This window comes from Pseudomonas jinjuensis (assembly GCF_900103845.1).
GTDB lineage: Bacteria > Pseudomonadota > Gammaproteobacteria > Pseudomonadales > Pseudomonadaceae > Pseudomonas > Pseudomonas jinjuensis.
This window is the reverse complement of record NZ_FNIJ01000009.1, coordinates 165,804-223,474: the sequence shown is the minus strand read 5'-3', so window position 1 is coordinate 223,474 and position 57,671 is coordinate 165,804. Positions and strand designations below refer to the sequence as shown.

Annotated in this window: 51 protein-coding genes and 3 tRNA genes (2 of these 54 cut by a window edge); 48 read left to right on the top strand and 6 right to left on the bottom strand. The window is 65.9% G+C overall.

Going from position 1 to position 57,671, the window contains the following annotated elements; all coding sequences use genetic code 11:
- Positions 1 to 254, bottom strand: partial view of an SDR family oxidoreductase gene (locus tag BLR75_RS14910; RefSeq protein WP_084311399.1) — the 5' end (the start) only. The gene continues 490 nt to the left of window position 1, outside the view; 254 of the gene's 744 nt are visible here — the first part of the coding sequence; it begins with the start codon at positions 252 to 254; its stop codon lies beyond the left edge, outside the window.
- A 147-nt stretch (positions 255 to 401) separates the two neighbouring features.
- Between BLR75_RS14910 and BLR75_RS14905 the strand changes: the two genes are divergently transcribed.
- A complete protein-coding gene (locus BLR75_RS14905; protein WP_084311398.1) occupies positions 402 to 848 on the top strand; it encodes an Hsp20 family protein in 447 nt (148 codons plus the stop codon).
- Positions 849 to 1,015: 167 nt separating this feature from the next.
- Here BLR75_RS14905 and BLR75_RS14900 read toward each other — a convergent pair whose 3' ends face one another.
- Positions 1,016 to 1,909: a LysR family transcriptional regulator gene (locus BLR75_RS14900; RefSeq protein ID WP_084311397.1), complete on the bottom strand. Its 894-nt coding sequence runs from the start codon at positions 1,907 to 1,909 to the stop codon at positions 1,016 to 1,018.
- Positions 1,910 to 2,097: 188 nt separating this feature from the next.
- Here BLR75_RS14900 and leuC point away from each other — a divergent pair, with 188 nt between their 5' ends.
- The 25 genes from leuC (at position 2,098) to BLR75_RS14775 (ending at position 29,133) form a co-directional block, all read left to right on the top strand.
- Positions 2,098 to 3,525, top strand: coding sequence for a 3-isopropylmalate dehydratase large subunit (gene leuC, locus BLR75_RS14895; RefSeq protein ID WP_084311396.1), 1,428 nt, complete (start codon positions 2,098 to 2,100; stop codon positions 3,523 to 3,525).
- Between the two features lie 11 nt (positions 3,526 to 3,536).
- A complete protein-coding gene (leuD, locus tag BLR75_RS14890; RefSeq protein ID WP_084311395.1) occupies positions 3,537 to 4,181 on the top strand; it encodes a 3-isopropylmalate dehydratase small subunit in 645 nt (214 codons plus the stop codon).
- 36 nt (positions 4,182 to 4,217) lie between these two features.
- Positions 4,218 to 4,982 (top strand): class I SAM-dependent methyltransferase, encoded by a 765-nt coding sequence (locus tag BLR75_RS14885; RefSeq protein ID WP_084311394.1) that lies wholly within the window; start codon positions 4,218 to 4,220, stop codon positions 4,980 to 4,982.
- A 72-nt stretch (positions 4,983 to 5,054) separates the two neighbouring features.
- Positions 5,055 to 6,137 (top strand): 3-isopropylmalate dehydrogenase, encoded by a 1,083-nt coding sequence (gene leuB, locus BLR75_RS14880; protein ID WP_084311393.1) that lies wholly within the window; start codon positions 5,055 to 5,057, stop codon positions 6,135 to 6,137.
- Between the two features lie 81 nt (positions 6,138 to 6,218).
- Positions 6,219 to 7,331 (top strand): aspartate-semialdehyde dehydrogenase, encoded by a 1,113-nt coding sequence (gene asd, locus BLR75_RS14875; RefSeq protein WP_084311392.1) that lies wholly within the window; start codon positions 6,219 to 6,221, stop codon positions 7,329 to 7,331.
- 141 nt (positions 7,332 to 7,472) lie between these two features.
- The gene (locus BLR75_RS14870; protein WP_084311391.1) at positions 7,473 to 8,477 is read left to right on the top strand and encodes an aspartate-semialdehyde dehydrogenase; all 1,005 of its coding nucleotides are present in this window, start codon (positions 7,473 to 7,475) and stop codon (positions 8,475 to 8,477) included.
- Between the two features lie 169 nt (positions 8,478 to 8,646).
- Entirely contained in the window at positions 8,647 to 11,463 is a 2,817-nt protein-coding gene (locus tag BLR75_RS14865) for a motility hub landmark protein FimV (protein ID WP_084311390.1), read from the top strand.
- Positions 11,464 to 11,482: 19 nt separating this feature from the next.
- A complete protein-coding gene (truA, locus tag BLR75_RS14860; RefSeq protein ID WP_084311389.1) occupies positions 11,483 to 12,346 on the top strand; it encodes a tRNA pseudouridine(38-40) synthase TruA in 864 nt (287 codons plus the stop codon).
- Positions 12,347 to 12,407: 61 nt separating this feature from the next.
- Entirely contained in the window at positions 12,408 to 13,031 is a 624-nt protein-coding gene (locus BLR75_RS14855) for a phosphoribosylanthranilate isomerase (RefSeq protein WP_084311388.1), read from the top strand.
- Positions 13,032 to 13,288: 257 nt separating this feature from the next.
- Positions 13,289 to 14,164, top strand: a complete 876-nt coding sequence (gene accD / locus BLR75_RS14850) for an acetyl-CoA carboxylase, carboxyltransferase subunit beta (protein WP_084311387.1) — start codon at positions 13,289 to 13,291, stop codon at positions 14,162 to 14,164.
- The gene (gene folC, locus BLR75_RS14845) at positions 14,161 to 15,441 is read left to right on the top strand and encodes a bifunctional tetrahydrofolate synthase/dihydrofolate synthase (RefSeq protein WP_084311386.1); all 1,281 of its coding nucleotides are present in this window, start codon (positions 14,161 to 14,163) and stop codon (positions 15,439 to 15,441) included. The genes accD and folC overlap by 4 nt, the downstream gene beginning before the upstream one ends.
- Before the next feature lie 24 nt (positions 15,442 to 15,465).
- Entirely contained in the window at positions 15,466 to 16,158 is a 693-nt protein-coding gene (locus tag BLR75_RS14840) for an SPOR domain-containing protein (RefSeq protein WP_084311385.1), read from the top strand.
- An 87-nt stretch (positions 16,159 to 16,245) separates the two neighbouring features.
- A complete protein-coding gene (locus tag BLR75_RS14835) occupies positions 16,246 to 16,788 on the top strand; it encodes a CvpA family protein (protein ID WP_090416084.1) in 543 nt (180 codons plus the stop codon).
- A gap of 101 nt (positions 16,789 to 16,889) precedes the next feature.
- Positions 16,890 to 18,395 carry an amidophosphoribosyltransferase gene (gene purF / locus BLR75_RS14830; protein WP_084311383.1) on the top strand — a complete coding sequence of 502 codons (1,506 nt, stop codon included), beginning with the start codon at positions 16,890 to 16,892 and terminating at the stop codon, positions 18,393 to 18,395.
- 15 nt (positions 18,396 to 18,410) lie between these two features.
- The gene (locus tag BLR75_RS14825) at positions 18,411 to 19,622 is read left to right on the top strand and encodes an O-succinylhomoserine sulfhydrylase (protein WP_084311382.1); all 1,212 of its coding nucleotides are present in this window, start codon (positions 18,411 to 18,413) and stop codon (positions 19,620 to 19,622) included.
- Positions 19,619 to 20,386, top strand: coding sequence for an SDR family oxidoreductase (locus BLR75_RS14820; RefSeq protein WP_084311381.1), 768 nt, complete (start codon positions 19,619 to 19,621; stop codon positions 20,384 to 20,386). The genes BLR75_RS14825 and BLR75_RS14820 overlap by 4 nt, the downstream gene beginning before the upstream one ends.
- A gap of 142 nt (positions 20,387 to 20,528) precedes the next feature.
- A tRNA-Val gene (locus BLR75_RS14815) sits at positions 20,529 to 20,604 on the top strand.
- 16 nt (positions 20,605 to 20,620) lie between these two features.
- Positions 20,621 to 20,697: transfer RNA gene (locus BLR75_RS14810), tRNA-Asp, on the top strand.
- A 108-nt stretch (positions 20,698 to 20,805) separates the two neighbouring features.
- Positions 20,806 to 20,882, top strand: a tRNA-Asp gene (locus tag BLR75_RS14805).
- A gap of 132 nt (positions 20,883 to 21,014) precedes the next feature.
- Positions 21,015 to 21,872: a LysR family transcriptional regulator gene (locus BLR75_RS14800; RefSeq protein ID WP_084311380.1), complete on the top strand. Its 858-nt coding sequence runs from the start codon at positions 21,015 to 21,017 to the stop codon at positions 21,870 to 21,872.
- Positions 21,873 to 22,056: 184 nt separating this feature from the next.
- Positions 22,057 to 23,112 (top strand): putative 2-aminoethylphosphonate ABC transporter ATP-binding protein, encoded by a 1,056-nt coding sequence (locus tag BLR75_RS14795; protein ID WP_084311379.1) that lies wholly within the window; start codon positions 22,057 to 22,059, stop codon positions 23,110 to 23,112.
- A 1-nt stretch (position 23,113) separates the two neighbouring features.
- On the top strand, positions 23,114 to 24,835 hold the full coding sequence (locus BLR75_RS14790) for a putative 2-aminoethylphosphonate ABC transporter permease subunit (protein ID WP_084311378.1): 1,722 nt from the start codon (positions 23,114 to 23,116) through the stop codon (positions 24,833 to 24,835).
- Positions 24,836 to 24,859: 24 nt separating this feature from the next.
- A complete protein-coding gene (locus BLR75_RS14785) occupies positions 24,860 to 25,882 on the top strand; it encodes a putative 2-aminoethylphosphonate ABC transporter substrate-binding protein (RefSeq protein WP_084311377.1) in 1,023 nt (340 codons plus the stop codon).
- Between the two features lie 509 nt (positions 25,883 to 26,391).
- A complete protein-coding gene (locus BLR75_RS14780; protein ID WP_174688565.1) occupies positions 26,392 to 27,630 on the top strand; it encodes a glutamine synthetase family protein in 1,239 nt (412 codons plus the stop codon).
- 195 nt (positions 27,631 to 27,825) lie between these two features.
- Positions 27,826 to 29,133, top strand: a complete 1,308-nt coding sequence (locus BLR75_RS14775; protein WP_084311375.1) for an MFS transporter — start codon at positions 27,826 to 27,828, stop codon at positions 29,131 to 29,133.
- Positions 29,134 to 29,282: 149 nt separating this feature from the next.
- On the opposite strand, the gene BLR75_RS14770 is transcribed toward BLR75_RS14775, so the two are convergent.
- The 4 genes from BLR75_RS14770 to flgA all read right to left on the bottom strand — a co-directional run bounded on the left by BLR75_RS14770 (position 29,283) and on the right by flgA (position 31,772).
- A complete protein-coding gene (locus BLR75_RS14770) occupies positions 29,283 to 30,032 on the bottom strand; it encodes a flagellar brake protein (protein ID WP_084311374.1) in 750 nt (249 codons plus the stop codon).
- 52 nt (positions 30,033 to 30,084) lie between these two features.
- Positions 30,085 to 30,549, bottom strand: coding sequence for a flagella synthesis protein FlgN (locus BLR75_RS14765; RefSeq protein ID WP_084311373.1), 465 nt, complete (start codon positions 30,547 to 30,549; stop codon positions 30,085 to 30,087).
- A gap of 28 nt (positions 30,550 to 30,577) precedes the next feature.
- Complete coding sequence (gene flgM, locus BLR75_RS14760; RefSeq protein ID WP_084311372.1) at positions 30,578 to 30,898, bottom strand: flagellar biosynthesis anti-sigma factor FlgM; 321 nt, start codon at positions 30,896 to 30,898, stop codon at positions 30,578 to 30,580.
- A gap of 115 nt (positions 30,899 to 31,013) precedes the next feature.
- Positions 31,014 to 31,772, bottom strand: coding sequence for a flagellar basal body P-ring formation chaperone FlgA (gene flgA / locus BLR75_RS14755; protein ID WP_084311371.1), 759 nt, complete (start codon positions 31,770 to 31,772; stop codon positions 31,014 to 31,016).
- 61 nt (positions 31,773 to 31,833) lie between these two features.
- Here flgA and BLR75_RS14750 point away from each other — a divergent pair, with 61 nt between their 5' ends.
- From BLR75_RS14750 to BLR75_RS14645, 22 genes are all read left to right on the top strand, one after another.
- Positions 31,834 to 32,766, top strand: coding sequence for a chemotaxis protein CheV (locus BLR75_RS14750; RefSeq protein ID WP_084311370.1), 933 nt, complete (start codon positions 31,834 to 31,836; stop codon positions 32,764 to 32,766).
- Positions 32,767 to 32,863: 97 nt separating this feature from the next.
- Positions 32,864 to 33,691: a CheR family methyltransferase gene (locus BLR75_RS14745; RefSeq protein WP_090416088.1), complete on the top strand. Its 828-nt coding sequence runs from the start codon at positions 32,864 to 32,866 to the stop codon at positions 33,689 to 33,691.
- 302 nt (positions 33,692 to 33,993) lie between these two features.
- A complete protein-coding gene (gene flgB / locus BLR75_RS14740) occupies positions 33,994 to 34,401 on the top strand; it encodes a flagellar basal body rod protein FlgB (protein WP_084311368.1) in 408 nt (135 codons plus the stop codon).
- 5 nt (positions 34,402 to 34,406) lie between these two features.
- Entirely contained in the window at positions 34,407 to 34,847 is a 441-nt protein-coding gene (gene flgC, locus BLR75_RS14735) for a flagellar basal body rod protein FlgC (protein WP_084311435.1), read from the top strand.
- 9 nt (positions 34,848 to 34,856) lie between these two features.
- Positions 34,857 to 35,543 (top strand): flagellar hook assembly protein FlgD, encoded by a 687-nt coding sequence (gene flgD / locus BLR75_RS14730; protein ID WP_084311367.1) that lies wholly within the window; start codon positions 34,857 to 34,859, stop codon positions 35,541 to 35,543.
- A gap of 20 nt (positions 35,544 to 35,563) precedes the next feature.
- A complete protein-coding gene (gene flgE / locus BLR75_RS14725; RefSeq protein ID WP_084311366.1) occupies positions 35,564 to 36,910 on the top strand; it encodes a flagellar hook protein FlgE in 1,347 nt (448 codons plus the stop codon).
- A gap of 310 nt (positions 36,911 to 37,220) precedes the next feature.
- On the top strand, positions 37,221 to 37,970 hold the full coding sequence (gene flgF, locus BLR75_RS14720; protein WP_084311365.1) for a flagellar basal-body rod protein FlgF: 750 nt from the start codon (positions 37,221 to 37,223) through the stop codon (positions 37,968 to 37,970).
- A 47-nt stretch (positions 37,971 to 38,017) separates the two neighbouring features.
- Positions 38,018 to 38,803, top strand: coding sequence for a flagellar basal-body rod protein FlgG (gene flgG, locus BLR75_RS14715; RefSeq protein WP_084311364.1), 786 nt, complete (start codon positions 38,018 to 38,020; stop codon positions 38,801 to 38,803).
- 40 nt (positions 38,804 to 38,843) lie between these two features.
- Positions 38,844 to 39,536, top strand: a complete 693-nt coding sequence (gene flgH, locus BLR75_RS14710) for a flagellar basal body L-ring protein FlgH (RefSeq protein ID WP_084311363.1) — start codon at positions 38,844 to 38,846, stop codon at positions 39,534 to 39,536.
- 77 nt (positions 39,537 to 39,613) lie between these two features.
- The gene (locus tag BLR75_RS14705) at positions 39,614 to 40,714 is read left to right on the top strand and encodes a flagellar basal body P-ring protein FlgI (protein WP_084311362.1); all 1,101 of its coding nucleotides are present in this window, start codon (positions 39,614 to 39,616) and stop codon (positions 40,712 to 40,714) included.
- Positions 40,715 to 40,721: 7 nt separating this feature from the next.
- Entirely contained in the window at positions 40,722 to 41,840 is a 1,119-nt protein-coding gene (flgJ, locus tag BLR75_RS14700) for a flagellar assembly peptidoglycan hydrolase FlgJ (RefSeq protein ID WP_084311361.1), read from the top strand.
- Positions 41,841 to 41,849: 9 nt separating this feature from the next.
- A complete protein-coding gene (gene flgK, locus BLR75_RS14695; RefSeq protein ID WP_084311360.1) occupies positions 41,850 to 43,865 on the top strand; it encodes a flagellar hook-associated protein FlgK in 2,016 nt (671 codons plus the stop codon).
- A gap of 10 nt (positions 43,866 to 43,875) precedes the next feature.
- A complete protein-coding gene (gene flgL, locus BLR75_RS14690; protein ID WP_084311359.1) occupies positions 43,876 to 45,147 on the top strand; it encodes a flagellar hook-associated protein FlgL in 1,272 nt (423 codons plus the stop codon).
- 571 nt (positions 45,148 to 45,718) lie between these two features.
- A complete protein-coding gene (locus BLR75_RS14685; RefSeq protein ID WP_084311358.1) occupies positions 45,719 to 47,668 on the top strand; it encodes a flagellin N-terminal helical domain-containing protein in 1,950 nt (649 codons plus the stop codon).
- A gap of 75 nt (positions 47,669 to 47,743) precedes the next feature.
- A complete protein-coding gene (locus tag BLR75_RS14680) occupies positions 47,744 to 48,079 on the top strand; it encodes a flagellar protein FlaG (RefSeq protein ID WP_084311357.1) in 336 nt (111 codons plus the stop codon).
- Positions 48,080 to 48,146: 67 nt separating this feature from the next.
- Positions 48,147 to 49,610, top strand: a complete 1,464-nt coding sequence (gene fliD / locus BLR75_RS14675; protein ID WP_084311356.1) for a flagellar filament capping protein FliD — start codon at positions 48,147 to 48,149, stop codon at positions 49,608 to 49,610.
- A 76-nt stretch (positions 49,611 to 49,686) separates the two neighbouring features.
- Complete coding sequence (fliS, locus tag BLR75_RS14670) at positions 49,687 to 50,073, top strand: flagellar export chaperone FliS (RefSeq protein ID WP_084311355.1); 387 nt, start codon at positions 49,687 to 49,689, stop codon at positions 50,071 to 50,073.
- Between the two features lie 14 nt (positions 50,074 to 50,087).
- Complete coding sequence (locus BLR75_RS14665; RefSeq protein WP_084311354.1) at positions 50,088 to 50,384, top strand: flagellar protein FliT; 297 nt, start codon at positions 50,088 to 50,090, stop codon at positions 50,382 to 50,384.
- A 220-nt stretch (positions 50,385 to 50,604) separates the two neighbouring features.
- A complete protein-coding gene (locus BLR75_RS14660) occupies positions 50,605 to 52,080 on the top strand; it encodes a sigma-54 dependent transcriptional regulator (RefSeq protein ID WP_084311353.1) in 1,476 nt (491 codons plus the stop codon).
- Between the two features lie 381 nt (positions 52,081 to 52,461).
- The gene (locus BLR75_RS14655) at positions 52,462 to 53,667 is read left to right on the top strand and encodes a sensor histidine kinase (RefSeq protein ID WP_084311434.1); all 1,206 of its coding nucleotides are present in this window, start codon (positions 52,462 to 52,464) and stop codon (positions 53,665 to 53,667) included.
- Between the two features lie 5 nt (positions 53,668 to 53,672).
- Positions 53,673 to 55,064, top strand: a complete 1,392-nt coding sequence (gene fleR, locus BLR75_RS14650; protein WP_084311352.1) for a sigma-54-dependent response regulator transcription factor FleR — start codon at positions 53,673 to 53,675, stop codon at positions 55,062 to 55,064.
- Between the two features lie 549 nt (positions 55,065 to 55,613).
- Positions 55,614 to 57,671, top strand: partial view of a multicopper oxidase domain-containing protein gene (locus tag BLR75_RS14645; protein WP_371858119.1) — the 5' portion only. The gene runs 738 nt beyond the window's last position; only the first 2,058 of its 2,796 coding nucleotides appear in the window; the start codon lies at positions 55,614 to 55,616; its stop codon lies beyond the right edge, outside the window.

The following is a 57,671-nucleotide window of genomic DNA, read 5'->3' as shown; positions in this document are numbered from 1 at the left end:
TTGACCAGCACGTCGAGCCGGCCGAGGGACTGGTCCAGTTCGCGGAACATGCGCAGCACATCTTCTTCGCTGGAAACGTCCGCGCCGATCGCCACGGCACGTCCGCCGGCGGCCTCGATCCGTTGCGCCAGGGCCTCGGCGGCTTCGCGCTGGCGGTGGTAGTTGATGCCCACCGCATAGCCGCGTTCGGCGGCGAGCAGCGCGGTGGCGGCACCGATGCCCCGGCTGGCGCCGGTGATCAGCATGACTTTCATGAAGGGATTCCTCCTCGACGAACGGCAGTCTTGAAAAGCGTTTCGTAGTCCTTATCTGTAAGTGCGTGGGAATGCCGAAGTCGGGTCCCACACCGGAGTCCTGCGCACAGGCTCCAGAAACCTTGCTGATTATTCAGGAGATTCGCCATGAGCAACGCTTTTTCTCTCGCCCCTCTGTTCCGTCAATCCGTTGGTTTCGACCGTTTCAACGATCTCTTCGAGTCTGCCCTGCGCAACGAGGCCGGCAGCTCCTATCCGCCCTACAACGTCGAGAAGCATGGTGACGATCACTATCGCATCGTCATCGCCGTCGCCGGCCTGCGGGAGGAGGATCTGGAACTGCAGGTCGAACGTGGCGTGCTGACCGTCAGTGGTGGTCGGCGCGAGAAGTCTTCCGACAACGTCACCTACCTGCACCAGGGCATCGCCCAGCGCGGCTTCAAGCTGTCGTTCCGCCTCGCCGACCATATCGAGGTCAGGGGCGCATCGCTGGACAGCGGCCTGCTGAACGTCGACCTGGAGCGTATCGTTCCGGAAGAAGCCAAGCCCAAGCGGATCGCCATCAACGGCCAGCGCCCGGCGCTGGAAGGCTGACAAGCCACTGCCAAGACAAGGGCGCCTGCGGGCGCCCTTGTCGTTTCCCTGCTCAGGAATTTCTTGTAGGAGCCAGCTTGCTGGCGATCCAGGATTTCAGCCGGCAATGAGGTGCCGGCTGACTCGAATGATCGCCAGCAAGCTGGCTCCTACAGGTTCGGCGTTGCTTAGTAGACCAGCGGTTCCATTCCCACCGCCTGCGCATCGAGCAGCGCCATGAAGGCCCGCGCGGCGTTCGACATGGTGCGCTCGGTATGCATGATGTAGCCGAGCTGGCGGCTGAGCTGGATGTCCTGCAGCGGCAGGCGCACCACCTGGTCGTCGAGCATGGTGCGCGGCAGCACGCTCCAGGCGAGACCGATGGAAACCATCATCTTGATGGTCTCCATGTAGTTGGTGCTCATGCCGATGTTCGGCGTCAGGCCCTCGGCCTCGAACATGCGGCGGACGATGTGGTGGGTGAAGGTGTTGCCGCCGGGGAAGACCGCCGGGTGCTTGGCCACGTCGGCAAGGAACACCGGTCCCTGGCGGGACAGCGGATGTTCCGGCGCGGCGACGAAGTCCAGCGTGTCGTCCCACACCGGCACCGCGCGCACCGGCTCGGCGGTTTCCGGAGCCAGGGTGATCACCGCCAGTTCGGCGCGGCCGTGCAGGATCTCTTCATAAGCCACTTCCGAGTCGAGGAACTGGATGTCCAGCGCCACCTGCGGATGCGCGCGGGTGAAGGCGCGCAGCAGCGGCGGCAGGCGATGCAGGCCGATGTGGTGGCTGGTGGCGAGCACCAGCCGGCCGCTGATCTCGCCACTGAGGTTGGCCAGGGCGCGGCGGGTGTCGTCCAGCACATTGAGGATCTGGTAGGCCCGTGGCAGCAGGGCGCGGCCGGCCTCGGTCAGGCTCACCTCGCGGCCGACCCGGTCGAACAGACGCACGCCCAGCTGGCTTTCCAGCGCCGCGATACGCTTGCTCACCGCCGGCTGGGTCAGGTGCAGGCGCTCTCCGGCTTCGGAAAAGCTGCCGGACTCGGCGATGGCGAGGAAGGTGTTGAGGCTGGTCAGATCCATGTCAGGGCTCCAGGCAGCGAACGTCGGTAAAAATGGAGGTTTCGCGGTGGCCCAAACTTATAACTCACTGCATTCCTCATGGGAATGCTTTGAATAAAAAATATGAATTTGAGTTATTCGGTGCGAGGCCATAGCATCATCCCCACAAGCCCTACGGGCATAGAAAGACGCTGATGAGGAATTCTCTGATGGCCGGCAAGACGCTGTACGACAAACTCTGGGAAATGCATGAGGTCAAGCGCCGTGACGATGGTTCGTCGCTGATCTACATCGACCGCCACATCCTCCACGAAGTGACCTCGCCGCAGGCCTTCGAAGGCCTGCGCCTGGCCGGGCGCAAGCCGTGGCGCATCGATGCCAACATCGCCACCCCGGACCACAACGTGCCGACCACCCAGGCCGAGCGCAAGGGTGGCTTGGAAGCCATCGCCGACGAAGTCTCGCGCATCCAGGTCAAGACCCTGGACGAGAACTGCGATGACTTCGGCATCCTCGAATTCAAGATGAACGACGTGCGCCAGGGCATCGTCCACGTGGTCGGCCCGGAGCAGGGCGCGACCCTGCCGGGCATGACCGTGGTCTGCGGCGACTCGCACACCTCCACCCACGGCGCCTTCGGCGCGCTGGCCCACGGCATCGGCACCTCCGAGGTCGAGCACGTGCTGGCGACCCAGTGCCTGGTGGCGAAGAAGATGAAGAACATGCAGGTCCGCGTGGAAGGCACCCTGCCGTTCGGCGTCACCGCCAAGGACATCGTCCTCGCCGTGATCGGCAAGATCGGCACCGCGGGCGGCAACGGCCACGCGCTGGAGTTCGCCGGCAGCGCCATCCGCGACCTGTCCATGGAAGGCCGCATGACCATCTGCAACATGTCCATCGAAGCCGGTGCCCGCGTCGGCATGGTGGCGTGCGACGAGAAGACCATCGCCTACGTCGAAGGCCGCCCGTTCGCGCCGAAGGGCGCCGACTGGGACAAGGCAGTGGCTGCCTGGAAAGACCTGGTTTCCGATGCCGATGCGCATTTCGACACCATCGTCGAGCTGCGTGCCGAAGACATCAAGCCGCAGGTCAGCTGGGGCACCTCGCCGGAAATGGTCCTGGCCGTCGACCAGAACGTGCCGGACCCGGCCGTCGAAGCCGACCCGGTCAAGCGCGACTCCATCGTCCGCGCCCTGAAGTACATGGGCCTGAAGGCCAACCAGGCGATCACCGATATCCAGCTGGATCGCGTGTTCATCGGCTCCTGCACCAACTCGCGCATCGAAGACCTGCGCGCCGCAGCCGCTGTGGCCAAGGGGCGCAAGGTCGCTTCCAGCGTGAAACAGGCGCTGGTCGTGCCGGGCTCGGGGCTGGTGAAGGCGCAGGCCGAGCAGGAAGGCCTGGACAAGATCTTCATCGAGGCCGGTTTCGAATGGCGTGAACCGGGCTGCTCCATGTGCCTGGCGATGAACCCGGACCGCCTGGAGAGCGGCGAGCATTGCGCGTCCACCTCCAACCGCAACTTCGAAGGCCGCCAGGGCGCCGGCGGGCGCACCCACCTGGTCAGCCCGGCGATGGCTGCCGCGGCCGCCGTTACCGGTCGATTCATCGACGTACGCGAATTGATGCAGGCCTGAGGAGACCGACCATGAAAGCCTTTACCCAACACACCGGTCTCGTCGCGCCGCTGGATCGTGCCAACGTCGATACCGACCAGATCATCCCCAAGCAATTCCTCAAGTCGATCAAGCGCACCGGCTTCGGCCCGAACCTGTTCGACGAGTGGCGCTATCTGGACGTCGGCCAGCCGAACCAGAACAACTCGAAGCGTCCGGTGAACCAGGACTTCGTCCTGAACTTCCCGCGTTACCAGGGCGCCAGCGTGCTGCTGGCCCGCGAGAACTTCGGCTGCGGTTCGTCCCGCGAGCACGCGCCGTGGGCGCTGGACGAGTACGGTTTCCGCACCGTGATCGCGCCGAGCTTCGCCGACATCTTCTTCAACAACAGCTTCAAGAACGGCCTGCTGCCGATCATCCTGAAGGACGATGAAGTCGACGAACTGTTCCAGCAGTGCGAAGCCACCGAGGGTTACCAACTGACCGTCGACCTCGCCGCGCAGACCGTGACCCGTCCGGACGGCAAGCAGTACAGCTTCGAAGTGGACGCGTTCCGCAAGCACTGCCTGCTCAATGGCCTGGACGACATCGGCCTGACCCTGCAGGACGCCGACGCCATCCGTGACTTCGAGGCCGGCTACAGGCAGCGCCAGCCCTGGCTGTTCCGCGACGCCTGATATTTCGGACCCCGTGCATTTCACAAGGAACTCACCATGACCGACGTTCGCCACGAGCAGGTAGTCCAGCGCCAGTTCGGCGCCCAGGCTGCCGCCTACCTGAGCAGTGCCGTGCACGCCCAGGGCGAGGAATTCGCCCAGCTGCGCGAGCGCCTGTCGGGCACGACCGCTGCGAAGGTGCTGGACCTGGGCTGTGGTGCCGGTCATGTGAGCTTCAATGTGGCGCCGCTGGCGGGAGAGGTGGTGGCCTACGACCTGTCCGCCGAAATGCTCGACGTGGTGGCTGCGGCCACCGCCGAGCGCGGTCTGGACAATATCCGCACCGAGCGTGGCGCCGCTGAGCAGCTTCCGTTCGCCGATGGCGAGTTCGATTTCGTCTTCAGTCGCTATTCCGCGCACCACTGGCGCGATGTCGGCCAGGCGCTGCGGGAAGTCCGCCGGGTGCTCAAGCCGGGCGGCGTGGCGGCGTTCATCGACGTGGCCGCGCCGGGTCTGCCGCTGCTGGATACCTATCTGCAGACGGTCGAGGTGCTGCGCGACACCAGCCATGTGCGCGATTATTCGCCCTCGGAGTGGACGCGCCTGCTCGGCGAGGCGGGGCTGGCGGTCACCGCCTGCCAGCGCCAGCGCCTGCGCCTGGAGTTCCAGTCCTGGGTCGAGCGCATGCGCACGCCGCAGGTGATGCGCGACGCCATTCGCGCCCTGCAGGTTTCCGTGGGCGAGGAAGTCCGCGAGTATTTCGAGATTGCCGACGACGGCTCCTTCAGCACCGATGTGCTGGTGATCTGGGCCACAAACTAGCGGCTGCAAGCGACAGGCTGCAGGCGACAAGCAAGAGCCGGCAGCCTTTAACCTTTTCCGAAGGAAAAATTGATGAGCAAACAGATTCTGGTTCTCCCCGGCGACGGTATCGGTCCGGAAATCATGGCCGAAGCGGTCAAGGTGCTGGAGCTGGCCAACGACAAGTTCGGCCTCGGCTTCGAGCTGACCCACGACGTGATCGGTGGCGCGGCCATCGACAAGCACGGCGTGCCGCTGGCCGACGAGACCTTGGAGCGTGCGCGCCAGGCCGACGCCGTGCTGCTCGGCGCCGTGGGCGGGCCGAAGTGGGACAAGCTGGAACGTGACATCCGTCCGGAGCGCGGCCTGCTGAAGATCCGTTCGCAGCTGGGCCTGTTCGGCAACCTGCGTCCGGCCATCCTCTACCCGCAACTGGCCGGCGCCTCCAGCCTGAAGCCGGAAATCGTCGCCGGCCTGGACATCCTCATCGTCCGCGAGCTGACCGGCGGCATCTACTTCGGCCAGCCCCGCGAGCAGCGCGTGCTGGAGAACGGCGAGCGCCAGGCTTACGACACCCTGCCGTACAGCGAGAGCGAAATCCGCCGCATCGTCCGCGTCGGCTTCGACATGGCCCGCGTGCGCGGCAAGAAGCTGTGCTCGGTGGACAAGGCCAACGTCCTCGCTTCCAGCCAGCTGTGGCGCGAAGTGGCCGAGGAAGTCGGCAAGGACTACCCGGACGTCGAGCTGAGCCACATGTACGTCGACAACGCCGCCATGCAACTGGTGCGTGCGCCCAAGCAGTTCGACGTGATGGTGACCGACAACATGTTCGGTGACATTCTGTCGGATGAGGCTTCCATGCTCACCGGTTCCATCGGCATGCTGCCTTCTGCATCCCTGGATTCGAACAACAAGGGCATGTACGAACCGTGCCATGGTTCGGCTCCGGACATCGCGGGCCAGGGCATCGCCAACCCGCTGGCGACCATCCTTTCCGTATCGATGATGCTGCGCTACAGCTTCAACCAGGGCGCCGCCGCCGATGCCATCGAGAAAGCGGTCAGCCAGGTGCTGGACCAGGGGCTGCGCACCGGAGACATCTGGTCGGAAGGCAGCAGGAAAGTCGGTACCCGCGAGATGGGCGATGCTGTAGTCGCCGCGCTGCGGAATCTGTAATCTCTCCGGTTCGCCCGCCCCTGGCATCCGAAAGAACGGGCAGGGGCGGCGGTCCACTACTTATTCGAAGGTGTAGTAGCGATGAAGCGTGTAGGTCTGATCGGTTGGCGTGGAATGGTGGGCTCCGTACTCATGCAGCGTATGCTGGAAGAGCGGGACTTCGACCTGATCGAGCCGGTGTTCTTCACCACTTCCAACGTCGGCGGCGAAGGCCCGGCGGTTGGCAAGGAAACGGCCCCGCTGAAAGACGCCTACAGCATCGACGAGCTGAAGACCCTGGACGTGATCCTGACCTGCCAGGGCGGCGACTACACCAACGAAGTCTTCCCCAGGCTGCGTGAAGCCGGCTGGCAGGGCTACTGGATCGACGCCGCTTCCAGCCTGCGCATGCAGGACGACGCGGTGATCGTCCTCGACCCGGTGAACCGCAAGGTCATCGACCAGTCGCTGGATGCCGGCGCGAAGAACTACATCGGCGGCAACTGCACCGTCAGCCTGATGCTGATGGCGCTGGGCGGCCTGTTCGAAGCCGGTCTGGTCGAGTGGATGAGCGCCATGACCTACCAGGCCGCTTCCGGCGCCGGCGCGCAGAACATGCGCGAGCTGATCAAGCAGATGGGTGCCATCAATGCCTCCGTGGCCGATGACCTGGCCAATCCGTCCAGTGCCATCCTCGACATCGACCGCAAGGTCGCCGAGGCCATCCGCAGCGAAGCCATGCCGTCCGAGCATTTCGGCGTGCCGCTGGCCGGCAGCCTGATCCCGTGGATCGACAAGGAACTGCCGAACGGCCAGAGCCGCGAAGAGTGGAAAGGCCAGGCGGAAACCAACAAGATCCTCGGCCGCTTCAAGAGCCCGATCCCGGTCGATGGAATCTGCGTGCGCATCGGCGCCATGCGCTGCCACAGCCAGGCGCTGACCATCAAGCTGAACAAGGACGTGCCGCTGACCGACATCGAAGGTCTGATCAGCCAGCACAACCCCTGGGTCAAGCTGATCCCGAACCAGCGCGACATCAGCATGCGCGAACTGACTCCGGCTGCCGTGACCGGCACCCTGAGTGTACCGGTCGGCCGTCTGCGCAAGCTGAACATGGGCTCGCAGTACCTCGGCGCCTTCACCGTCGGCGACCAGTTGCTGTGGGGCGCGGCGGAACCGCTGCGGCGCATGCTGCGCATCCTGCTGGAGCGCTGATCCGCTCTTCTCCAAGACGCCGGCCTTCGCGCCGGCGTCTTTGTTTCTGCTTCGCGGCGGTACATCGGCAGGGCGGTCAATTGCCTGCGGGAAGGGCGCGCAGTAAAGTGCCAAGTCGTTTTCCGATTACACGAGATCCGCATGTCTGAAGCTGTCGACATCGCCGTGGTGGGCGCCACCGGCATTCTTGGCGAAGCCCTGCTCGAACTGCTCGAAGAGCGCGAATTCCCCATCGCCGACCTCCATCTGCTGGGCAGCGGCGAATCCACCGGCAAGTCGTTGCCGTTTCGAGGACGCAGCCTGCGTGTCCGCGACCTCTCCGGGTTCGATTTTTCCAGCGTCAGGCTGGCCTTCTTCGCCACTGCCGAAAGCGTCGTCCGGGAACATGCCGTGCGCGCGCAGGCGGCGGGCTGCAGCGTCATCGACCTGAGCGGGGCATTCCCGGGCGATGAGGCGCGGCTGGTGCAGATGGCGGTCGATCCGGCCGTTGCGGATATCGACCAGCCCGCGATGTTCGCCATTCCTTGCGCCCCGGCCGCCGAAGTGGCCGAGGTGCTGGCTGCGCTGCGATCCCTGGTAGCGGTGGAGCGGATCACCGTCACCGCCTGCCTGTCGGCATCCGCACTCGGCCGCGAAGGTGTGCAGGAGCTTGCGCGGCAGACCGCCGAACTGCTCAATGCGCGCCCCGTCGAGCCGCGTCTGCTCGACCGGCAGTACGCCTTCAATGTGCTGGGGCAGGTGGGCGCGGTCGACGCGCAGGGGCATGCGCAGATCGAGCGGCGCCTGGTGCGCGAACTGGAACGCCTGCTGCCGGAGCTGCAGCAGCGGGTGAGCGCCAGTTGCGTGCTGGCGCCGGTATTCTTCGGCGATGCGCTGAGCCTCAACTTGCGCGCGTCCGCGCCGATATCCCTGGAAGCGGTGCGCGCCGCGCTGGAATCGGCGCCGGGCATAGAACTGCTGGAAGATGACTATCCCACCGTGGTCGGCGACGCGATCGGGCAGGATGTTCTCTATGTCGGCCGTGTTCGCCACGGGATCGACGATCCATGCGAACTCAATTTGTGGATTGCTTCTGATAACGTGCGAAAAGGTGTCGTGTCGAATGCCGTGGCCTTGGCCGAATCATTGATAAAACACTATTCGTAAAAGATACTTATCGACGATTTGGAGAAGCATTCTAGCTTGACGACGCTGGCTTGGCCGGGGGCTGAAAAGGGGAGGATATTTCCGCATGGGCGGCAGATATCGTGTGTTTCAGCTTTCCGAATCTCATCTCGCGAACCCAGAAAAAGCTATTAGAACTAGGGATTAAACTATGGTCCGGCTTCGTAAACTGGTGCAGGCGATCGCGGCTGCTTCGGCACTGACCACTGGCATGGCGCACGCGCTGGGGTTGGGAGACATCCACCTGAATTCGGCGCTCAACCAGCCGCTGGATGCCGAGATCGACCTGCTGGAAGTGCGCGACCTTTCTTCGGGCGAGGTGGTTTCCAAGCTCGCTTCTCCCGAGGAGTTCAACAGGGCTGGCGTCGACCGCCAGTACTTCCTGACCGGCCTGCGCTTCACGCCGGTGATCAAGCCGAATGGCCGCAGCGTCATTCGCGTCACCTCCGATCGGCCCGTGCAGGAACCCTACCTGAATTTCCTGGTGGAGGTGCTCTGGCCCAGCGGGCGCCTGCTCCGCGAATACACCGTGCTGCTCGACCCGCCGCTCTATTCCCCGCAGGTTGCCGCTGCGGTGCCGCGCGCTCCGGTCGCAATGCCTGCGCCAGCTCCGGCTCCGCGTCCGGCTGCGGTAGCGCCGCGCCCCGCGCCGCCTGTCCCGAGCAGTGCGCCCAGCCAGTCGCAACCAGCCCTGGCCGGCGGCCAGTACCGCGTGGGACCGCGCGACACGCTGTGGGAGATCGCTTCCCGCGCCCGTCCGGACGGCCGCGTGACCGTGCACCAGACCATGCTGGCCATCCAGGACCTCAATCCCGATGCCTTCCTCGGCGGCAACATCAACCGCCTGAAGAGCGGCCAGGTGCTGCGCCTGCCGGACGAGCAGCAGGTCAGGACCCGTTCGCAGAACCAGGCGCTGGCCCAGGTGGCGGAACAGAATGCCGCATGGCGCGAAGGCCGCAACCTGCCGGTTGGCGGTGCGCGCCAGCTCGATGCGACGCAGCGCGCCAGCGCTGGCGCGGCGCCGGCCGAGACTCAGGTTCAGGACAGCCTGCGCCTGGTTTCCGGCGAGCCCGGCAACGCCAAGCAGGGCGGCGCCGAAAAGGGCAGCCAGCGCGGCAAGGCGATAGCCGACGAACTGGCGATCACCCAGGAAAGCCTCGATACCACCCGTCGCGAGAATGACGAACTGCAGGACCGCATGAAGGACCTGCAGAGCCAGTTGGACAAATTGCAGAAGCTCATCCAACTGAAGGACGCCCAACTGGCGAAGCTCCAGGCGGACCTGGGCGAGGGCGGCCAGGCTCCGGCATCTTCCGCTGATGCGCCTGCGCAAGCGGAGCCGGCCCAGGCGGCAGCGCAAGCGCCCGCCGGAGAAGCATCCGTGCCGGGCGCGCCCGAGTCGGCAGCGGCTCCGGCTGCCGAGGCGCCCGCCGCGCAACCGGCTGCCGGCGCACAGGAACCGGCCAAGGCCCCGGCAGCCGAAACACCGGCTGCCAAACCCGCCCCGGCCGCAACCGAGCCGACGGAAAACGGTCTGCTGGACGAGATTCTCGCCAATCCGGTCTGGCTGGGCGCTATCGCCGGCAGCACCCTGCTGGTGCTGCTCGTCCTGCTGATGGTGCTGTCGCGGCGTAATGCGGCGAAACAGTCGGAGCAGGCGCAGGAACGCGCGGCGACGAGCGAGCCGGCGCAGGATGACGACCTCAACCTGGGCAACGGCAATCTGGAAGGCTGGGAGGTTTCCGCTGCCAGCGAGCAGCCGGCAGCCGCGCAGCCTGTAGCGGCGGAGCGCGCCAGCCAGACCACCGATGCCCTTGGCGAGGCAGACATCTACATCGCCTACGGCCGCTTCAACCAGGCTGCGGAACTATTGCAGGGAGCGATCTACGACGAACCGGAGCGTACCGACCTGCGCCTCAAGCTGATGGAGGTCTATGCCGAGATCGGCGACCGCGAAGGCTTTGCCCGGCAGGAAAACGACCTGCGCGAAATGGGCGGTGTCGATTCCGAGGTCGAGCAACTGAAGTCCCGCTATCCGGGCATGGCCACTCTGGCCGCCGTCGGTGGCGGCCTGGCCGCGGCTGCAGCCGTCGCGGCGAGCAGCGATGACCTGGACAGCTTCAGCCTGGATGATCTGCAACTGGACGAGGCCGAACTTGTCGAGCCTGTCATCCAGCCGCCGGCAGCCGATACCGGTCTGGACGATGCCTTCAATCTGGCGCTGGACGATCTGGAGTTCGACCAGCCGGAGTCGGACAAGCCGGTGGCTGCGGAAAGCGATAGCCTGGGTCTTGAAGAATTCGACCTGGGCGCCGACTTCGAGACCGAAAAGGAGCTGCCGAAGACCGACGAGGAGTTCTCCTTCGATCTGGAGCTGCCAGCCGATGTGTCCTCCAGGCCGGAGCCGCTGGTTGCCGGCGACGATCTGGACGAGTTCTCCCTGGACCTGGGCAGCGAAACCGCCAGCACCGATGCCGCTACCGCTGGCAGCGAAGATGACTTCCTCCTCGATCTGGGCGACGATGCGGCGACATTGCTGGCCTCCGACGAGGCGTTCGTCTTCGGTCCCGAGGCGGAGGCCGCCATCCCGTCGGCGGACGAACTGCCCGAGGACTTCGATCTTTCGCTGGCGGGCGACATCGAGCCGGCGGCGGAGCGCGACAGTTTCGCAGCGCAGCTGGATGAGCTGGGCGTGGACCTGAGTGAGCCGGCGGAAGGTCTCGATGCGCCGCAGGCTGAGTTCTCCGCAGGGGAGGGGGCGCAGGCGGAGTCGTCGCTGGAAGACGAAGACGATGATTTCGACTTCCTCTCCGGCGCCGATGAGGCGGCCACCAAGCTGGACCTGGCGCGTGCCTACATCGACATGGGCGATGCGGAAGGGGCGCGGGACATCCTCGACGAAGTCATCGCCGAAGGTAACGACGATCAGCAGCAGGAAGCTCGTGAACTGCTCGGGCGTATCGCCTGAGCCGGAAGGCTCCATATAGATGAATGAAACAGTAGTACCCGCAGCGGCAGCCAGTGAAATGGCTGCCGCTGGCGTTTCCAGGATTGCCCTGGGCATCGAATACAAGGGCGCGCGCTACCGCGGCTGGCAGCGCCAGGAAGCCGGCGTGCCTTCCGTGCAGGCGGCTCTGGAGCGTGCGCTGTCCAAAGTGGCGGCGGAGCCGGTGTCGGTGATCTGCGCCGGCCGGACCGACGCTGCCGTGCACGGCAGCGGGCAGGTGGTGCACTTCGATACCGCGGTCGAACGGCCGCTGAAGGCCTGGGTGATGGGCGGCAACGCCAACCTGCCGGCTGACATCAGCGTGACCTGGGCGAAAGTCATGCCGGCGCATTTTCACGCGCGCTTTTCCGCCGTGGCGCGGCGCTATCGCTATGTGATCTACAACGATCCGATCCGGCCTGCGCACATGGCCGAGGAAGTGACCTGGAACCACCGTCCCCTGGACGTCGAGCGCATGCGCGCGGCGGCCACGGCACTGGTGGGCACCCACGATTTCACCTCGTTCCGTGCAGTACAGTGCCAGGCCAAATCGCCGGTGAAGACGGTCCATCATCTGCAGGTGATCGAGCATGGCCGCTTCATCGTCCTGGATATCCGCGCCAATGCCTTCCTGCATCACATGGTGCGCAATTTCGCCGGCGTGCTGATGACCATCGGTGCGGGCGAAAGACCGGTGGATTGGGCGCGGGAAGTGCTGGAGGCGCGCGACCGGCGTTCCGGCGGGGTGACGGCGCATCCCTATGGCCTCTATCTGGTGCGGGTCGAGTATCCCGGGGAATTCGAACTGCCGGAGCGATATCTGGGGCCACATTTCCTGTCAAGTTTGCCGGATACCCTTGGCTGACGCTGCGCCGGTCATTTGCTACTATCGGCGGATTTCCTGATTCCTGAAAGGTCCCTGCATCTTGTCAGCTGTTCGCATCAAAATCTGCGGTATTACCCGTGTAGAGGATGCTCTGGCCGCGGCCGAGGCCGGTGCCGACGCCATCGGGCTGGTGTTCTATCCGAAGAGCCCGAGGGCGGTATCGCTGCACCAGGCGCGTGCCATCGTCGCCGCTCTGCCGCCTTTCGTCACCACGGTGGGGCTGTTCGTCAACGCCAGCCGTTGCGAGCTGAACGAAATCCTCGATGCGGTTCCGCTGGATGTCCTGCAGTTCCACGGCGACGAGTCGCCGGACGCCTGCTCCGGCTACCACCGGCCGTACCTGAAGGCGCTGCGGGTGAAGCCGGGCGACGATATCGCCGGGCGCATCGCGGAGTATCCCGCGGCGGCCGGAATCCTGCTGGATACCTATGTCGAGGGCGTGCCCGGTGGAACCGGTCAGGCCTTCGACTGGTCCCTGATTCCGGCGTCTCCATCGCGGCCGATCATTCTCGCCGGGGGGCTGGATGCCGGCAATGTGGCGGCGGCGATCGCCCAGGTGCATCCCTACGCGGTGGATGTCAGCGGTGGCGTCGAGGTGAGCAAGGGCATCAAGGACGCCGAGAAGATCCGCGCGTTCGTCCGCCAGTGCCGGTCCGTGGCATAGACAATGCACATGCATGTGACGGCGAACTGGCTGCCGCCGTCCACTAGCCAATCGCCGCTGGACGGCGTCGGCCCACGGCTCCCTTGCGTGACCAGGGCCGTTTTCAACGAAGTATCCGAGGCGACGCCCGTGGCGGCGCTTTTATTCAGAGGGTTTTGGCGAGATTGCCGGAACCGCGACGACGAATCTGCTCATGGACGTACGCCTGGGCCCCTGGTCCTTGAACGTGTCCTGCCCCTGTACTGGAGAACGAGAGCATGAGCAACTGGCTGGTAGACAAGCTGATCCCTTCCATCATGCGTTCCGAGGTGAAGAAAAGCTCGGTGCCGGAAGGCCTGTGGCACAAGTGCCCCGCCTGCGAAGCGGTCCTCTATCGTCCCGAACTGGAAAAGACCCTCGAGGTCTGCCCGAAGTGCGATCACCACATGCGCGTCGGCGCCCGTGCGCGCCTGGACATGTTCCTGGATGAAGAGGGCAGGGAAGAGATCGGCGCCGATCTGGAGCCGGTGGATCGCCTGAAGTTCCGCGACAGCAAGAAGTACAAGGACCGCCTGACCGCCGCGCAGAGGGATACCGGCGAGAAGGACGCGCTGATCGCCATGAGCGGCAAGCTGGAAGGCCTGCCGGTGGTGGCCTGCGTCTTCGAGTTCAACTTCATGGGCGGTTCCATGGGCGCCGTGGTCGGCGCGCGTTTCGTGCGTGCCGCCAACGTCGCGCTGGAAAAGCGCTGCCCGCTGGTCTGCTTCTCCGCTTCGGGCGGCGCGCGCATGCAGGAAGCGCTGATCTCCCTGATGCAGATGGCCAAGACTTCCGCCGCCCTGGCGCGCCTGCGCGAGGAAGGCATTCCGTTCATCTCCGTGCTCACCGATCCGGTCTACGGCGGCGTTTCCGCCAGCCTGGCGATGCTCGGCGACGTGATCGTCGGCGAACCGCGCTCCCTGGTCGGCTTCGCCGGTCCGCGCGTGATCGAGCAGACCGTTCGCGAGAAACTGCCGGAAGGCTTCCAGCGCAGCGAGTTCCTGCTCGAACATGGCGCCATCGACCTGATCATCCACCGTTCCGAAATGCGTCCGCGGCTGGCCAGGCTGCTGGCCAAATTCACCAACACCCCGAGCGCCGCACTAGCAGGATGAGCCAACGTACCCTTGCCGACTGGCTGAGCTATCTCGAACAACTCCATCCCACCGCGATCGACATGGGTCTGGACCGCTGCCGCGAGGTGGCTCTCCGGCTCGGTCTGGGGCGGCCTGCCCCGCGCGTGGTGACGGTCACCGGCACCAACGGCAAGGGCTCCACCTGCGCCCTGCTCGCCGAACTGCTCGGCGAGCAGGGGCTCAAGGTCGGCGTCTACAGCTCGCCGCACCTGCTGCGCTACAACGAGCGTGTGCTGATCGAGGGGCGTGAGGCTTCCGATCAGGCGCTCTGCGACGCCTTTGCCGCGGTCGAGGCGGCGCGCGGTGAAATCTCCCTGACCTATTTCGAAATGGGCACCCTCGCGGCTTTCTGGCTGTTCGAACGCGCCGGGCTCGATGCCGTCGTTCTCGAAGTCGGCCTGGGTGGCCGCCTGGATGCGGTCAACCTGATCGATGCGGATGTCGCGGTGGTGACCAGCATCGGCCTGGATCACGCCGATTGGCTGGGCGATACGCGGGAAAGCGTGGCCTTCGAGAAGGCCGGAATCTTCCGCAGCGGCAAGCCGGCCGTGTGTGGCGACCTCGATCCGCCACAGCCGTTGCTGGAGCAGGCGCGCGAGCTCGCTGCGCCCCTGCACCTGCGCGGCCGTGATTTCGACCTGGCGATCGGTGAAGAGGCCTGGTACTGGCATGGCCGTGGCGCCGATGGAGCGCCGCTGACCCTGCACGACCTGCCGCTGCTGGACCTGCCCATGGAGAACGCCGCCCTGGCGCTGCAGGCATATGCGTTGCTCGGCCTGCCCTGGGACGAGCGGCGGATGGCTGCGGCCCTGCAACGGGCGCGGGTGGCCGGGCGTCTCGACCGGCGCGTCGCGCTTCATCACGGACAGCCGCGCCACCTGCTGCTCGACGTCGGGCACAACCCGCACGCTGCCGAATACCTGGCCGGCCGCCTCGCGTCGCGGCCGCCCAAGGGACGGCGCCTGGCGGTTTTCGGCCTGCTGGCGGACAAGGATCTCGATGGCGTACTGGCACCATTGCTCGGCTTGGTGCAGGATTGGGCTGTCGCCCCGTTGCCGACGTCGCGTTCGCGGATGGCCGGGGAGTTGCAGGCGGCGCTGACGAACCACGGCGCGCCTGTCGCTGTCCATGCCGATATCGCCGCCGCGCTTGATGCGCAGTGCGAAAAGGCGACGGCGGACGACGAGATCCTGGTTTTCGGTTCGTTCTATTGCGTGGCGGATGCCCTGGACTGGCTCGACCGCGCAAGCCAATAAGCGGCTAGTCAAGGGGGGTAATCGATGGCCTTGTTCGACAAGGGGCTGAAGCAGCGCATCGTCGGCGCTCTGGTGCTGCTGGCGCTGGCGGTGATCTTCCTGCCGATGCTGTTCTCTCGCGAAGACGAAATTCGTCACGTGGTGGTGGAGGCTCCGGCCATGCCCAAGCCGCCGGCCATGCCGACGGTGGAAGTGCAGCCTACCGAGGTGCCCGAGCCGCAGGCCGACGATGTCGGAGAGCCCGTGGTGACGGCGGAAGGCGATGCGGCGCAGGCGGCGCCGTCCATGCCGATCACCAGTCTGCCAGCGGCTGCGCCGCAGGCGGGCCAGCCGACCACTCCGGTCCAGCAGGCCACGCCGACCCAGCCGGCCGTGGCCACTCCCAGTCCGGCCCCGGCGCAACAGCCAAAGGCGGCGACTCCGGCCCAGCCCAGCGCTGCGCCGAGCGCGCCGGCCCAGCGGCTGGATGCCAACAACCTGCCGGTCAGCTGGTCGGTGCAACTGGCCAGCCTGTCCAACCGGGCGCGTGCCGAGGAACTGCAGAAGTCGCTGCGCAGCAAGGGCTACAACGCCTACATCCGCACCTTCGACGGCATGAACCGGGTCTTCGTCGGGCCGGTCATCGAACGCGCGGAGGCGGATCGCCTGCGTGATCAGCTGGGCAAGCAGCAGAAGCTGAACGGCTTCGTGGTGCGCTTCCAGCCCGAGCGCGGCTGAATTCAATCGGCCCCATGGCGACAAGGGGCTCCGCTAATCCGAAGGCTCTGCTAAAATGCGGGGCCTTTTCCGCTTCTGGGCCGCAACGTGGCATTTACCTGGGTCGATTGGACGATGATCGGCATCATCGTCGTTTCCAGCCTGATCAGCTTGAGCCGCGGCTTCGTCAAGGAAGCCCTGTCGCTGGTCACCTGGATCGTGGCGGCCGGTATCGCCTGGATGTTCGGCGGTGCGCTGTCCCAGCATCTGGCGCCTTATATCCAGTTGCCGTCGGCGCGCGTCATCGCGGCCTGTGCGCTTCTCTTCGTCGCCACCCTGCTGGTGGGGGCGCTCGTCAATTTCCTGATCGGCGAACTGGTGCGGGTCACCGGGATGTCCGGCACCGACCGCGTTCTCGGCATGGTGTTCGGCGGCGCGCGTGGCGTGCTGCTGGTGGTACTGCTGGTCGGCCTGCTCAGCCTGGCGCCGGTGCAGCAGGACCCGTGGTGGCAGCAGTCGGTGCTGTTGCCGCATTTCCTGATGGTCGCCGACTGGTCGAAGAATTTCATCCTCGGCTTCGCCGGCCACTGGTTCTCCGGTGGCGGCCTGCTTCCGCCCGGCGGAACGGAAAATTTGTTGCCGGCCCAGTGAGGGGCAGGTGAGGGCGGCGGAGACTGCCCGACGTCATGCCTCTCGGGGCGTGGAATGAATCAGTAGTTGTTTAGCCTGAAACCAAACAGGGGTTGCGTCGCATGTGTGGCATCGTCGGTATCGTGGGCAAATCGAACGTCAACCAGGCGCTTTATGATGCGCTCACCGTTCTTCAGCATCGCGGCCAGGACGCTGCCGGCATCGTGACCTGCCAGGACGACAGGTTGTACCTGCGCAAGGACAACGGCCTGGTCCGTGACGTGTTCCAGCAGCGCCACATGCAGCGCCTGATCGGCAAGGTCGGCATCGGCCATGTGCGCTACCCGACCGCGGGCAGCTCCAGCTCCGCCGAGGCCCAGCCGTTCTACGTCAACTCGCCGTACGGCATCACCCTGGCGCACAACGGCAACCTGACCAACGTCGAGCAGTTGGCCAAGGAAATCTACGAATCCGACCTGCGCCACGTGAACACCAATTCCGACTCGGAAGTGCTGCTCAACGTCTTCGCCCATGAGCTGGCGGTGCGCAACAAGCTGCAGCCCACCGAGGAAGACGTCTTCGCCGCAGTCGCCGGCGTGCACGCGCGCTGCGTCGGCGGCTACGCGGTAGTAGCGATGATCACCGGCTACGGCATCGTCGGCTTCCGCGATCCCAACGCGATCCGCCCGATCGTCTTCGGCCAGCGCCACACCGAAAATGGCGTCGAGTACATGATCGCCTCGGAAAGCGTGGCCTTGGACGTCCTCGGCTTCACCCTGATCCGCGACCTGGCGCCGGGCGAAGCGGTGTACATCACCGAGGAAGGCAAGCTCTACACCCGCCAGTGCGCGGGCAATCCGAAGTATTCCCCGTGCATCTTCGAACACGTCTACCTGGCGCGTCCGGACTCCATCATCGACGGCATCTCGGTGTACAAGGCGCGCCTGCGCATGGGCGAGAAGCTGGCCGACAAGATCCTCCGCGAACGCCCGGATCACGACATCGACGTGGTCATCCCGATCCCGGACACCAGCCGCACCTCCGCGCTGGAACTGGCCAACCGCCTGGGCGTGAAGTTCCGCGAAGGCTTCGTCAAGAACCGCTACATCGGCCGCACCTTCATCATGCCGGGCCAGGCCGCGCGGAAGAAGTCCGTGCGCCAGAAGCTCAACGCCATCGAGCTGGAATTCCGCGGCAAGAACGTGATGCTGGTGGACGACTCCATCGTCCGCGGCACCACCTGCAAGCAGATCATCCAGATGGCCCGCGAGGCCGGTGCGAAGAAGGTCTACTTCTGCTCCGCGGCCCCGGCGGTGCGCTATCCGAACGTCTACGGCATCGACATGCCGAGCGTCCACGAACTGATCGCCCACGACCGCAGCACCGAGCAGGTCTGCGAGCTGATCGGCGCCGACTGGCTGGTCTACCAGGACCTGCCGGACCTGATCGACGCGGTCGGCGGCGGCAAGATCAAGATCGAGCACTTCGACTGCGCGGTGTTCGACGGCCAGTACGTCACCGGCGACGTGGATGCGGCCTACCTGAACAGGATCGAGCAGGCGCGCAACGACTTGGCCAAGGCCAAGTCCCAGGCGGTCAGCGCCATCATCGATCTCTATAACGACTAAAAAGGAGAGCAGGGCATGGCACAGGATTGGGATGCCGGTCGCCTCGACGGCGACCTCGAAGGCGCGGCTTTCGATACCCTGGCGGTGCGCGCCGGGCAACGGCGCACGCCGGAGGCCGAGCACAGCGAGGCGCTGTTCCCCACTTCCAGCTACGTGTTCCGCAGCGCCGCCGACGCCGCCGCGCGTTTCGCCGGCGAAGTGCCGGGCAACGTCTATTCGCGCTACACCAACCCGACCGTGCGCACCTTCGAGGAGCGCATGGCCGCGCTGGAAGGCGCCGAACAGGCAGTGGCGACTTCCACCGGCATGTCGGCGATCCTTTCGCTGGTGATGAGCCTGTGCAGCGCCGGCGACCACGTGCTGGTGTCGCGCAGCGTGTTCGGCTCGACCATCAGCCTGTTCGAGAAGTACTTCAAGCGTTTCGGCATCGAGGTGGACTACCCGGCGCTCAGCGACCTGAAGGGCTGGGAAGCGGCCTGCAAGCCGAACACCAAACTGCTGTTCGTCGAGTCGCCGTCCAATCCGCTGGCCGAGCTGGTCGACATCGCCGCACTGGCCGAGATCGCCCACGCCCGTGGCGCGCTGCTGGCGGTGGACAACTGCTTCTGCACCCCGGTGCTGCAGCAGCCGCTGAAGCTCGGTGCCGACGTGGTGATCCACTCCGCCACCAAGTACATCGACGGCCAGGGCCGCAGCATGGGCGGCGTGGTCGTCGGACGGCGCGCGCAGATGGAAGCGGTGGTCGGCTTCCTGCGTACCGCCGGTCCGACCCTGGCGCCGTTCAACGCCTGGATCTTCCTCAAGGGCCTGGAAACCCTGCGCGTGCGCATGCAGGCGCATTGCGCCGGCGCACAGGCCATCGCCGAGTGGCTGGAGCAGCAGCCGGGCATCGAGCGCGTTTACTACGCAGGCCTGCCGAGCCATCCGCAGCACGAGCTGGCCAAGCGTCAGCAGAAGGGCTTCGGCGCGGTGGTCAGCTTCGAGGTGAAGGGCGACAAGGCGGCTGCCTGGCGCTTCATCGACGCCACCCGGATGATCTCCATCACCACCAACCTGGGTGACACCAAGACCACCATCGCCCATCCGGCGACCACCTCCCACGGCCGCCTGACGCCGCAGGAACGGAAGAGCGCCGGCATCCGCGACAACCTGATCCGCGTCGCGGTGGGCCTGGAAGACCTCGAGGACCTGAAGAAGGACCTGGCACGAGGCCTGGCGGCGCTGTGAACGGCCTGGGCATCGTCGGCAACGGCAAGGTCGCGCTGGTCACCGGCGCGGCCCGTGGCATCGGCCTGGGCATCAGCGCCTGGCTGATCGCCGAGGGCTGGCAGGTGGTGCTGGTCGACAACGACCGCGAGCGCGGCAACAAGGTCGCCCAGGCGCTCGGCGAGCGGGCCTGGTTCATCAGCATGGACGTCGCCTACGAGAACCAGGTGGCCGTGGCGGTCGCCGAGGTGCTCGGGCATTTCGGCCGGCTCGACGCCGTGGTGTGCAACGCGGCCATCGCCAACCCGCACAGCAAGCCGCTGGAAAGCCTGCCGCTGAACGAGTGGAACCGCGTGCTCGGGGTCAACCTGACCGGGCCGATGCTGCTGGCCAAGCACTGCGCGCCGTACCTGCGCGCGCACAACGGCAGCATCGTCAACATCGCTTCCACCCGCGCGCACCAGTCCGAGGCCGATAGCGAAGCCTATGCGGCGAGCAAGGGCGGGCTGGTGGCGCTGACCCACGCGCTGGCGGTCAGCCTCGGTCCGGATATCCGGGTGAACGTGGTGTCGCCGGGCTGGATCGATGCGCGCGACCTACACGAGCGCGAGGCGGACCCGCTGGGCGAGGCCGATCACTACCAGCATCCGGCCGGCCGCGTCGGCACGGTGGAGGATGTCGCTTCCGCGGTGTCCTGGCTGATCGGCGACAACTCCGGGTTCGTCACCGGCCAGGAGTTCATCATCGACGGCGGAATGACGCGGAAGATGGTCTATCTGGATTGATGCAGGAAAGGCAGCCGAGGCTGCCTTTTTCTTTGCCCGCACCGGCCGAATGCTCGTACCACATTGAAAATTCAAAAAAATTTCAATGCAGGCATTGACTTGCAATCTGCCGTCGGTAGAATGCGCCCCACTTCGAGACGAAGGGTGATTAGCTCAGCTGGGAGAGCATCTGCCTTACAAGCAGAGGGTCGGCGGTTCGATCCCGTCATCACCCACCACTCTCGCAAGTTACGCGCAGCGGTAGTTCAGTCGGTTAGAATACCGGCCTGTCACGCCGGGGGTCGCGGGTTCGAGTCCCGTCCGCTGCGCCATTTATTCCCCCTCCATCGGTTCTGCCCCGAACCGGTTCGTAGAGCGGATAGCGCTCCGAACGCGATGGATGGAAAAGAGTTGTACCGGACGCAAGTCCAAACCGACGCGCAGCGGTAGTTCAGTCGGTTAGAATACCGGCCTGTCACGCCGGGGGTCGCGGGTTCGAGTCCCGTCCGCTGCGCCATATACGAAGCCCTCAGGCAGAAATGCCTGGGGGCTTTTTCATTTCTCCCCTGTTCGTGCCGGCGGATTATCCTGCGAGGTGCCATGAAGGCGAGGGGAGGGCAACGATGAATCTCGACGACGGAATCCGCGCATGCTGAGTGCCGAGCTGAAGGCCTTCTACATGGTCGCCAAGCTGGGCAGCATCACCCAGGCGGCGAAGAAGCTGGGGCTCAGCCAGCCGACCGTGACCACGCAGATTCGCAACCTGGAAAGCCAGTACGCGGTGGAGCTGTTCTATCGCGGCGGCCGCCGCCTGACCCTGAGCGACGAGGGCGCGCGCCTGCTGCCGATGGCCCAGGCGCTGCTGCAGCAGGAAGCGGACATCGAGTTCTTCCTGCGCAACTGCGGGCAGATGCAGGGCTCCCTGCGCATCGGCGCCACCTCGCCGTACTACGTGCTGGGACTGATCAAGCAGTTCCGCGAATGCCATCCGCAGATCGAGGTGTCGGTGGAGATCGGCAACTCGCAGCAGGTACTGGATGCGCTCTACGAATGCCGGGTCGATCTCGCCGCCTCCTCGCAGCAGGAGGACGACAACCGCCTGACGCGCATGGTGCTGGGCAGCGATCCGCTGGTGCTGGCGGTGCACCGCAGCCATCCCCTTGCCGCCCGCCAGCGGGTGACGCTGGACGACCTGCGCCAGCATTGCCTGCTGATGCGCGAGGCCGGTTCCACCACCCGCCAGCTCACCGAAGCGATGCTGCACGAGAACGGCGTGGCGCCGGCGTCGATGCTGGAGATCGGCAGCCGCGAATCGATCCGCGAGGCGGTAATCCGTAACCTCGGCGTCAGCATCATTTCCCGCCAGGAAGTGCCGGACAACCCCGAGCTGCGCGTGCTGGAAATACAGGATGCGCCGCTGATGGACGAGTACCTGTACTGCCTGAAGGACCGCCGCCAGGCGCGATTGCCCAGTGCGTTCATGGCGCTGGCGCGGAGCGGTGCGTAAGGGCATCCCGTAGGGCATAACGCGCCAGCGTTATCCGCCACCATTCCCCTACGCAAATCTGCCAATACATCTATCGGCACAATTTCCCCCACCGCAACATAGCCTTCGCATTCCCTCCCTAGCATGAACCCCGTCGAGTCATGCCGCCCCGCGCGGCGTGCGTCCCCGCTCACGAGGTTCCGCCATGAATCGCTCCGTTTCCGCCGCGCCGCTGCAGGTGCGGGATATCCGCAAGGGCTTCGGCCACTTCACCGCCCTCGACGGCGTTTCCCTGGATGTGCAGGGCGGCGAGCTGGTCTGCCTGCTCGGCCCGTCCGGCTGCGGCAAGACCACGCTGCTGCGCTGCATCGCCGGGCTGGAGAAGCAGGATGCGGGGAGCATCTACATCGGCGGCCGCGACGTCTCCGGCCTGCCGCCCCAGGCCCGCGACTACGGCATCCTGTTCCAGTCCTACGCGTTGTTCCCCAACCTCAGCGTCGAGCAGAACATCGCCTACGGTCTGGCCGGCGCGAGCCGTGAGGAAAGCCGCCGCCGGGTAGCGGAAATGCTTGAGCTGGTCGGCCTGTCCGGCAGCGAGAAGAAATACCCCGGCCAGCTTTCCGGCGGCCAGCAGCAGCGCGTCGCCATGGCCCGCGCGCTGGCGCCGTCGCCGTCGCTGCTGCTGCTCGACGAGCCGATGTCGGCCCTGGATGCGCGGGTGCGCGAGCACCTTTGCGGCGAGCTGCGCCAGCTGCAGAAGAGCCTCGGCATCACCACCGTGATGGTCACCCACAACCAGGACGAGGCCATGCTGATGGCCGACCGCATCGCGGTGATGAACCACGGTTGCGTCGAGCAGTACGGCACCGCCGAGGAAATCTACGGCTGCCCGGCCACGCCCTTCGTCGCCGAGTTCGTCGGCCAGGGCAACTGGCTGCCGTTCGAGCGCGGCAACGATGGCCATGTCCGCGTCGGCGGGCTGGAGGTGCGCCTGTCGAGCGCCGCCGCGCAGCAGTCCGGCCGGCTGTTCTGCCGTCCCGAGGCGATCGGCGTGAACCCGGCGGTGCACCAGGACAACCTGTTCCGCGCCCAGGTCCGCGAGATCACCTGCCTCGGCAACCGTTGCCGGATGAGTTTCGAGCTGGCCGAACTGCCGGGCCATGCGCTGCTCGCCGAACTGGCGCCGGAAGACATGCCGCAACTGGGCAGCCCGGAAATCTGGGTGGCCCTGCCGCCGCGCAGCCTGCAGGTGTTTGCCTGAGATGGAACGTGTAATCAGGATGGACCGCGCCCTGGCGCCAGGAAAACCGCAAGGCTCGCTGGGTGACCGGCTGTTCGTGAGCGGCGGCAAATGGCTGCTGCTGCTCTTCCTCTGCGGCGCCGTGCTGCTGCCGTTGCTGGCGATCTTCTGGCGCGGCTTCAGCGGCGAGGCGGGGCAGGGCGGTGGCCTGGTCGCGGCCGGTGAGTTGCTCGCCAGCGCCAACTTCCATTGGCTGCTGGGCAACAGCCTGAAGGTTTCCTTCAGCGTCGCCGCCATCGTCGTGCCGCTGGCCTACCTGTTCGCCTATGCGCTGCAGCGCACGCTGATACCGGCCAAGGGGCTGTGGCGCGGCATATCCCTGCTGCCGCTGCTGGCGCCGTCGATGCTCCCGGGCATCGCGCTGATCTACCTGTTCGGCAACCAGGGCCTGCTGCGCGAGCTGATTCCGGACAACATCTACGGCTTCTGGGGCATCGTCCTCGGCGAGGCCATCTACACCTTCCCGCATGCGCTGATGATCCTGCTGTCGGCGTTGTCGCTGGCCGATGCGCGCCTGTTCGACGCCGCTTCCAGCATGGGCGCCAGCCCCTGGAAGGCGTTCCGCAGCATCACCTGGCCGTCGTCGCGGCACGGCGTGTTCGCCGCCTTCTGCCTGGTGTTCACCCTGGTCATCACCGATTTCGGCGTGCCCGTGGTGGTCGGTGGCGACTACCAGGTGCTGGCGCTGGAGGCCTACAAGGCGGTGGTCGGCCAGCAGCAGTTCGGCCGTGGCGCGCAGATCGGCATGATCCTGCTGCTGCCGGCGCTGCTGAGCTTCGCCGTGGACGCCTGGCTGCGCCGCCGCCAGCGCGATGCCATGAGCGGCCGTGCGCAGGTCTACCATCCGAAACCCTGCCCGCGCCGCGATGCCATCTTCCTCGCCGTGGTGATCGCCATCAGCGCCGTGCTCCTGCTGGTGCTGGGCATGGCGGTGTATTCCTCGCTGGTGACCTTCTGGCCGTACAACATGTCGCTGTCGCTGCGCCACTACGCCTTCGAGGACACCGCCGGCGGCGGCTGGCTGGCCTATCGCAACAGCCTGACCCTGGCGACCTGCACCGCGCTGTTCGGCAGCCTGCTGATCTTCACCGGCGCCTACCTGATCGAGAAGACCCGCGAGCAGGTCTGGCTGAACCAGCTGCTGCGCATGCTCAGCTTCGTGCCGATGGCGGTGCCCGGCCTGGTTCTCGGCCTTGGCTACGTATTCTTCTTCAACCTGCCGGACAACCCGCTGCACATGCTCTACGGCAGCATGGCCCTGCTGGTGGTGTGCAGCATCGCGCACTTCCTCACTACCGCGCAGATGACCGCCACCGCCGCGCTGCGCCAGCTCGACGGCGAGTTCGAGGCCGCCGCGCTGTCGCTGAAGATGCCGCTGTGGCGCCACTACCTGCGGGTGACCGTACCGATCTGCCTGCCGGCGCTGCTGGACATCGTCCGCTACCTGTTCGTCTCGGCGATGACCACGGTATCCGCGGCGATCTTCCTCTACAGCCCGGACAGCATCCTCGCCGCCGTCGCCGTGCTGAACATGGACGACGCCGGCAACGTCGGCGGCGCCGCCGCCATGTCGACGCTGATCCTGCTCACTTCCGCCGCCGTATCCCTGGCGCTTGCCGGCGCCTCGCGGGGCCTGCTGCGCCGTTCCCAAGCCTGGCGCCGGGCCGACCCGGCGCGCGCCTGAATCTACCGACCTGGAGTCAACAGCATGTTCAAACGCCTTGCCCTCGCCACTGCCGTGCTCGCCGGTTTCAGCCTGCACGCCAGCGCCGCCACCGAACTGACCGTCTACACCGCCCTCGAGGCCGAGCAGCTCACCACCTACAAGAAGGCTTTCGAGGCCGAGAACCCGGACATCAGGATCAAGTGGGTGCGCGACTCCACCGGCATCGTCACCGCCAAGCTGCTGGCCGAGAAGGATCGTCCGCAGGCCGACGTGGTCTGGGGCCTGGCCGCTTCCAGCCTGGCGATCCTCGACCAGCAGGGCATGCTGGAGACATACGCGCCGAAGCACCTGGACGCCATCGGCAAGAACTACCGCGACCAGGCCAATCCGCCGGCCTGGGTCGGCATGGACGTGTGGGCTGCGACCATCTGCTTCAACAGCATCGAGGCCGAGAGGCAGGGGCTGGAGAAACCGATCAGTTGGCAGGACCTGACCAGGCCGGAATACAAGGGCAAGATCGTCATGCCCAACCCGGCATCGTCCGGCACCGGCTTCCTCGACGTCAGCGCCTGGCTGCAGACCTTCGGCGAGAAGCAGGGCTGGGCCTACATGGACGCGCTGCACGAGAACATCGGCCAGTACGTCCACTCCGGTTCCAAGCCGTGCAAGCTGGCCGCCGCCGGCGAGTTCCCGATCGGCATCTCCTTCGAATACCCGGCCGTGCAGCTGAAGCGCCAGGGCGCGCCGCTGGACATCGTCCTGCCGAAGGAAGGCCTGGGCTGGGAAATCGAGGCCACCGGCATCATCAAGGGCACGCCGAACATGGACGCGGCGAAGAAGCTCGCCGACTTCTCCGCCAGCCCGGCGGCCATGGAGTTGTACAAGGAAAACTTCGCCGTGCTGGCCCAGCCGGGCATCGCCAAGCCGCAGACCGAGCTGCCGGCGGACTACGAACAGCGCCTGATCAAGAACGACTTCGCCTGGGCCTCGCAGAACCGCGACAGCATCCTGGCCGAGTGGCGCAAGCGTTATGACGGCAAGTCGGAGGCGGTGGCGAAGCAGTGAGGTCTTCGGTGTCGTGGCCATCCCAGTGGCACGGCCTCTCCCTGTAGGAGCGCACCTGGGCGCGACCGGTCGCGGGCATGGCCCGCTCCTACAGGTACGTTCCCGCTCTTCGTAGGACCGAGGGGGACGCCCAGTCCTTGCTCGCGAACAAAATACGCGGAGATACCAAGACAGTTGCTCCTACAACCATGGCAGCCGGGACGACGTAGGGTGGATGAGGCTTTTTTCATCCACCATTGCGGGGCTGGACGGTGGATCGATGGAGCCGATCCACCCTACGGCACGCACAACCGCTCGGTCCCTCCGCACTCCCTTGGCGCATCCCGTGCTTGAAATACTGAACACATGATGCGTATTTTGTACGCGCCGCCACCGTGCGCGGCGCCGTACCTACAAGGATAAGAGTCATGACTACCGATGGGCGCAGCCAGATCGCCGAACGGCTGGCTGGAGTCGAAGAGATCGAATGCGTCACTCCCGACCTCAACGGAGTGCCGCGAGGCAAAGTGATGACCGGCGAGGGCTTCCTCTCCGGGCGCCGCCTGCAGCTGGCGCGCGGCGTGCTGTTGCAGTGCATCATGGGCGGCTACCCGCCCTCGCGCTTCTACGGAGCCGACGACGGTGACCTGGCCCTGGTCGCCGATCCCACCCAGATTCACCGCCTGCCCTGGAGCGACACCCCGCGCGCCCTGGCCATCTGCGACGCGCAGGAGCTGGACGGCTCGCCATCCGGGCTGTCCACCCGCGGCCTGCTCAGGCAGGTGGTCGCGAAATACGCCGCCCACGGCTGGACGCCGGTGGTCGCCACCGAGCTGGAATTCTTCGTGTTCGCCCCGAACGGCGACCCGACCCGGGACTTCGAGGCCCCCGTCGGCCTGGATGGCCGTCGCGAACTGGGCCATTCGGCCTTCAGCGTGTCGTCGAACAACGGCCTGCGCCCGTTCTGGGCAGACGTCTACCGTTGCATGGATGCCGTCGGCCTGGAGCGCGACACCTTCATGCACGAGATGGGCACCAGCCAGTTCGAGATCAACTTCCTGCACGGCGACCCGGTGCTGCTGGCCGACCAGACCTTCCTCTTCAAGCACCTGCTCAAGGAAGTCGCGCTCAAGCATGGCCTGGTAGTGGTGTGCATGGCCAAGCCGCTGGCGAAGACTCCGGGCAACTCGATGCACATCCACCAGAGCATCGTCGACGCCGCCGGCAACAACATCTTCAGTGACGCCAATGGCGAGGCTACACCGGCCTTCCGCCACTTCATCGGCGGCCTGCAGGCCTGCCTGGCGGATTTCACCCTGCTGTTCGCGCCGCACGTGAACTCCTTCCTGCGCCTGTGCAATCCCTACGCCTCGCCGAACAATGCCTGCTGGTCGCACGACAACCGTGCCGCCGGCCTGCGCATCCCGGCCAGCGGCCCGTCCGCGCGGCGCGTGGAGAACCGCCTGCCGGGCGCCGACGCCAACCCCTACCTGTCCATCGCCGCCAGCCTGGCGGCCGGCCTGCACGGCATCGAGAACGAACTGGAGCCGAGCGAGGCGATCCAGGGCGAGATCGAGGTGCCGGACGCGCTGACGCTGCCCTGCACCATGTACGACGCCCTGCAGCGCCTGAAGCGCAGCAAGCTGGCGCGGGAGATCTTCGGCGTCGAGTTCGTCGAGGGCTACGCGGCGACCAAGTCCATGGAGCTGGCGAGCTTCTACGACGAGATCACCCCGTGGGAGCGTCGCGTGCTCGCCGCCCAGGCCTGATCGCCACGCAGCGTCGCCGTGCCGCAGGGCGCGGCGACGCTTTTCCGACATCGTTCTTTCCTCCGCGCGACCCGCTCTGCTTCTGCCCCGGCATGGCACTCGACGCGCGACCCGCTTGCCTCTAAGGTGAAACCACAGGTGCCGTGGTTGCGGCCGCCGTTTCGCCGTTCCACCCGTCTGGACCAAGGAGGTCCGATGAGCCGGATATTCACCTCCTTCCGTGCGCTGTACTTCGCCACCCTGATGATGCTGACCGGTTCCGGTCTGCTGAGTACCTACCTGGCATTGCTCCTGGCGGAGCAGAAGGTCGACGGCCTCTGGGTCGGCGGGCTGATGGCCGCCTACTACCTCGGCCTGGTGCTGGGCGGCAAGATCGGCCACCGGCTGATCGCCCGGGTCGGCCACATCCGCGCCTACGTCGCCTGCGCCGGCATGGTCACCGCCGCGGTGCTGGGCATCGGCCTCATATCCTGGCTGCCGGTGTGGCTGGTGCTGCGCATGCTGATCGGCCTCGGCATGATGTGCCAGTACATGGTCATCGAGAGCTGGCTCAACGAGCAGGCCGACGCCAGCCGCCGCGGCACGGTGTTCGCCGGCTACATGGTGGCGTCCTACCTCGGCCTGGTGCTCGGCCAACTGGTGCTGGTGGTGCATCCGGGGCTGGGGCCGGAGCTGGCGATGCTGATCGCCATGTGCTTCTCGCTGTGCCTGGTGCCGGTGGCGATCACCCACAAGGTCCACCCGGCGCCGTTGCACCCGGCGCCGCTGGAACCGCGCTTCTTCCTCGAACGGGTGCCGCAGTCGCTGACCACGGTGCTGGTCTCCGGCCTGGTGATCGGCTCGTTCTACGGCCTGGCGCCGCTGTATGCGGCGGCCCAGGGGCTGAGCACCAAGGAAGTGGGGATCTTCATGGGCAGCTGCATCTTCGCCGGCCTGCTGGTGCAGTGGCCGCTGGGCTGGCTGTCGGACCGCCACGACCGCGCCGTGCTGATCCGCAGCGCCGGCATCCTGCTGCTGCTCGCCAGCCTGCCGCTGGCGGTGCTGCCGTCGCTGCCGATGGAGGCCATGCTGCCGCTGGGCTTCGCCGTGTGCCTGGTGCAGTTCAGCCTGTATCCGCTGGCGGTGGCCTTCTCCAATGACCATATCGAGGCGGACCGGCGCGTCTCGCTGACCGCCATGCTGCTGGTCACCTTCGGCGTCGGCGCCTGCATCGGGCCGCTGGCGGCGAGCGCGCTGATGAAGGCGTTCGGGCCGAACATGCTCTACGCCTTCGCCGGTGCCTGCGCGCTGCTGGTGATCTGGCGCGTGCGGCCGGAGAAGGTCACCGGCCTGCACCGGGTCGACGAGGCGCCGCTGCACCACGTGCCGACGCCGGACAGCATGGCCAGCTCACCGTTCGTGGCAGCGCTCGATCCGCGGGTCGGCAACCAGGCGGTGGCGGAGCAGATGAAGGGCAGCGAGGCGCCGGTGCCGGAGGCGGAAGAGGAGAGCAGGCCGGCGTGAGTCCGGGGGAACCATGGTGGAAGCGGTTTTTTGTGTAGGAGCGGGCCATGCCCGCGAAACGCCGGCGCTGCCGATGTCGCGCGCATGGCGCGCTCCTACAGGTCCGGGTAGGGCAATGAAATGGACTCCTCCCTCCTACGGCGCAGCGCCTAGAACAGCTCTTCCTTCTCGAACCGCCGCGCCTCGCGCTGCAGCTGGTAGACGAAGCGTTCCACCTGGCGCTGTTCCAGCCCGGCGATGCGGTGGAAGCGCAGGCCGGCGAAGCTGGCGTCTAGTTTCTCGTCGTACTTCACGTAGCGCACCTCGACGCCCACGGTGATCGTCCCGAAGGGCAGGCGCAGGGTGCAGCGCTCGTAGACCTCGCCTGGCTGCAGGCGGTTGCCGATGTCGCGTTCGAAGCGCAGCTTGCAGCCGGTGGCGGAGATGTCCAGCAGCTTGCCTTGCAGTCCCGCCTTGAGCTTTTCCCCGCCGAGTTCGACGCTGACCGGCTCGCTCTGCTTCAGCTTCGCCCGGTAGGCGTTGCGGCGCTGGTGGTAGAGCATTTCCTCCGGCAGCGGCAGCCAGTAGCAGCGGTGCTTGTCCAGCTCATCGAAGGTCACCGCCTGGCGGCATTCCCAGGCGATGCGGATGCCTTCGTGGGATGCCTCGATGCGGAAGGGTTCGGCATTCTGCAGGTAGCGTTCGCCGTCGTTGGGCATCAGTTCGTCGAGGGCGATGCGGTTCGCCGCGCGGTCCACTTCGACGACATAGCTCTGGAAACGCTGCTGGCGATCGGCGAAGGCGATCACCAGGGGATCGTGGCTATCCATCAGCATCTGCAGGCAGGCGTGGATTTCCACGGGGGCCGTCAGGGTCCTGGGCGGCTGCGGGCCGTTTTCCCGGGCGAAGGGACTGGACACGATCGAAAACTCTCCATCCTTAGTGCTTTTGTTCGTGGACCGGATCGGTATTTCAGGCCTGGCTGAGCGGGCGCTGGCGGGTTCCGCTGGTGGCGCCGCCGTGACGGTCGTAGAGACTCGGGGTGTCCTGGCCGCGGAGGATGTCCAGCAGGCGTCCGGTGGATACCTGTCCGGCGCGGATCACCCGGCCGTTGCGCAGGTTGGCCTGCTGGCACTGTTCGAGCCGCGCGGCCAGTTCGTCGCTGCGCTCCAGCAGCTCGCTGGCGGCACCCTGTGCGACCAGTCGGGCGAGGCCGGCGCGATCCAGGCTCAGGCCGCCCTGCTGGAGGATGTCTCCACGCAGACGGGCGTTGCGCTCCAGCTGCTGCACCAGTGGCAGCTTGCCGTCCAGCAGTTGCTGCAGACGGGGCAGGTCGCGCTGTTCCAGCGCCTGGAATTCCTCATCGAGCGACTGCAGCAGCCGGTTGGCGGCGTCGATATCGTCGATGAACAGCTGGAGCAGGATCGAGTCGGACATCGCGGGCTCGGCTCAGGCGACCTGAAGGTCAGCGCTTGGATTCGAAATCGAGCAGCTTGCTGGCGACGCGCTCGGCGTCGACCTGGTAGCTGCCGTCGGCGATGGCCTGCTTGATGCGCTCGACCTTTTCCTTGTCGACCACCGGCAGCTCCTTCAGCTGTTCGCTGGCTTTCTGCAGCTGCTGCGCGGTATCGCTGAGCTGCACGGATTCGCCGCTCTTGCCGCTGGCGGCAGTGGCGCCGGTCGCCTCGGGGGCGGCGGCTTCGTTGCGATCATTCTGCACGCTGCCGCTGCGCCCGGTGCTGACTGGTGTGCCGGCGGGATTCAGCCGGTTGAAGTCGATGACCATGGTATGAACCTCTGGGGTTTTGCACGCTTGACCCGGTTGTCGGCCGGAAAGGGAAAACCTTTAACTCAAAATCTTGCGCATTCGCGCACAGTTTAGGGAGCCTTGCGACAAATCGCTACAAGCCGACTTCCACGGTTCCCGGTTCCACCACCCGCGCCTTCACCACCCGCTGCGACTGCAGGTTGCGCACGCGGATCTGCTGGCCGGGCACGCCGTCGGCCAGCGCCTCGCCGGGCATCACCACGTTCACCCTGCTGCTGCGGGCGCGGATCATCACCGCGTCGCCCCTGCGCACCGCCTCGGCCTGTTCGAGGAATACCGGGGCGAGGACCTGCTCGCCCGGCGTGGCGCGGCGGAGTTTCTGCCCGAGCGCCTGTTCGGGGTCGGTGAGATAGCCCTGGGTGAGCAGGCCGGTGTCGCGCTCCACCTGGGCGATGTCGCCGGCTTCCACCACCCGGCCGCGCTTCAGTGGGCGGGTGGTCACCAGCACCTCGCGGAACAGCCGCACCTGCGCCGGGACGAACACCGTCCACGGCGAACTGCCGTCGCAGCGCACCCGCAGCGTGACCCGGCCGACCGGTTGCGCCGGGCTTTCCAGCGCCTGGTTCAGCGGCTGGTCGCACTCGGCGAGGCGCAGGCGCGGGTCGATGCGGCCGATCTCGATCTCGTAGCGGGCGTCGATGCCGCTGGCGCGCAAGTGTTCTTCCACCTTGAACTCAAGAAATCCCTGGGCGGAGCCGATAAGTACCTCGGGCGCGGTAAAGCCCCTGGCCTGGCTGTCGCCAAGCAGGAGGGCGGCCGCGATGCCGAGTGCTCCGGCGAGCGTCCGGCGCGTTTCGCGTCGGCGTCGGAAAAATGTCGTTGCCTGTCTCATGCAACGGTTCAAGCAATGGTCGTGCCGCCCGGCAGTCGAGGCGGCACTGCGGGGAGGTGCAATGGCCGGAGTCATGGATTCGGTCGACCGGCGAACCCAGCTGGTCGGGCAGAATCGCCTCGAATTGCTGCTGTTCCGTCTGGATGGCAGCCAGCTTTACGGGATCAACGTGTTCAAGGTGCGCGAGGTGCTGCAGTGCCCGCGGCTGACGGTGATGCCAAAGTCCAACCAGGTGGTGCGCGGGGTGGCGAACATCCGCGGCGGCACCATCCCGATCCTCGACCTGTCGATGGCGACCGGGCGCCCGGGGCTGCGCGATCTCGCCAACAGCTTCGTGATCATCACCGAGTACAACACCAAGGTGCAGGGCTTCCTGGTGCAGTCGGTGGAGCGCATCGTCAACCTGAACTGGGAGGAAGTCCTGCCGCCGCCCAGCGGTACCGGCCGCGACCACTACCTGACGGCGGTGACGCGGGTGGACGGGCGGATGGTGGAAATCATCGACGTGGAGAAGGTCCTCGCCGAAGTGGCGCCGACTTCCGAGAAGATTTCCGACGGCGTGCTCGACCCCGAGGTGCAGAGCCGCGCGCCGGGCAAGCGCGTGCTGGTGGTGGACGACTCCTCGGTGGCGCGCAAGCAGCTGCTGCGCTGCCTGGACACCGTGGGCGTGGAAGCCTTCGCCCTCGGCGACGGCCGCCAGGCGCTGGACTACCTGCGGCAGATGGTGGATGCCGGCGGGCGGCCGGGGCAGGAACTGCTGATGGTGATCTCGGACATCGAGATGCCGGAGATGGACGGCTACACCCTCACGGCGGAAATCCGTCACGACACGCGGCTGCAGGACCTGCACATTCTCCTGCATACTTCGCTGTCCGGCGTGTTCAACCAGGCCATGGTGAAGAAGGTCGGCGCCAACGACTTCCTCGCCAAGTTCAATCCGGACGACCTGGCGGCACGGGTGAGCGAGCGCATCAGGGCCGTGGATGGACATTGAACCGATCGCCGGCGTCACGCGCGCCGTCAGGCCCCTGCCGGGCCTGACCGGCGGCGCGCCCTGCACGCCATTCCCCCAGCGCAAAGAGGCGATTTCCTTGACCGCGACCCCCTCCGAATACGAGCTGTTCCGGGCCTTCCTGGAGAAGACCTGCGGGATCGTGCTGGGCGCCAACAAGCAGTACCTGGTGTCCAGCCGGCTCAACCGGCTGATGGAGCAGGTCGGCATCCGTTCGCTCGGCGAACTGCTGCAGAAGGTCCAGGCGCCGGGCGGCGCCGCGCTGCGCGAGCAGGTGGTGGACGCCATGACCACCAACGAGACCCTGTGGTTTCGCGACACCTATCCGTTCGAGGTGCTGAAGAGCCGCATCCTGCCCGAGCTGATCAAGGCCAACCCCGGCCAGCGCCTGCGCATCTGGTCGGCGGCCTGTTCGTCCGGCCAGGAGCCCTATTCGCTGTCGATGGCGATCGACGAATTCGAGCGCAGCAATCTCGGCCAGCTGCGCGGCGGGGCGCAGATCGTCGCCACCGACCTGTCCGGCTCGATGCTGGTGGCATGCAAGTCCGGCGAGTACGACAACCTGGCGATGGGCCGAGGCCTGGCGCCGGAACGCCAGCAGCGCTACTTCGAGGAGCGCTCGCCGGGACGCTGGACGGTGAAGCCGGCAATCCGCAGCCGCGTCGAATTCCGCGCGCTGAACCTGCTGGACAGCTACGCGCTGCTGGGCAAGTTCGACCTGATCTTCTGCCGCAACGTGCTGATCTACTTCTCGGTGGAAGCCAAGCGCGACATCCTGCTGCGCATGCACGCGGCGCTGAAGCCGGGCGGCTACCTGTTCCTCGGCGCCTCCGAGGCGCTGAACGGATTGCCGGAGCATTACCAGATGGTGCAGTGCAATCCGGGGATCGTTTACCGGGCGAAGTGACGGCGGCGGCGGGGCCGGTCGCGGGCATGGCCCGCTCCTACAGGCACGTTCCCGCTCTTCGCAGGACCGAGGGGGACGCCCAGTCCTTGCTCGCGAACAAAATGCGCCGAGATGCCAAGACAGAAACGTAGGGTGGAGCGTGATCCACCCTACGCTTGCCGCTTCGCTTTGCCGCCAGGCGGAAAACCCTTGCCGCCTGCCGCCGGCAGAATCGCCCAACTCCCTGATTCATAAAGGCTGAATGATCTGGCACGCACCTTGCTGAAGTGATGGCAGGCCCATACCGGCAAAGGTTCGTGACCATGAGCATCAGCTTCGACAAAGCCCTCGGCATCCACCAGCAGGCCCTCGCGTTCCGTTCGCAGCGGGCCGAGGTGCTGGCCAACAACCTGGCCAACGCCGACACCCCGAACTACAAGGCGCGCGACCTGGACTTCGCCAGCGTGCTCGCCGCCCAGGCCGAGAAGACGCAGCACGGCGCCTTCGCCGCCACCCGCACCAGCGCCCGGCACATCGCCGCGGAAGGTTTCGGCGCGGGCGACGACGTCCTGCAGTACCGCATCCCGATGCAGGCGTCGCTGGACCAGAACAGCGTCGATGCCCAGGTCGAGCAGGCCAAGTACGCCGAGAACTCGGTGCACTTCCAGGCTTCCTTCACCTTCCTCAACAACAAGTTCAAGGGCCTGATGAGCGCCCTGCGCGGGGAGTGATCGCCATGTCGCTAGCCAATGTCTTCAACATCGCCGGCACCGGCATGAGCGCCCAGACCACCCGGCTGAACACCACCGCCAGCAACATCGCCAACGCCGAGACGGTTTCCTCCAGCGTCGACCAGACCTACCGCTCCCGCCATCCGGTGTTCGCCACCATGTTCCAGCAGGCGCAGGGCGGGCAGGGCTCGCTGTTCGCCGAGGGCGACCAGGCCGGCAGCGGCGTGCAGGTGCTCGGCGTGGTCGAGGACCAGAGCCCGCTGGTGCCGCGCTACGAGCCGAACCATCCGGCGGCCAATGCCGAGGGCTACGTGTACTACCCGAACGTCAACGTGGTGGAGGAAATGACCGACATGATCTCCGCCAGCCGCGCCTTCCAGACCAACGCGGAAATGATGAACACCGCCAAGCAGATGATGCAGAAGGTCCTGACCCTGGGTCAGTAAGGAACCTCGATGAACGTAGATAGCAGCACGTCCAGTGCGATCCTGGCGAACCTGAACGGCACCTCGCGCGGCGCCGATGCGAGCGCCGGCAGCAACAACCTCGGCAAGGACTCCTTCCTGCAGTTGCTGGTCACCCAGATGAACAACCAGAACCCGCTGGAGCCGCAGGACAACACCGCCTTCGTCTCGCAGCTGGCGCAGTTCAGCAGCCTGGAAAGCATGCAGAACCTCGACGGCACCCTCGGCTCCTTCTACTCCGCGTTCCAGTCGTCCCAGGCGCTGCAGGCCTCGTCGCTGGTCGGCCGCTCGGTGATAGTCGCGTCCGACAAGGCGCAGCTGGAGTCCGGCGAGTCGCTCGACGGCAGCTTCGCCATGCCGGCCTCCGGCGATGGCGTGACGGTGAAGATCTACGACGAATCCGGCGAACTGGTGCGCACCCTCGACCTCGGCACGCAGAAGGCCGGCAGCGCCGACTTCAGCTGGGACGGCAAGGACGAGGACGGCAACTTCGTTTCCGGCGGCATCTACAAGTTCAAGGCTTCGGCCAGCTTCGACGGCACCTCCGTCGATCTCGCCACCTACCTGCCGGCCACGGTCAACAGCGTGACCCTCGGGCAGAGCGGCGAAGGCATGATCCTCAACCTCGCCGGCATCGGCGGGGTGCGGGCCTCCAGCGTCCAGACCATCGGCAAGTGAATCCATAAAGGAGCAGATCCATGTCCTTCAATACCGCCCTGAGTGGTCTGAACGCCGCCAGCACCGACCTCAACGTCACCGGCAACAACATCGCCAACGTCGGCACCACCGGCTTCAAGTCGTCGCGCACCGAGTTCGGCGACCTCTACGCCATTTCCATGTTCGGCAACGGCCGCAACTCGGTGGGCAGCGGCGTGGTCACGCAGAACATCGCCCAGCAGTTCACCCAGGGCAACATCAGCAGCACCGGCAACAGCCTGGACCTGGCGATCAACGGCAACGGCTTCTTCATGGTCAGCGACAACGGCGCGCGCATGTACACCCGCGCCGGCGTGTTCCGCACCGACGCCTCCGGCTTCATCGTCGACAACTCCGGCAACCGCCTGCAGGGCTACGGCGTGAATGGCAGCGGCACCATCGTCAACGGGGTGATCGGCGACCTGCGCGTCGACACCACCAACCAGCTGCCCAACCCGACCTCGGCGATCACCTCGACCCTGAGCCTGAACTCCACCGCCAAGCCGCCGAGCATCGTCCCGTTCGACGCCACCGACGCCGGCAGCTACAACTGGTCGACCTCGGTGGACATCTACGACTCCCAGGGCAACTCGCACACCATGACGAACTACTTCGTCAAGGACGAGAGCAACGGCTGGAGCATGTACACGCTGGTCGACGGCCGCGCACCGACCGATCCGGCCAGCACCTCGCCGCTGCGTACCTCGCTGCAGTTCAATGGCGCCGGGCAGCTGACTTCCATCGCGCCGGTCAACCTGGCCGATCCCGCCGACCCCACCAGCACCATCCCGGCCTTCGGCCTGGACGCCAACGGCGCGCTGACCCTCGGCAACTGGGTGCCGGCGACCATCACCGACCCCGACAGCAACCCGGTGACCTGGGGCTCGAACGGCGCCGTTCCGTCCGCCGACGGCATCCGCTTCGACATGAGCAAGACCAGCCAGACCAACACCGCCTTCGCCGTCACCGCGGTGACCCAGGACGGCTACGGCACCGGCCAGATGTCCGGCCTGTCCATCGCCCAGGACGGGCAGATCTACGCCACCTACACCAACGGCGAATCCAAGCCCATCGGCCAGGTGATCCTCGCCAGCTTCGCCAATTCCCAGGGCCTGACCCCGGTCGGCAACACCGGCTGGAAGCAGACTTTGGCTTCCGGCGAGGCGGTGATCGGCACGCCGACCTCCGGCACCCTCGGCTCGGTCAGCTCCGGCGCGCTGGAGGAATCCAACGTCGACCTGACCGCGCAACTGGTCAACCTGATCGTCGCCCAGCGCAACTACCAGGCGAACGCCAAGACCATCCAGACCGAGAGCACCATCTCCGACACCATCATCAATCTGCGGTGATGAGGCGTAGGTTTTCTATTGGATTCCCGCGTTCGCGGGAAAGACGGAGAGGGATGAAGCCTCACCTCACACCCGTCATCCTCGCGAACGCGGGGATCCAATAAACCGTGTAGGAGCGGGCCATGCCCGCGATAGAAAACAGGCGGCAACCCCCTTGCCGCCAGCGGCAGCATTTCGCCGCCGGCACTTCACAAGGCTCCCTCGGGAGCCTTTTTATTTGAACGAAAACAAATAGATACGCCGCCTCCCGGTTTCTGGCACAGCCCTTGCTGAAGCCCCTTCGGAATTTGAAAAACGCCGGAGGATTGCCGTGGACAAGATGCTGTACGTGTCGATGAGTGGAGCGAGCCAGAACACCCTGGCCATGCGCGCTCACGCCAACAACCTGGCGAACATCTCCACCAGCGGATTCCGCCGGGATTTTGAACAGGCGCGTTCGATGCAGGTGTTCGGCGACGGCTTCCCGGCGCGGGCCTATGCGATGAGCGAGCGGCCCGGCACCGACTTCTCCGCCGGCAGCCTGCAGCAGACCGGCCGCGACCTCGACGTCGCCGCCAAGGGCGACGCCTGGATCGCCGTGCAGGCGCCGGACGGCGGTGAAGCCTACGTGCGCACCGGCAGCCTGGAAATCGACGCCCTCGGCCAGCTGCGCACCGGCGACGGTTTGCCGGTGCTCGGCAATGGCGGGCCGATCGCCGTGCCGCCGCAGCAGAAGGTCGAGATCGGCGAGGACGGCACCCTGAGCATCCGCGGCCTCGGCGACAACCCCAGCGTCATGGCCGAGGTCGACCGCATCAAGCTGGTCACCCTGAATCCGAAGCAGCTGGAGAAGGGCGCCGACGGCCTGGTCCGCACGAAAGTCGAGCCCGGCCAGCTGCCGCCACAGGCCGACGCCAACGCGCGGCTGCAGTCCGGCTTCCTCGAATCGAGCAACGTCAACGCGGTGGAAGAGATGACCGCGATCCTCGCCCTGTCCCGCCAGTTCGAGCTGCACGTGAAGATGATGCGCACCGCCGAGGACGACGCGGCGGCTGCGGCCCGGGTCTTGCAATTCAGCTAATCAACCAGTTCGCGGCGCCGGAATGACGGCGCCGCCAGGAGAACGACATGCTTCCGGCACTGTGGGTCAGCAAGACGGGTCTAGCGGCCCAGGACATGAACCTGACCACCATTTCCAACAACCTGGCCAACGTGTCCACCACCGGGTTCAAGCGCGACCGCGCCGAATTCCAGGACCTGCTGTACCAGATCAACCGCCAGCCCGGCGCCCAGTCCAGCCAGGACAGCCAGCTGCCCTCCGGCCTGCAGCTCGGCACCGGTGTGCGCGTGGTCGGCACGCAGAAGAACTTCACCGCCGGCAGCCTGCAGACCACCGACAACCCGCTGGACCTGGCGGTGAACGGCCGCGGCTTCTTCCAGGTGCTGATGCCGGACGGCACAGTCGCCTACAGCCGCGACGGCAGCTTCCACCTGAACTCCGACGGGCAGATCGTCACCTCCAACGGCTACGCGCTGGAGCCGGCCGTGGTGGTGCCGGCGGAAACCCAGACCTTCACCGTTGGCCAGGACGGCACCGTCTCCGTGACCACCGCCGGCAACCCGCAGCCGCAGATCATCGGCAACCTGCAGACCGCCGACTTCATCAACCCGGCCGGCCTGCAGGCGATGGGCAACAACCTGTTCCTCGAAACCGCCTCCAGCGGCGCGCCGCAGGTCGGCACCCCGGGTCTGAACGGCCTCGGCACCGTGCAGCAGAACACCCTGGAGAACTCCAACGTCAGCGTGGTGGAGGAGATGGTGAACATGATCACCACCCAGCGCGCCTACGAGATGAACTCCAAGGTCATTTCGACGGCGGACCAGATGTTGTCGTTCGTGACTCAAAATCTTTGATGCGTGACGGAGCCCCAGCGGCTCCCTGAGAGGTAGTTGTATGCGCCGTTTCCTGATCCTTCCGCTGCTGGCCGTGGCCGCCCTGGCCGGGTGCGTCAGTCCGCCGCCGAAAGCGGACGACCCGTACTACGCCCCGGTGCTGCCGCGCACGCCGTTGCCGGCGGCGCAGAACAACGGCGCGATCTACCAGGCCGGCTTTGACAACAACTACTTCAGCGACCGCAAGGCCTTCCGCGTGGGCGACATCATCACCATCACGCTCAACGAGAAGACCCAGGCCAGCAAGAAGGCCAACTCCGACATCCAGAAGGACAGCAAGACCAACATGAGCCTGACCTCGCTGTTCGGCGGCGGGGTGTCGACCAAGAATCCGGTCACCGGCGGCAACCTGACGCTGGATGCCCAGTACGCCGGCTCGCGCGACGCCAAGGGCGACAGCCAGGCGGCGCAGAGCAACAGCCTGACCGGCTCGATCACCGTCACCGTGGCCGAGGTCATGCCCAACGGCATCCTCGCCGTGCGCGGCGAGAAGTGGATGACCCTGAACACCGGCAACGAGCTGGTGCGCATCGCCGGCCTGGTCCGCGCCGACGACATCGCCACCGACAACACCGTGCCCTCGAACCGCGTGGCCGACGCGCGCATCACCTATTCCGGCACCGGCGCCTTCGCCGACGCGAGCCAGCCGGGCTGGCTCGACCGGTTCTTCCTGAGCCCGATGTGGCCGTTCTGAGCAGGGTGGTGCGGACGATGATCACTGTAGGAGCGGGCCATGCCCGCGAAATTTTCCGTGTTGGCAGGGTCGCGGGCATGGCCCGCTCCTACATGATTCTGCTCTGTGCATTGCTGTGCCTGCCCGCCCAGGCCGAACGCCTCAAGGACATCGCCACCATCCAGGGCGTGCGCAACAACCAGCTGATCGGCTACGGCCTGGTGGTCGGCCTCAACGGCACCGGCGACCAGACCACGCAGACGCCGTTCACCCTGCAGACCTTCAACAACATGCTGGCGCAGTTCGGCATCAAGGTGCCGGCGAACGTCGGCAACGTGCAGCTGAAGAACGTCGCCGCGGTCTCCGTGCACGCCGACCTGCCGCCGTTCGCCAAGCCCGGCCAGGCCATCGACATCACCGTTTCCTCCATCGGCAACGCCAAGAGCCTGCGCGGCGGCAGCCTGCTGATGACCCAGCTGAAGGGTATCGACGGCCAGACCTACGCCATCGCCCAGGGCAACCTCGTCGTCGGCGGCTTCGATGCCGAGGGCCGCGACGGTTCGAAAATCACCGTCAACGTGCCGTCCGCCGGCCGCGTGCCGTCCGGCGCCACGGTGGAGCGCGCGGTGCCGAGCGGCTTCGACCAGGGCAACAGCCTGACCCTCAACCTCAACCGTCCGGATTTCACCACCGCCAAGCACATCGTCGACCGCATCAACGACCTGCTCGGCCCGGGTGTGGCCCAGGCCATCGACGGCGGCTCGGTGCGGGTCAGCGCGCCGCTCGATCCGGGCCAGCGGGTCGACTACATGTCGGTGCTGGAAAACCTCGAGGTGCAGTCCGGCGAGGCGGTGGCCAGGGTCATCATCAACTCGCGCACCGGCACCATCGTCATCGGCCAGAACGTGCGCGTGTCGCCGGCCGCCGTGACCCACGGCAGCCTCACCGTGACCATCACCGAAGACCCCATCGTCAGCCAGCCCGGCCCGTTCTCCAACGGCCAGACCGCCGTGGTCCCGCGTTCGCGGGTGAATGCCGAGCAGGAAGCCAAGCCGATGTTCAAGTTCGGCCCGGGGACCACGCTGGACGAGATCGTCCGCGCGGTGAACCAGGTCGGCGCGGCGCCCGGCGACCTGATGGCGATCCTCGAAGCCCTGAAACAGGCCGGCGCGCTGCAGGCCGAGCTGATCGTGATCTGAGGTCGCCATGGACGCACGCCTGTTCAACGCCCGCCTTTCCGCCGACAGCGGCGCCTACACCGATCTCAACCGGCTGAACCAGTTGAAGACCGGCGACCGCAACAGCGAGGGCAACATCCGCAAGGTCGCCCAGGAATTCGAAGCGCTGTTCATGAACGAAATGATGAAGTCGATGCGCTCGGCCAACGAGGTGTTCGCCAAGGACAACTACCTCAACAGCGAGACCAGCAAGCAGTACCAGGACATGCACGACCAGCAGCTGTCGCTGTCGCTGTCCCGCGACGGCCACGGCATCGGCATGGCCGACGTGCTGGTGCGGCAGATGCAGCAGATGAGCGGGGTGAAGTCCAACGGCGGCAATCCGTTCGCCCAGATCGGCGACAGGCCGCTGGCGAAGGCCGAATCGCCGCAGCCGCTGCGCGACGACCGCCAGGCGCTGAACGCCCGCCGCCTGGCGCTGCCCGGCAAGCTCAAGGACCGCCAGGTCGCCGGCATCGCTCCGGGTGTCGCCGGCGCAGGGGAGGGCAAGCCGCTGGCGCGGGACGACTGGCGCGCTTCCGGCAAGTACGACCGGGTCGCCGCGGCAGTCGAGGGGAAGAAGAACCTGAAGCCGGGCCAGCGCCTGTTCGCCTCCCGCGACGAATTCATCGCCACCATGCTGCCGATGGCCGAACGCGCCGCCAAGCGCATCGGCGTCGACCCGCGCTACCTGGTCGCCCAGGCCGCGCTGGAAACCGGCTGGGGCAAGTCGCTGATCGTCCGCCGCGACGGCAGCAGCGGCCACAACCTGTTCGGCATCAAGGCCGGCGGCAGCTGGCAGGGCGACTCCGCCAAGGCGCTGACCAGCGAATACGAGAACGGCCGCAAGGTCCGCGAGGTCGCCGCGTTCCGCGCCTACGACTCGTTCGAGCAGAGCTTCCACGACTACGTCAGCTTCCTGCAGAACAACGACCGCTACCAGGACGCCCTCGACTCCGCCACCCGGCCCGAGCAGTTCATGAAGGAACTGCAGCAGGCCGGCTACGCCACCGATCCGCAGTACGCGCGCAAGGTCAACCAGATCGCCCGGCAGATGCGGGTGTACGAGACCGTCGCCATGGCCGATGGGCCGACCCGGAAAATCTAAGGAAAGACCATGAGCTTGTTGTCCATCGCCCTGTCGGGTCTGCGTTCGACCCAGACATCCCTGACCAGCACCGGGCACAACATCGCCAACGTCAACACGCCCGGCTATTCGCGCCAGCAGGCGGTGCAGGAAACCAGCATTCCGCAGTTCGCCGGCTTCGGCTACGTCGGCACCGGCAGCCAGGTGGCCGACGTGCGCCGGCTGGCCAGCGACTTCCTCACCGGCCAGGTGCGCACGGCCACCAGCCAGAGCAACGAGCTGGATGCCTTCAAGGGGCAGATCGAACAGCTCGACGCGCTGCTCTCCGACACCACCACCGGCATCAGCCCGGCGCTGCAGAAATTCTTCGCCGCGCTGCAGACCGCCGCTTCCAATCCGTCCGCCAGCGAGGGCCGCGAGGGGCTGCTGGCCGAGGCGCAGGGGCTGTCGAAATCCTTCAACACGCTGTACGACCAGCTCGACAAGCAGAACGGCCTGATCAACCAGCAGCTCGGCTCGCTGGCCAGCCAGGTCAACGCGCTGGCTTCGACTGTGGCCGGCTACAACGAGGCGATCCTCAAGACGGTGGCTACCGGCGTGGCGCCGAACGACCTGCTGGACGCCCGCGAAGAGGCGGTGCGCCAGCTCTCCGAACTGGTCGGCGTGCAGGTGGTGCAGCAGGACGACAACTCCCTCAGCCTGTTCATCGGCACCGGCCAGCCGCTGGTGGTGGGCAACAAGGTCTCGACCCTGCAGGTGGTGCCGGGCACGGACGACCCCGGCCGCCATCAGGTGCAACTGGTCAGCGGCAGCGTCACCCAGACCATCACCCCGCAGATTTCCGGCGGCCAGATGGGCGGCCTGCTGGCCTACCGCGACACCGCGCTGGACAACGCCTACAACAAGCTCGGGCAGATCGCCCTGACCTTCACCGATGCGATCAACCGCCAGCTGGGGCAGGGGCTGGACCTGGCCGGCCAGGCGGGCGGCAAGCTGTTCGTCGATATCAACGATCCGGACCTGACCGCGCTGCGGGTGCTGGAGCGGAGCGGCAATACGGGCGTGGTGAAGGCCGGCCTGTCGATCACCGACACCGGCAAGCTGAATCCCAGCGACTATCGGCTGGATTACGACGGCACCGGCTTCACCGCGCGACGCATGAGCGATGGCGAGAAGATCGATGTGACGGTGTCGGGAACCGGCCCGTACACCTTGAGCTTCGCCGACTCGAAGGGCGAGGGGCAGGGCTTCGAAGTGACCCTGGATGCGCTGCCCGCGGCGGGCGACCGCTTCACCCTGCAACCGACCCGCAACGGCGCCGGCGATATCCGCAACACCCAGCTCAAGGCCGAGCAACTGGCGTTCGCCGGTACCGCGCGCGGCGAGACCGCCACCAACAACCGCGGCAACGGCAGCATCGGGCAGCCGCAGCTGATCGGCGGGCCGTCGCCAGTGGTGGTCGGCGACTTGCAGAACCTGTTCGGCAGCGGTCTCTCGCTGAGTTTCGACGCCGCCGGCAATACGTTCACCGGCAGCCTGCCGGCGGGCGCGTCGCTCAGTTACGTCTCGCCGACTCCAGGCATTCTGGTGCCGGACCAGACCAACACCCTGCGCCTGGACTACACCGACCCGGGGACCGGCAACAGCTACAGCTACGAATTCACCCTCAGCGGCGTGCCGCAGACCGGCGACAGCTTCAGCCTGGCGTTCAACAGCAAGGGCGTCTCCGACAACAGCAACGCCCTGGCGCTCTCCGCCCTGCAGAGCAAGGCCACGGTGGGCGGCAGCAACGGCAGCAACTTCAACTCTGCATATGGCGGGCTGGTGGAGCGCATCGGCACCCTGACCGCACAGGTGCGCAACAACTCCGACGCCAGCGCCACGGTGCTCAAGCAGGCCCAGGACAGCCGCGACTCGCTGTCCGGCGTGAGCCTCGACGAAGAGGCGGCCAACCTGATCCAGTTCCAGCAGTACTACAACGCATCGGCGCAGGTGATCCAGATCGCCCGCTCGCTGTTCGACACCCTGCTGGGCAGCTTCCGCTAAGGACTGAGACATGCGTATCTCGACCATCCAGGCCTACAACAACTCGGTCGCCGGCCTGCAGCGCAACTACTCCAGCGTCACCCGCACCCAGGAGCAGATCAGCACCGGCAAGCGCATCCTCACCCCGGCCGACGACCCGGTGGCCTCGGTGCGCCTGCTGCAGCTCAGCCAGGAGCAGGCGCTCAACGGCCAGTACAAGACCAACCTCACCGCGGCGAAGAACAGCCTGAACAGCGAGGAGGCCATCCTCACCTCGGTGGGCAACGTGCTGCAGCGCATCCGCGAGATCGCCGTGCAGGCCGGCAACGGCGCCCAGGACTCCACCGACAAGCAGGCGCTGGCCAGCGAACTGTCGCAGCGCGAAGACGAACTGCTGAACCTGCTGAACAGCCGGGACGCCAACGGCAAGTACCTGTTCTCCGGCTCCCAGGGCGACACCCAGCCCTTCATCCGCAACGCCGACGGTACCTACAGCTACCAGGGCGACGACAGCCAGCGCCAGGTGCAGATCGCCAGCAGCACCCTGCTGCCGATCAGCGACAGCGGCAAGAAACTGTTCGAGAACGTGTTCAACGCCAACCGGGTGACCACCGGGGCGGCGGCAGGCAATAGCGGCACGGGGCGGATTTCGCTGGGGCTGGTGGAGGACAAGCTGGCCTACGACGGCGAGTTCCCGTCGAGCAACCCGCCGGCGGCGGGCGATGGCATCGGCATCCGTTTTCTCGATGACCGGAACTACGAGGTTTACGACCTCAACGATCCGGGGTTGCCGGCGAGCTATGCGGCGTTGGGCAGTGGTTCCATCGACGACAACAGCCAGACCAGCGACTTCATCCGCTATGGCGGGGTGAAGGTGCAGATCGATGGCGAGGTGAAGGCGGGCGACGACTTCAGCATCCGACGCGACCCGGCCAACGAAAAGCGCGGCCTGCTGGACAGCGTGGCCGACCTGCGCAAGGCGCTGAGCGCCATTCCCAATGACCAGAGTGGCAACTACACGGTGCGCGATGCCACCGCCATCGCCCTGTCCAACCTCGACGCGGCGAACAACCAGGTGCTCAAGGTGCGCGGGCAGATCGGTGCGCGGCTGAACACCATCGAGTCGACGGAAACCTTCATCGACGACGTGACCCTGGTGAACACCGGCGTGATTTCCGACCTGCAGGACCTGGACTACGCCGAAGCGCTGTCGCGCCTGTCGCTGCAGTCGACCGTGCTGCAGGCGGCGCAGCAGAGCTACGTGAAGGTGCGGGGGCTGAGCCTGTTCAACTATCTCGGTTGAGGGGAGCCATCCCGGAATGTGACGACCCTATCGACGCGGGAGCGTCGGGGGCTGCATACCCACGCAGGAGCATGGGAACGATAAGGGTGGGTGACGTTGTAGGAGCGGGCCATGCCCGCGACCTGCGACGGTGTCGCGCGCATGGCGCGCTACAGGTACGGGAAAGATCGGTATCGGCCGGGTAGGGTGCATGCGGCACGGCCTTGTAGGAGCCAGCTTGCTGGCGATCCCGGAGGTTACCGCCAACACCTGAGCGGCCGGCGGACACGGATGATCGCCAGCAAGCTGGCTCCTACAGGTTCGGTTTCCAGGATTTGCAACGCACTTTCGGATTAAAGCCCCGGCCACTTCGGTCGATAGCGTGGATGTACCGCTCACGACGCCACTCCGGGTCGCGGGCATGTTGAATCGGCCGCCCACCGACAGCGAAAGAAAAAAGCAAGCAATTTCGCTAAAGATCCACGAACCGGCGCCGATAAGAAGGATGAATGCGAATTCTTGGGATACCTGAGCAAGCAGGCCGAGATATCGCGAGCTCAGGCATCAAACAGGACCTCTGAAGGAGACCGCCATGGCCCTTACCGTCAACACGAACATTGCCTCCCTGAACACCCAGCGCAACCTGTCCACCACTTCCAGCGCGCTGAGCACTTCGCTGGAGCGTCTGTCCACCGGTTCGCGCATCAACAGCGCCAAGGACGATGCCGCAGGCCTGCAGATTTCCAACCGTCTGACCAACCAGATCAGCGGCCTGGGCGTGGCGGTACGCAACGCCAACGACGGCATCTCCCTGTCGCAGACCGCTGAAGGCGCCCTGCAGCAGTCCACCAACCTGCTGCAGCGCATGCGCGACCTGGCTATCCAGTCCGCCAACGGCTCCAACAGCGACGCCGACCGCGCTTCCCTGCAGAAGGAAGTTTCCGCGCTGCAGAGCGAACTGACCCGTATCGCCGAAACCACCACCTTCGGTGGCCGCAAGCTGATGGATGGCTCCTTCGGTACCTCCAGCTTCCAGGTTGGTTCCAACGCCTACGAAACCATCGACGTTACCGTGAAGAACGCTTCGGCCAGTGCTATCGGTTCCTACCAGACTGGTAGCAAGACCAATGCTGCGGCCACCAGCGGCGTGCCGACTGCAGACAACCTGTCGACCCGTACCGCCAGCGTCGTTGCTGATGCCAGCGCCGCCTTCACCGATCGGAATCTGTCTGTAGTGGGTGGTGGCGTTTCCACCTCCGTGCACGTTGCTGCTGATGACAGCGCCAAGACCCTGGCCGGCAAGTTCAACGGCGCGCTGCCGGGACTGACCGCCACCGCGCGCACAGTGTTCACTGCCGAAGTGAATGCTACAGCTGGCCAGTCCGCCGATTTCACCATCAAGGTCGGCAGCGGCGAGAACGCCGCCACCGTCAACCTGGTGGGCGTCACCTCCACCGAGAACCTGGCGCAGCAGCTCAATTCCAACGCCGCCAAGCTGGGCCTGAAGGCCAACCTGTCCACTGACGGTAAGCTGACCATCGAATCTTCCACCGGCGAGAACGTTTCTTTCGGCAAGAGCACCAACAATCAGGTCGGCGTAAGTGTGCAAGTGCAGGATGCTTCCGGCAACTTTGGTCCAAAAACCGCGGTGGCTGATACTGAGGGCAAAACGGTGGTGGGCTATGTGCAGCTCAACTCGCCGGAGAGCTATGCGATATCCGCTCCGACCACGAACGCCGTCCAGCACTTCAACGAAGTGAAACTGTCAGATGTTGCCTATGTTCAGGGTGGTACTCCTGATGTAACTAAGGATCCCGCAAAGTTCACTTTGACCGAGATTAAAGTTGCTAATGCTGCTTATGGCGAACTGACAATTGATTTGTCTAGTTATACCGGGGATAAAGCTTTCACTGGCACGGATGATTTACTTGCGGCCATCAAAGAGCAGGATAAAACTGGTGCTTTGATTATAGATACCTCTAAGAACACTATTCGATCGGCCAACGGCGGTGATATCACGTTTGGAACTGTTGGGGGGATAATTGCTAATGGTACCGCCTCTTCTAGCCAAGGCAGCGTAACTCTCACCTTCAATAAGTTGAAGAATGATGACACCTATACCACTACTAACACTGCGGTGAGCGGCGGCAATTCTACTGGTGACGACGTGACCATCACCGGCGTCCCCGGCGGCCACGAACTCTTCGGTTCCGCCAGCGCCACCAAGAACTCCGTCAGCGAAGTCGACATCTCCTCCGCCGACGGCGCCCAGCGCGCCATCGCCGTGATCGACAACGCCCTGGCCGGTATCGACTCCCAGCGCGCCGACCTCGGTGCGGTGCAGAACCGCTTCGAGAACACCATCAACAACCTGCAGAACATCTCGGAAAACGCCTCCGCTGCCCGCAGCCGGATCAAGGACACCGACTACGCCTCGGAAACCGCCAACCTGTCGAAGAACCAGGTGCTGCAACAGGCCGGCACCGCGATCCTCGCCCAGGCCAAGCAGCTGCCGCAGGCGGTTCTCTCCCTGCTGCAGTAAGGCAGGAAGCTCGCGATAAGCGTCAGGAGGAAGGGCCATGCCCTTCCTCCTTTTTTGCTCGTGTGAGGGAAGGACATGGATATTTCGAAAATCGCTTCCACGTCTTCGTCGTTGCCCGGCACTCGTAGCCTGGCCGGCGACAGCTCCCGGCAATCCTCCTTGCCCCGGCAGGAGGACGCATCGATTTCACGGGATCGCCTGGATTCGGCGGTCACGAGCATTTCCTCCTTCGTGCAGAGCCTGCAGCGCAATCTCGATTTCAGCGTCGACGAAGCCAGCGGCCAGGTGGTGATCAAGGTGATCGACCGCGATTCCGGCGACCTGGTGCGGCAGATTCCCTCGGAGGAAGCCCTGCGCCTGGCGGAGCGATTGAAGGAGCTGCGCAGCCTGATGTTCGAGGCGCATGCGTAGCTGGCATGGTTCTTGTCTCATCGGTTGGAAATCACCGATCCAGACGATTCTTTGACGGAGGAGCGCAATGGCTGGCATTACCGGTATCGGCTCGGGCATGGACATCGACAGCATGGTCACGGCCATCGTCGGTGCCGAGCAGGCGCCGAAGCAGAACCAGCTCGCCAAGCTGGAGAAGACCACCACCACCCAGCTCACCGCCCTCGGGCAGCTGAAGGGCGCGATCAGCACCTTCCAGAGCGCTCTGGTGGCGCTCAACAGCCCGTCGCAGTTCCTCGCCCGCACGGCGACTTCTTCCGACACCAAGGTATTCACCGCCACGGCCAGCCAGAGCGCGCCGTCCGGCACCTACCAGCTGGAAGTCTCCCAGCTCGCCAGCCCCAGCAAGGTGGCGCTGGCGGCGGTGCCGTCGGGCGATGACAAGAAGCTCTCCAGCGGCACGCTGTCGATCAAGGTCGGCAGCGAGCAGATCCTCGAACTGAAGATCGACTCGACCAACAACACCCTGTCCGGCATCCGCGATGCGATCAACAAGGCCGCGGCAGGCGTCAGCGCCAATATCGTCACCGACGACCATGGCTCGCGCCTGGTGCTGACCGGCGCCAAGCAGGGTGACGGCAACGACATCAGCGTGGATGTCACCGGTGCCGGCGATGAAGACGGCACCACCTCGCTGAGCAAGCTGGCGTTCAGCGGCAATGCGGTCGCCCCCGACTCCGCGGACTATCCCGATGGCGTCGACGACGCCGATTACCAGGCCGCGCTGAAGGCATACGACGAGGCGGGCAAGGTCCTCACCACGGCGCAGAGCGCCAAGCTGAAGATCGATGGCCTGAGCGTCACGTCCGATTCCAACACCATCGGCAACCGCATCAGCGGCGTAAGCATCGACCTCAAGGCGACCGGCAGCAGTACGCTGACCGTGGCCCAGGACCAGGCCGGCGTGAAGGGCAACGTGCAGAAGTTCGTCGATGCCTACAACGTGCTGATCAACTACATCAACTCCGCTACCAAGGTTACCGTGGTCAACGAGACTGATGCTCCGGTGACTGGCGATCTGGTCGGCGACAGCTCGGTGCGTTCGCTGGTCAACACCATCCGCAACGAACTGGTTTCCGTGCAGGGCGACGGTGTGATCCGCGGCCTCGCCGACCTCGGCGTGACCACCCAGCAGGATGGCACTCTGAAGGTCGACTCGGACAAGCTGGGCAAGGCGGTTACCAGCAATTTCGACGGCATTGCCGGCTATTTCACCGGTGACGATGGGCTGGCGACGCGTTTGGGCAACAAGCTCAAGGCCTATACCGATGGCGATGGCATTCTCGAACTGCGCACCGACGCTCTGCAGGCGACCCTGGACAAGGTCGACAAGCAGAAGGAGGACCTGACCGCACGGATGACCGCGCTCAGCGAGCGCCTGTACAAGCAGTTCAACGCCATGGACGCCCTGGTCGGCCAGTTGAAGAACACCAGCGACAGCCTGACCTCGCTGTTCGACAACATGCCGGGCTTCGTCAGCCAGAAGGATTGATGGGGAAAAATCGGTAAAGATGGCGGACTCGTTGCCGATACAGGAGGTATCAGGAATCAACGAGGAGATTCATTCCATGTACGCCATGCGCGCCATGCAGCAATACCAGCGGGTCGGCATCCAGAGCGAAGTGTTCGAGGCCAGCCCGCACCGCCTGATCCAGATGCTCATGCAAGGCGGACTGGAACGCATCGCCCAGGCCCGCGGCGCCATCGAGCGGCAATCGATTGCCGAGAAAGGGGAGTTGATCGGCAAGGCCATTTCCATTATCAACGGCCTGCGCGAGCCGCTGGACCACGAAGTGGGTGGCGAACTCTCGCGCAATCTCGAAAGCCTTTACGAATACATGGTGATGCGCCTCGTCGAAGCCAACCGCGAAAACGACCCCGCGAAGCTGGACGAAGTCGCCGGCCTGCTGCGTGAAATCAAGTCCGGTTGGGACGGCATCGCCCACGCCGCGTGACCCAGGAGAAGTCGATGAGTTCGTCCGTGCAGTTCCTCGAAGAGACCGGCAGCGCCTTGCGCGCGGCCCTGGACAGCCGGGACTGGGCTGCGATCGGGGAGCTGGACCTGCGCTGCCGGCAGGCGGTGGAGGAGGCGATGGCGCAGGCCGGGGACGATACCGGGGAATTGCGCACGCGCCTGGGCGAGCTGCAGGAGCTGTACCGCGAGTTGGTGGGCATCTGCCAGGCGGAGCGCCAGCGCATCGCCGATGAGCTGCGCCAGCTGAACCAGTCGCGCCAGGGCGCCAAGGTCTACCAATTATTCGGTTGATTCGGAAGTTTTCGGACCGCAGTTCGCGTATCTTAAAGCCCAACCCGCCAGGGGACGGCGTCGGTCATAGCATCAAAAAAAACACGCCATTTATTTGACTCCCTCGGGGTTCTTTACTTTAATACTGGCTAAATGCTGGCGAGTATGGAGGTTGTCTTGTCGCCGGCATTGTCTCTTCCCGCCGTTGGCCGGCCTCCAGACTCCAGGAAGAAAGATCAAGATGTGGCGCGAAACCAAGATTCTGCTGATCGATGACAACCCCGAGCGTCGCCGCGAGCTCTCGGTAATCCTCAATTTCCTGGGCGAAGATCACCTGGCCTGTTCCAGCCGGCAGTGGCGCGAGACCACGGCCGAACTGGCCGACGGCAGCCGCGCGGTGCTCTGCGTCCTGCTCGGCGAGGTGGAGAGCAAGGGCGGGGCGCTGGAGCTGCTCAAGCAACTGGCGGCCTGGGACGAATTCCTGCCGGTGCTGCTGCTCGACGAGACGGCGCAGCCGGAATGGCCGGAGGACGTGCGTCGGCGCATCCTCGCCAGCGTGGAAATGCCGCCGAGCTACAACAAGCTGCTCGATTCCCTGCACCGCGCCCAGGTCTATCGCGAGATGTACGACCAGGCCCGCGAGCGCGGCCGCCAGCGCGAGACCAACCTGTTCCGCAGCCTGGTCGGCACCAGCCGCGCCATCCAGCAGGTGCGGCAGATGATGCAGCAGGTCGCCGATACCGACGCCAGCGTGCTGATCCTCGGCGAGTCCGGCACCGGCAAGGAAGTGGTGGCGCGCAACCTGCACTACCACTCCAAGCGCCGCGACGCGCCGTTCGTGCCGGTGAACTGCGGGGCGATCCCGGCGGAGCTGCTGGAAAGCGAACTGTTCGGCCACGAGAAGGGCGCCTTCACCGGCGCCATCACCAGCCGCGCCGGGCGCTTCGAACTGGCCAACGGCGGCACCCTGTTCCTCGACGAGATCGGCGACATGCCGCTGCAGATGCAGGTCAAGCTGCTGCGCGTGCTGCAGGAACGCACCTTCGAGCGGGTCGGCAGCAACAAGACGCAGAACGTCGACGTGCGCATCATCGCCGCCACCCACAAGAACCTGGAGAGGATGATCGAGGAGGGCGGCTTCCGCGAGGACCTGTACTACCGCCTGAACGTCTTCCCCATCGAGATGGCGCCGCTGCGCGAGCGGGTGGAAGACATCCCGCTGCTGATGAACGAACTGATCTCGCGGATGGAGCACGAGAAGCGCGGTTCGATCCGCTTCAACTCCGCCGCCATCATGTCGCTGTGCCGCCACGACTGGCCGGGCAACGTGCGCGAACTGGCGAACCTGGTGGAGCGCCTGGCGATCATGCATCCCTACGGGGTGATCGGTGTCGGCGAGCTGCCGAAGAAATTCCGCCACGTCGACGACGAGGACGAGCAACTGGTCAGCGGCCTGCGCGAATCCCTGGAGGAGCGCGCGGTGATCAACGGCGGCCTGCCGGGCCTGGATTCGCCGGCGCTGCTGCCGGTGGAAGGCCTCGACCTCAAGGATTACCTGGCGAACCTCGAACAGGGCCTGATCCAGCAGGCGCTGGACGACGCCAACGGCGTGGTCGCCCGCGCCGCCGAACGCCTGCGCATCCGCCGCACCACCCTGGTGGAGAAGATGCGCAAGTACGGCATGACCCGCCGCGAGGAGGAAGTGGCGGAGGATTGACGCCCCGCCACGAAAATCCATCGTTCCCACGCTCCCGCGTGGGAATGCCGCTCTCGACGCTCCCGCGTCGAAGGGACGCAGGAGCGTCCCCGGATGGGTTCCCACGCAGGAGCGTGGGAACCATGGCACGCCGGCGCTGGATGGAACCTGGATCGCCAGCAAGCTGGCTCCTACAGGTACGTTCCCGCTCTTCGTAGGAGCGAGCTTGCTCGCGAATCCCATGTAGGAGCGGGCCATGCCCGCGAAATCCCGGCGCCGCCGATGTCGCGGGCTATCCACCGAACAAATCCCACGCGCTCCTGGGAAATTTCCGGCACGCCCCTTGCTATGCCTCCTCCGACCGACAGTTCGATGACGTCGGAAGGAAGAGAGAGCCGCATGATGCAAGCCGCCAACAGCCAGTCCCTGCCCACGCCGCCGAACGCGGTGGAGGAGAGCAGCCGCGCCGGCCTGGAACAGGCCCTGACCCTGTTCAGCCAGATGTCCAGCCAGCTCAACGAGTCCTACAGCCTGCTGGAGGCCCGCGTCTCCGAGCTGAAGGGGCAGCTGGCGCTGGTCAGCGCGCAGCGCATGCAGGAGCTGGCGGAAAAGGAGCGCCTGGCCAACCGCCTGCAGAGCCTGCTCGACCTGCTGCCCGGCGGCGTCATCGTCATCGATGGCCAGGGCGTGGTGCGTGAGGCCAATCCGGCGGCGCGCGGGCTGCTCGGCCAGCCGCTGGTGGGCATGCTCTGGCGCCAGGTGATCGCCCGCTGCTTCGCGCCGCGCGAGGATGACGGTCACGAGATTTCCCTGCGCGATGGCCGCCGCCTGTCCATCGCCACCCGTTCCCTGAGCGGCGAGCCGGGGCAACTGGTGCTGCTCAACGACCTCACCGAAACCCGTCGCCTGCAGGACCAGTTGGCCCGTCACGAGCGCCTGTCCGCGCTGGGGCGGATGGTCGCCTCGCTGGCCCACCAGATCCGCACGCCGCTGTCCGCCGCCATGCTCTACGCCAGCCACCTGAGCGAGCAGCAGTTGCCGCTGGAACAGCAGCAGCGCTTCGCCGGCCGGCTCAAGGATCGCCTGCACGAGCTGGAGAACCAGGTCCGCGACATGCTGGTGTTCGCCCGCGGCGAGCTGCCGCTGCCGGATCGGCTGAGCCCGCCGCAGCTGCTCGCCAGCCTGCGCGCGGCCGCCGAAGCCCACGTCGAAGGGCTGCAGATTCGCTGGCAGTGCGACGTGCGCGGCGGCGAGCTGCTGTGCAACCGCGACACCCTGGTCGGCAGCCTGCTCAACCTGATCGAGAACGCCATCCAGGCCGCCGGCCGCGAGGTGCGCCTGAAGGTCCACCTGTATCGCCGCGACGACAGCCTGCGCCTGTCCATCGCCGACGACGGCCCGGGCATGGACGCCGCCACCCTGGCGCGCCTCGGCGAACCCTTCTTCACCACCCGCAACACCGGCACCGGTCTCGGCCTGGCCGTGGTCAAGGCCGTCGCCAGGGCCCACCAGGGCGAGCTGCGCCTGCGCTCGCGGCCGGGCCGCGGCACCTGCGCCACCCTCATCCTGCCGCTGATCGCCGCACCCGCTTCCCCGAACAAGGAATGAACGCCATGTCCGCCAAAGTCCTGCTGGTCGAAGACGACCGCGCCCTGCGCGAAGCGCTGTCCGATACGCTGCTGCTCGGCGGCCACGAGTTCGTCGCGGTGGACTGCGCCGAGGCGGCGCTGCCGGCGCTGGAGCGCGAGGCGTTCGACCTGGTGATCAGCGACGTGAACATGCCGGGCATGGACGGCCACCAGTTGCTCGGCCTGATCCGCGCGCGCCATCCGCAGCTGCCGGTGCTGCTGATGACCGCCTACGGCGCGGTGGATCGTGCGGTGGAAGCGATGCGCCAGGGCGCCGCCGACTACCTGGTCAAGCCCTTCGAATCGAAGGCGCTGCTGGAACTGGTGGCTCGCCACGCCCTGGGCCGCGCGACGGCGGGCGAGGGCGACGGCCCGGTGGCGCTGGAGCCGGCCAGCCGGCAACTGCTGGAGCTGGCCGCGCGGGTCGCGCGCAGCGATTCCACCGTGCTGATCTCCGGCGAATCCGGCACCGGCAAGGAGGTGCTGGCGCGCTACATCCACCAGCAGTCGCCGCGCGCCAGCGGGCCGTTCATCGCCATCAACTGCGCGGCGATCCCCGACAACATGCTCGAAGCGACCCTGTTCGGCCACGAGAAGGGTGCCTTCACCGGCGCCGTCGCCGCCCAGCCGGGCAAGTTCGAGCTGGCCGACGGCGGCACCATCCTTCTCGACGAGATTTCCGAGATGCCCCTCGCCCTGCAGGCCAAGCTGCTGCGCGTGCTGCAGGAGCGGGAGGTGGAACGGGTCGGCGCGCGCAAGCCGCTGAGCCTGGACATCCGCGTGCTGGCCACCAGCAACCGCGACCTGCTCGGCGAAGTGGCGGCGGGGCGTTTCCGCGAGGACCTCTACTACCGCGTCTCGGTCTTCCCGCTGGCCTGGAAACCGCTGCGCGAGCGCCCCGCGGACATCCTGCCGCTGGCCGAGCGCCTGCTGGCCAAGCACGTGCGCAAGATGAACCATCCGCCGGTGGGCCTCTCCAGCGATGCCCGCGCCGCGCTGCTGGCGCATGCCTGGCCGGGCAACGTGCGCGAGCTGGACAACGCCATCCAGCGCGCGCTGATCCTGCAGCAGGGCGGGCAGATCGAGCCGCTCGACCTGTGCCTGACGGCGCCGATCGGCCACGCGGTGTTCGCCGCTCCGCCGGTCTTCGCCCAGCCGGCGCCGACCCCGTCCGCACCCGCCGAGGCAGCCGGCGCGCTGGGCGAGGACCTGAAGCGGCGCGAGTTCCAGATGATCATCGATACCCTGCGCAGCGAGCGCGGCCGCCGCAAGGAAGCCGCCGAGCGACTGGGCATCAGCCCGCGCACGCTGCGCTACAAGCTGGCGCAGATGCGCGATGCGGGGATGGATGTGGAGGCGTATCTGTACGCCAGTTGAGCGCTTTTTCCCTGCCCGCCGGATATCGGCACCGAAATGGCGGGTTTCACTCGCCCTACATGTCGTCATTTTTATGACGGGCCGTTTTCAGGGCTCGCCGCAATTCCATGCCGCCCGTTCCGTGCCATCAATTAAATAGCACCGTGCTATCAATCCTTCCCGCCTGATTAACAATTTTTTGGCGCTTTGCGATTGCAATTTGCAGTGGTCGGAGTAAAAGTCAATTCGCCGACACTAAAATTGTTTCTAAAGATTTCAAAATGCGCCGTGTCAGGAAATGCTTCGTGGATGCATGGTTAGCGGATGCAAAACGCGTCATGGCGGTATCCGCCAGAAAATCGCTGCAATCCTTGAAACACCCGGCGGGCGCAGGGGTCAGGCAGACCCTGGAGAAAGACCTTTTGAAAGGGGGGATATCGATGGAGATGTCCCATGAAAACGCCGAAAACCGGCTCCGCAAGGACCAGGACAACAAGACTCGTTTCGCGTTTGACACAACTCGCCGGCCGGGCCGCATCCGGCTGCAAATCCCCCAAGGTGCCCGGCACGCTGCTTCTGCTGGGCCTGTCGATAGCCACCGCCGCGGCCTCGCTGGACTATTTCGGGCCGCCGCCACCCGGTGACCCTTCCGCTTTCACCGATCCGTCGAAAGACCCGAAAGCCTACCTCCTGGAGGGCGTGGAGGAAGCCAACGCCGGGGCTTTCGTCCAGGCCGGCGGGGTGGAGGGCAACCGCAAGACACCGCTGAAGGAAAACGTCCTGCCGCCGAATGCGCAGACCTCCTTCAACATCCCCACCAACGGCAAGCCGAGCCCGCTGTTCGGCGCCCAGCCGTTCACCCAGTCGCTGCTGCTGTTCGAGGAATTCGGCCCGGAGGCCTATCAGAGCAATCCCGATCCCTATCCGGGTGGCTTCCCGGTGCCCAAGCCGGGCAAGGCTCCGGAGCAGGACCCCATCGTCGCCCGCAGCGGTCCGTCGGCTGCCGATCTCGATGCATTCCTCGACTTCTCCGGCCTGTATCCCGCGCCCACCGAGTTTTCCAACGACCGCGACCGCAACCCCTGGTCCGCCCAGGTGAGCGCCTTCCTCAAGCGCGCCGTGTACTCCCCGGCCGAGGGACGACCGCCGGGACGGGGCTGGGCGCACCAGCGCTACAACGAGTTCTTCCCGCAGGAGGAGTTCAAGACCGTGCAGGCGGGGGTGCGGGTCAACGGTGGCGCGCGCGACCGCTACCAGCAGCATGGCTACACCGGCGGTGAATTCGCGCCCGGCGGGTTGTACTACAGCACCTTCCACTTCAATGGCGACAGCAAGGTGGCGGCCATCGACATTCATGGCACCACCCGGGGCATCGGCGTGCGCTTCCACCCGGACATGCCGGTGCAGGATCACAAGAGCCTGTGGACCTTCGACGGTACCTTCCCGCCCAAACTGCTGATGGTGCGCTACGGCCAGCCGATCGTGATGCGTCACTACAATGCGCTGCCGATCGACCCGGCGGCGAACATGGGCTTCGGCCTGCACACCATCACCACCCACGAGCACAACGGCCACAGCCCGGCGGAGAGCGACGGCTACGCCAATGCGTTCTTCTTCCCGGGGCAGTACTACGACTATCGCTGGCCGCTGCAGCTGGCCGGCTACGACAGCATCAACACCACGGCGAGCGACCCGCGCGCGGCCTTCCCCTGCGAGCCGGGCGAGACGCTGTACGTGAACGATGCGAACCCTGGCCTCAAGCAGTGCATGAACGGCCGCATCAACATTCGCGGCGACTGGCGCGAGACCATGAGCACCCACTGGTACCACGACCACATGCTCGATTTCACCGCGCAGAACGTCTACAAGGGCAACGCCGCGATGATGAACTACTACAGCGCCATCGACCGCGGCTACGAGGGGCCGCTGATGGACCAGTACGACCCCAACCTGCGCTTCCCCAGCGGCACCGCGCGGAACTGGGGCAACCGCGACTACGACGTCAACCTGCTGATCGCGGACAAGGCCTGGGATAAGAATGGTCAGCTGTGGTTCAACCCCTTCAATACCGACGGCTTCCTTGGCGACCAGGTGCTGGTCAACTGGCAGTACAAGCCGTACATGGACGTGCGTGCGAGGAGCTACCGCTTCCGCATCCTCAATGGTTCGGTGTCGCGCTACATCAAACTGGCCCTGGTGCGTGAGGTGCAGGGCAGCGGCGGCGAATTGAAGGGGCCGAGTTCGAAGATCTCCTACGACCGCGTGCCGTTCCACATGATCGCCAACGACGGCAACATCATGGAGCACGCCGTGCCCTTCGACGGCAGCATGGACCTGAACGGCAACGGCGACCTGAAGGACAACTTCGGCATCCTGCCGGTGCAGGGCATCGCCGAGCGCTACGACATCGTCGTCAACTTCGGCAAGAACGGCATCAAGCCGGGCGACAGGGTCTACTTCGTCAACCTGGAAGAGCACGACACCGGCAAGGGCACCAAGGAGGCGATCTCCCTGGCCGACGTGCTGTCCGGCAAGTACAAGCCGGTGCTGAAGGATGCCGACCGGCCGGAAAAGACCAAGTGGGACAAGGGTGACCCGGGCGTCGGCATTTTCCTGCAACTGCGCGTG

Coding starts and splice junctions, on each gene's coding strand:
- BLR75_RS14825 (WP_084311382.1), top strand. CDS start 18,411: ATGGCACAGGATTGGGATGCCGGTCGCCTCGACGGCGACCTCGAAGGC.
- flgG (WP_084311364.1), top strand. CDS start 38,018: ATGCTTCCGGCACTGTGGGTCAGCAAGACGGGTCTAGCGGCCCAGGAC.
- BLR75_RS14685 (WP_084311358.1), top strand. CDS start 45,719: ATGGCCCTTACCGTCAACACGAACATTGCCTCCCTGAACACCCAGCGC.
- accD (WP_084311387.1), top strand. CDS start 13,289: ATGAGCAACTGGCTGGTAGACAAGCTGATCCCTTCCATCATGCGTTCC.
- flgJ (WP_084311361.1), top strand. CDS start 40,722: ATGGACGCACGCCTGTTCAACGCCCGCCTTTCCGCCGACAGCGGCGCC.
- leuD (WP_084311395.1), top strand. CDS start 3,537: ATGAAAGCCTTTACCCAACACACCGGTCTCGTCGCGCCGCTGGATCGT.
- BLR75_RS14705 (WP_084311362.1), top strand. CDS start 39,614: ATGGCCCGCTCCTACATGATTCTGCTCTGTGCATTGCTGTGCCTGCCC.
- BLR75_RS14660 (WP_084311353.1), top strand. CDS start 50,605: ATGTGGCGCGAAACCAAGATTCTGCTGATCGATGACAACCCCGAGCGT.
- BLR75_RS14790 (WP_084311378.1), top strand. CDS start 23,114: ATGGAACGTGTAATCAGGATGGACCGCGCCCTGGCGCCAGGAAAACCG.
- flgA (WP_084311371.1), bottom strand. CDS start 31,772: ATGAGACAGGCAACGACATTTTTCCGACGCCGACGCGAAACGCGCCGG.
- BLR75_RS14870 (WP_084311391.1), top strand. CDS start 7,473: ATGTCTGAAGCTGTCGACATCGCCGTGGTGGGCGCCACCGGCATTCTT.
- leuC (WP_084311396.1), top strand. CDS start 2,098: ATGGCCGGCAAGACGCTGTACGACAAACTCTGGGAAATGCATGAGGTC.
- BLR75_RS14655 (WP_084311434.1), top strand. CDS start 52,462: ATGCAAGCCGCCAACAGCCAGTCCCTGCCCACGCCGCCGAACGCGGTG.
- purF (WP_084311383.1), top strand. CDS start 16,890: ATGTGTGGCATCGTCGGTATCGTGGGCAAATCGAACGTCAACCAGGCG.
- fleR (WP_084311352.1), top strand. CDS start 53,673: ATGTCCGCCAAAGTCCTGCTGGTCGAAGACGACCGCGCCCTGCGCGAA.
- BLR75_RS14665 (WP_084311354.1), top strand. CDS start 50,088: ATGAGTTCGTCCGTGCAGTTCCTCGAAGAGACCGGCAGCGCCTTGCGC.
- fliD (WP_084311356.1), top strand. CDS start 48,147: ATGGCTGGCATTACCGGTATCGGCTCGGGCATGGACATCGACAGCATG.
- flgC (WP_084311435.1), top strand. CDS start 34,407: ATGTCGCTAGCCAATGTCTTCAACATCGCCGGCACCGGCATGAGCGCC.
- flgM (WP_084311372.1), bottom strand. CDS start 30,898: ATGGTCATCGACTTCAACCGGCTGAATCCCGCCGGCACACCAGTCAGC.
- asd (WP_084311392.1), top strand. CDS start 6,219: ATGAAGCGTGTAGGTCTGATCGGTTGGCGTGGAATGGTGGGCTCCGTA.
- BLR75_RS14765 (WP_084311373.1), bottom strand. CDS start 30,549: ATGTCCGACTCGATCCTGCTCCAGCTGTTCATCGACGATATCGACGCC.
- leuB (WP_084311393.1), top strand. CDS start 5,055: ATGAGCAAACAGATTCTGGTTCTCCCCGGCGACGGTATCGGTCCGGAA.
- BLR75_RS14750 (WP_084311370.1), top strand. CDS start 31,834: ATGGCCGGAGTCATGGATTCGGTCGACCGGCGAACCCAGCTGGTCGGG.
- BLR75_RS14795 (WP_084311379.1), top strand. CDS start 22,057: ATGAATCGCTCCGTTTCCGCCGCGCCGCTGCAGGTGCGGGATATCCGC.
- BLR75_RS14905 (WP_084311398.1), top strand. CDS start 402: ATGAGCAACGCTTTTTCTCTCGCCCCTCTGTTCCGTCAATCCGTTGGT.
- BLR75_RS14775 (WP_084311375.1), top strand. CDS start 27,826: ATGAGCCGGATATTCACCTCCTTCCGTGCGCTGTACTTCGCCACCCTG.
- flgB (WP_084311368.1), top strand. CDS start 33,994: ATGAGCATCAGCTTCGACAAAGCCCTCGGCATCCACCAGCAGGCCCTC.
- BLR75_RS14780 (WP_174688565.1), top strand. CDS start 26,392: ATGACCGGCGAGGGCTTCCTCTCCGGGCGCCGCCTGCAGCTGGCGCGC.
- BLR75_RS14800 (WP_084311380.1), top strand. CDS start 21,015: ATGCTGAGTGCCGAGCTGAAGGCCTTCTACATGGTCGCCAAGCTGGGC.
- flgE (WP_084311366.1), top strand. CDS start 35,564: ATGTCCTTCAATACCGCCCTGAGTGGTCTGAACGCCGCCAGCACCGAC.
- fliS (WP_084311355.1), top strand. CDS start 49,687: ATGTACGCCATGCGCGCCATGCAGCAATACCAGCGGGTCGGCATCCAG.
- BLR75_RS14885 (WP_084311394.1), top strand. CDS start 4,218: ATGACCGACGTTCGCCACGAGCAGGTAGTCCAGCGCCAGTTCGGCGCC.
- folC (WP_084311386.1), top strand. CDS start 14,161: ATGAGCCAACGTACCCTTGCCGACTGGCTGAGCTATCTCGAACAACTC.
- flgL (WP_084311359.1), top strand. CDS start 43,876: ATGCGTATCTCGACCATCCAGGCCTACAACAACTCGGTCGCCGGCCTG.
- BLR75_RS14900 (WP_084311397.1), bottom strand. CDS start 1,909: ATGGATCTGACCAGCCTCAACACCTTCCTCGCCATCGCCGAGTCCGGC.
- BLR75_RS14865 (WP_084311390.1), top strand. CDS start 8,647: ATGGTCCGGCTTCGTAAACTGGTGCAGGCGATCGCGGCTGCTTCGGCA.
- BLR75_RS14680 (WP_084311357.1), top strand. CDS start 47,744: ATGGATATTTCGAAAATCGCTTCCACGTCTTCGTCGTTGCCCGGCACT.
- BLR75_RS14785 (WP_084311377.1), top strand. CDS start 24,860: ATGTTCAAACGCCTTGCCCTCGCCACTGCCGTGCTCGCCGGTTTCAGC.
- flgD (WP_084311367.1), top strand. CDS start 34,857: ATGAACGTAGATAGCAGCACGTCCAGTGCGATCCTGGCGAACCTGAAC.
- BLR75_RS14840 (WP_084311385.1), top strand. CDS start 15,466: ATGGCCTTGTTCGACAAGGGGCTGAAGCAGCGCATCGTCGGCGCTCTG.
- flgH (WP_084311363.1), top strand. CDS start 38,844: ATGCGCCGTTTCCTGATCCTTCCGCTGCTGGCCGTGGCCGCCCTGGCC.
- flgK (WP_084311360.1), top strand. CDS start 41,850: ATGAGCTTGTTGTCCATCGCCCTGTCGGGTCTGCGTTCGACCCAGACA.
- truA (WP_084311389.1), top strand. CDS start 11,483: ATGAATGAAACAGTAGTACCCGCAGCGGCAGCCAGTGAAATGGCTGCC.